This is a genomic window from Flavobacterium sp., assembly GCF_004295795.1.
GTDB lineage: Bacteria > Bacteroidota > Bacteroidia > Flavobacteriales > Flavobacteriaceae > Flavobacterium.
Genome location: NZ_SEBR01000022.1, coordinates 1 through 57,671, shown reverse-complemented (window position 1 = coordinate 57,671; position 57,671 = coordinate 1). Strand labels below are relative to the sequence as shown.

Sequence of the window (57,671 nt, the reverse complement as noted above, 5' to 3'; positions counted from 1 at the left end):
CGTCGGCGGTGTCGATTTTGTGCAGATAAACCGCCTGACCGAATTTCCAGCCTTTGCCGAACTCGCAATTGAACGCGAAAAAACTCGATCCGCCCCAATCTGCATTGAATTCTTTTTTGACGGCTTTTGTTGGGAATGACCCGATTTCAGGCTCGTTTCCGCCTGTCATATTGAGTCCGTTCGACATATTTATCCCAATGTAGAGTTTGTTGGGATCGATCATCGTCTCGTTTGGATTGTCTTTCGATTTTCGGTAGTGTTCCAAAAGCGGTTTCATCGGGAAAATCGAATACCGCACTTCCATCGATTTATCGGCATTCACGATCGCGAACGAGTATTGCAGATCGCCGTTTGCCTTGACTGGCGTGGCTTTGTAGCCTATCGGCATTTCAAATTTCAAGCCCGATTCGTCCAATTGTTTCTGGAATTCCTTCGGAAGTTGGGCTTGCGACAAAATCGGAAGCAGCAAAAAGAACAGCAGTTTTTTCATGTCAGAAATCATAAATGACTCGTCCTGACCAATGACGATTGACGTTCACGGTCGCAGGTTGTGATTTGCAGATGACGTTTCCGGTGGAATAAATGGCGCCCGAAAGCGAAGTCACCGCGTGGAGTATCATGTCGTTCGAACCGCGCTGGAAAATTTGGATGTCGTCCGCGATCAGGTTTTCGGCTTCGAGTCGTCCGATTCCGTCATAAAAATTGTACAACGCCTGATTGGTTTGTCCGCTAAGGTAAAAGCCCGAAACGTGGTTCGATTCGACGACCAATTGATTGTTGTCGACTTGAATGTGGAAATCCCCGGTTCCGACACCATCGAAAAAATCCATCGAAAAAAGGCGCAAAATCGGAAAGTGCAACACGCCGTCCGAAATAATATCTTTGTTTGTGTTTGAATACAATTCCTCGAGATTTGGCGCGGTCACGAAAACTTTGGTACGATTGTACGAACGCACGAGATTGCAGCCCGAATCGTCTTTCAAAGTCAACATATCGCCCTCAATCTTTACCGAGACATCGTCGATTATATTTTCTCCCGATTGAATCGAGAGCGAATAGTCCGAACCTTCGCTCACGATGAGTTCGATTCCCGGAAACACCGAAATTTTGGTGAAAGGCGTTTGGGAAACGTCGATTTGTCGGGTCACGATTTCGCCCGTGCTTTTGAAACAAGAATCGGATGCGCCGCAACCTGCGAGCAACAAAATGACGAACAATGCTAGGAGTTTTTTCATGTCAGATTCTTATTCCGAGTCCTAATTCAATGGCTTCAGCACGTCCGCCGTGGGCTTTCAACGCGACGCCCGCGAATACGTTTTTGGTCGCGTAATATTTGACTCCGAGGCGTTGGTAAACGTCAGATTCGTACTTGAACGGTTTGTAAACGTAATAACCGACCTGGGTTTCCACCGACAATCTATTGATGAAAAGCTCGTGTCCGACGAACACCGAAACGCGTTTGTAATCTGTATTCGGATCAAGATACGGACGATCTGGATAAGCCACTGACGAGTATCGAATGTATTCTTTGAGATATTGCGAAATGAAAATATCCGAACCGAGCTGGAGCGCGCTTTTTCGCCCGATCCTTTTGTCGATGGCCAGACTTATGTGGTAAAACGGCTTTTGTCCGCTGCCCGTAATCTGGCTTTCGGAAACGCCCGAACGCAGATAAAGACTGTATCGGAACGGCTCGCGATAGGATTTCTTCGGAAGCGTGTCGCCTTTTCGATAAGCCGGCTGTTTTTCGTCGAGATTGTAATTGATGCCGATATTGGCCGCGTAAGTATTGATTCCCGAATTGGGCGACTTGAATCTGCCGTTGGAAAAATGCGTGAACATGAATCCGCCCTGAAGTCCGAAACGACCGACGATATTCTGTTTCTTGAAGTTGAGCAAAAACAGATTGCTGCTCATGAAACGCGACCCGAAAGCGTTGTTCTTGAAATTGGTTTCCTTGTCATAAGGATGCGCCGCCATGCCGATTCCCTGAGAAATGCGAAATTGGATCAGTCGGTGCAAAAAGTAAAAGTTGTAATGCACGGCAAGCGCGTAAGCCTCGCCCAAATGCACATTCTTGAAATCCTGGTACTGGAACGACATGCCATAATCGGGATAATTGTAGGCTTGTTGCCATTCTTTTTCTCCGAAAGTTTGTCGGTTTATTGAAACCAGCACGCCTTCGGGATGACCTGTGATCAGGTGCGTGATGTCGTCTGTGTGTTTGTAGATGTTTCCGCGAAAATACGACACCTCGACGTTCGTGGTTTCTTTGGGCAAATCGAGTTTCGGAGCTGCGATCGTATCGGCCGCGACCGACAAATCCTGAGCCGAAACCAGCCCGAAAAAAAACAGGAAAAAGCCAATGTAGAGTTGCTTCATTTGGAACGGAAAGCGCAAATATATCGTTTTTGGTTTTCGTACGAATTCACAGCGCGACAAGTTTTTGAACAGATTCGGATTCAGTCCGCGTCAATCAATCAACCTCAACTCTGGCATATCTTTCACCGATTTCGATTTCATACGATACTTGTGATTGCGCCCAAGTTCGTCCCGCACGGTAAATTCCAGGTCTATTTCGTCGAAATCGTCTCCTGTCGCTTCCAGCATGATCACTTCGTCTGGCCTTGGGAACGAATTTTTCTCGCTGCTTTCCTTCCATTTCAGGTCAGTGTGCGATACGATTTTCACCACTTTTACGGGCGATCCGTCATTTGAGATCGTGAAGTTGGCCTTATCGGCGTCGAACGCTGTGCTTCCTCGGAATTTTCCTTCGCTGTAGAACGTGACGTTTGCACAACTCAACTTTGGCGCGTACAATTTATCGATCGATTCCATGGTGAAATTGCCTCTTGTTCCGGGAAAGCCGAACATTTCGTCTTCGGTTTTTATTTCTTTGGAAATCGCCGTTTTCAGGTGTTCTGCCGACAGCGTCACCGTTTCAAAATTTTCCTTGGAATATTCGTAGAACTCACCGAACTTCTTCAGATTGAATCCTTCGTAAGTCATATAACTACCGCCTTGGTCTTCCGTAACGAGGCGGAATTCCATTTCTTTTGGCGTCCCCGATTCGGCTACGATAAAACAATCTGACGCGTAAGAAGTGCTTTTGAGCCAAATTACTTCTCCGGGCGAAAGTTTGTCGAGGCGTTTTTCGAGATAAGACGTGCGTTCGGCTACGATTTCCTGGGCGATTTCTTTCTGCTGGCGATCGTCGTACGAAATTTTCATCAGATAAATGACGGGAAGCAACAAAGCGAAAAGGAAGAACGACCACAAATAAGTGCTACCGCTCGTTCCAGTCCTTTTCTCGAGCACGACTTCGGTGGACGAAAATTGGTCGTGCCAGTTTGCGCCGAACAAGAACGACGCGCCATCGAATGGGATAAATCGCGAAAATGTTCGGGCCAAAATGGTCTTGAACTTCGGTTTTTGGCCTTCGGAATCGACGACTCTCGATTCGGAAAGGAATTTGGCCGGAGACGAAGCGAAAATAGTCTCGAAAATCAGGTAATAAAGCACCTGACAAATGAAAATCATTCCATAAATCTGAAAACTCGCCCCGATTTCCGAACGAGAAAGGTCTTTCACGAAAGTTGTCACGATCGCATTCGCGAAAGGCGAAATCACAATATATAGTATGATCCCGTCGAAAAGCGAATGGAAAAAACGCGTCCAGTTTGAAGCGGCGAGTTGTTGTACGACAGTCGTTTCTCCGTAAAGCGTTTCTTCTGTGGCGAGCTCTTTCTGCGAATTCAGGAATTGCAACGCCTTAAAACAGAGCCAGCCCAGGAAAACGATCCAAATCCAGTACAAAATAGAAACGTAGTCGAATTTCACCTCTTCGTATGTAGCGACGAGCCAAGATGTCCAGCCTATCGAAAATGGGAACGAGATGATTTTAGAGAAAAAGATGAACGACAAGCACAAACGCAAAAGCCGTGTCTCGCGAAATTGGCTTGTCCAATACAAAATGGCCGACAGCGCAAAAAGGAGGAAAAACGCTACCGCCAGATAATTGGTCGCTCCGTCTTCAAGGTTTTGCCCCAGATACGAAACGTTGACGATGTGAAGAAATCCGCCAAGCTGCGAAAACTTGAACCATTCGAAAAATTGAGCCATTAGACCCAATAGCGCGGCCACGAACGAAATTAGCGCGATTTTCTTTGCCATCTTTTTATGAATTTGACGGCAAAGATGCATTATTTTTCCAATTTTTAGAAAATCTCTTTCGCTATCGCCTTGATACTTTCGGCTTTGCCCATCGAATAATAGTGCAACACCGGAATTCCCGCTTTTACAAGTTCGCGGCTTTGCTCAGTACACCACTCAATCCCGATTTGTTTGATCGCTTCGTTGTCCTTGGCTTTCACGACGGCCATGATCAGATCGTCAGGCAGGTCGACGAAAAATCGGTGCGGAATCTGGTTGAGTTGTTTTTTGGTAGAAATCGGTTTCAAGCCCGGAATAATAGGAACCGTGATGCCGTTGGCGCGACACTTTTCGACAAAACTGAAAAATTTCTTGTTGTCGAAGAACATTTGGGTCACGATGTATTCGGCTCCGTTCTTGATTTTTTGCTTCAGATAATAAATGTCCGAATCCAGACTCGGCGCTTCGAGGTGTTTTTCGGGATAACCGGCAACTCCGATGCAGAAATTCGTGCTGTTCACGTTCTTGAGATCGTTGTCGAGATAAATCCCGTTGTTGAGATTCGAGATTTGCGCAACCAATTCTGTCGCATAATTGTGGCCTTCGATTTCCGGTCGGAAGTACATTTCGCTCTTGATCGCGTCGCCTCTCAAAGCCACGACGTTCTCGATCCCGAGAAAGTCCAGATCGATCAAAAGGTTTTCAGTATCCTCTTTCGTGAAACCTCCGCAAAGCACGTGAGGCACGGCGTCGACGTCGTATCTGTTTTGGATGGCGGCACAAATTCCGACAGTTCCGGGACGCTTTTTCACGATTTTCTTTTGCAACAAACCGTTTTCGAGTTCCTTGAATTCGTATTCCTCGCGGTGATAGGTCACGTCGATGAACGGCGGATTGAATTCCATCAACGGATCGATCCCATCAAAAATGGATTGGATATTCTGGCCTTTTAGCGGCGGCAATATCTCGAAAGAAAACAGGGTTTTGCCTTGGGCGTTCTGGATATGTTCGGTTACTTTCATTTTGTTTTTGGTCTAACCTGCAAGGTTTTAAGAACCTTGTAGGTTTGTTTTTTTTTCTCAGATTGAAAACCTACAAGGTTTCGGAAACCTTGCAGGTTGGTAAACGAGTTTGTTTTTAATCGGCTATATTCGGATTCAGCCATTTGGTCGCTTCGAGAATCGAAATGCCGCGGCGTTTGGCGTAATCTTCCACTTGGTCTTCCTTGATTTTCCCAAGTCCGAAATATTTGCTTTCCGGATGCGCGAAATAATAGCCCGAAACCGACGAAGCCGGCCACATCGCCATACTTTCGGTAAGCGTCACTCCTATTTCGTTCTCGACGTCGAGCAGTTTCCAGATCGTTGGTTTTTCCAAGTGATCGGGACAGGCCGGATAACCCGGAGCCGGTCGGATTCCTTTGTATTCTTCGGCGATAAGAGCTTCGTTCGACAAAATTTCGTCGCTGGCGTAACCCCAAATTTCTTTTCTGATCTTCTCGTGCAGATATTCGGCGAAAGCCTCGGCAAAACGGTCGGCAAGCGCTTTTACCATGATCGAATTGTAATCATCATGATCTTTTTCGAATTCGGCCGCCCATTCGTCGACTCCAAAACCTGTCGTCACGCAAAAAGCACCGAAATAGTCCTGGATATTCGAGTCCTTCGGAGCGATAAAATCACTAAGGGCAATGTTCGGCGCGCCTTTCGTTTTTTGGGATTGCTGGCGAAGCGTGAGGAATTTCACGAGTTCGTTTCCGTTTTCGTCCGACACTTCGATATCGTCGGCATCGACTGTATTGGCTGGGAAAATGCCGTAAATTCCGGTGGCTTTGAGTTTGTTTTCGGCTATGATCGTCTTGAGCATTTGCTTGGCATCGGCAAACAGGTCGGTCGCTTCTTTTCCGACAATTTCATCGGTTAAGATCGCCGGATATTTTCCGTGCAGTTCCCAAGTCCTGAAAAACGGCGTCCAATCTATATAAGGTACGAGTTCAGAAATCGCTACCTCAATTTTTTTGCTTCCGATGAAATTCGGCTTGACCGGAGAAAAATCGAGTTTCAATTTATTCGCACGCGCTTGCTCGATCGTCAGGAAATCCTTTTCGCGTCCGCGGTTCAGATAGCCGTCGCGCAATTTATCGTACTCCGAACGCAAACTCGAGGCGTATTCGATTTTGTCTTTTCCCAGCAAACTTCCCGCAACGGTAACCGCTCGCGAAGCATCGTTCACGTGCACGACAGTTTCTTTATACTCGGGTGCGATTTTCACCGCTGTATGCGCTCTAGAAGTCGTCGCGCCTCCTATCATCATTGGGATTTTGATTCCGAGGCGATCCATTTCCTTAGCCAAATAAACCATTTCGTCAAGCGATGGCGTAATCAATCCGGAAAGGCCGATGATGTCGACGTTTTGCTTGATCGCGGCCTCGATGATTCGCTCTGGCGGAACCATCACGCCCAAATCGACAATCTCGTAATTGTTGCAGCCGAGCACGACCGAAACGATGTTTTTGCCAATGTCGTGTACGTCGCCTTTAACGGTCGCCATCAAAATTTTCCCTGCCGATTGCGACACGCCGTCTTTTTCGGCTTCGATGAACGGAAGCAGATAAGCAACGGCTTTTTTCATCACACGCGCCGATTTCACGACCTGCGGCAGGAACATTTTCCCGCTTCCGAACAAATCGCCCACGACGTTCATTCCGGCCATGAGATTCTGTTCGATAACGTGAATCGGACGTTCGGCCAACTGGCGCGCTTCCTCGACGTCCACCTCAACAAACTCGTCGATTCCCTTGACCAAAGCGTGCGTCAAACGATCTTGCAAAGGCGCGCTTCTCCATTCCTGAATCACTTTCTCATCCGACTTGGTATGACCTTTGAAGCTTTCTGCCAAATCGAGCAGTCTTTCGGTCGCATCGTCGCGTCTGTTGAGCAAAACATCTTCGACCGCTTCGAGCAGATCTTTCTGGATTTCGTCGTAAACCTCGATCATTTCCGGGTTTACGATTCCCATCGTCATGCCGTTCTGGATCGCGTGGTACAAAAACGCCGAATGCATCGCCTCGCGCACTTTGTCGTTTCCGCGGAAAGAGAACGAAACGTTGCTGACTCCGCCGGAAATGTTGGCATACGGAAGGTTTTCGCGTATCCATTTGGTAGCGCGGAAGAAATCGAGCGCGTTCAGGCGGTGTTCTTCCATTCCGGTTGCTACCGGGAAAATATTCGGGTCGAAAATGATGTCCTCGGCCGGAAATCCGACTTTATCCACCAATATATCGTAAGATCTTTTGCAGATTTCGATGCGACGCTCGTAGTTATCGGCTTGACCGACTTCATCAAACGCCATCACGATCACGGCCGCTCCGTAACGACGGATTTTCTTGGCGTGCTCGATGAAAAGTGCCTCGCCTTCCTTCAACGAAATCGAGTTGACGACACTTTTTCCCTGGGCGACCTTCAATCCGGCTTCGATGATTTCCCATTTCGAGGAATCGATCATAAGCGGAACACGTGAAATATCAGGTTCGGCTGCGATCAGGTTCAGGAATTTGGTCATGGCCGCAACGCCGTCGAGCATGCCTTCGTCCATGTTTATGTCGATGATCTGTGCGCCGCCTTCCACTTGTCCGCGCGCAATGTCGAGCGCTTCGTCGTATTGTTCTTCCTTTATCAGACGCAGGAATTTACGCGAGCCCGTTACGTTGGTGCGTTCGCCGACGTTGATGAAGTTGGTCTCGGGTGTAACGATAAGCGGTTCGAGACCGGAAAGCTTTAGATATTTTGGTTGTTCTGGCATCTACTTCTATGATTGACTTGCGAGGTTTGAAACCTTTCAGGTCTGTTTTTTTCTTCCTGATTTTTTAAACCTACAAGGTTTTGAAAACTTTGCAGATTTCGTCCCGACACTTGCCAGGCTGGAGTTAAACGCTTTCGTAAGCCTTTCGCGGCTGATATTTCTCGGCTACTTCAGCAATCAATTTGATGTGTTCCGGCGTCGTGCCACAACATCCACCAATAATATTGATCAGGTTCTCGTCTAAGTAATCTTTGATCAGCGCTTGCATTTCCTCGGGCGTTTGGTCGTATTGACCGAAAGCGTTCGGCAAACCGGCGTTCGGGTGAGCCGAAATATTCAGTGATGTATTATTTGACAAGCGCTTCAGGTAAGGACGCAACTGATCGGCGCCGAGTGCGCAGTTGAAACCGACCGACAGCAGCGGAATGTGCGAAATCGAGATCAAAAAAGCCTCGACGGTCTGGCCCGAAAGCGTTCTTCCTGAAGCGTCTGTGATCGTACCCGAAACCATTACCGGAATGTCGAGATTGCGCTCTTCCTTGACATCTTCTATCGCGTACAGGGCCGCTTTCGCATTCAAAGTGTCGAAAATCGTCTCTACCAACAATAGGTCGGAACCGCCGTCTATCAAGGCTTCCACTTGTTCTTTGTAGGCAATCCTGAGGTCGTCGAACGTGATGGCGCGGTAACCGGGATCGTTCACGTCAGGAGACAAACTGGCCGTTTTGTTGGTCGGGCCGATCGATCCTGCCACGAAACGCGGCCTTTCCGGATTTAATGCGGTGAATTCGTCGGCGGCTTCACGCGCTAGTTTTGCCGACTCGAAATTGAGTTCGTATACAAGATCTTCCATGTGGTAATCGGCCATCCCGATTGTCGTTCCGGAGAAAGTGTTGGTTTCCACGATGTCTGCGCCCGCAGCGAAATATTGGCGGTGCACGTCTTTTATCGCATCGGGTTGCGTAAGGGTCAAAAGGTCGTTGTTGCCTTTGAGCGGATGTGGAAAATCCTTGAAACGCTCGCCGCGATAGTCTTCCTCGCTGAAATTGTAGCGTTGCAACATTGTTCCCATCGCTCCGTCGAGCACGAGAATTCTCCTGGAAATGGCGTCTTGTATCTTACTCATGGTCTTTTTGGTTTTTTGGATTTCCGGATTTTCAGAAAACGGACTGTAATGTTCCGATCTCAAAATTCGTCGATCCGACAATCAATTCGGTGTCCATTCGAGCACGACATCCTGATCTTTCGACCGAAAATCGCCATGAATTCCTGAGCCTAGCCCGGATGGCCGCAGATAGCCTTGTGCAGGACGCGACAATTTTTTGCCTTTGGATCGTAGCGACCGCAGGAAGCTCACGAGGCAAAGTGCAAAAAACGAGCGTTTCAGCAAGCTATGGCGAGACAGCCGGATCAGCTTCTAAAACACAAAAAAACCGTTAGTGAAAGTGGGAAATTTCTCGAGTTATCTGTCCTGAAATGTTCAGGTAGAACGTAGCACCTTCTTAAGTTTAAGGGTTGCTAAGGCTTCGTCGGGTCTAGTCCCTCGGCCTTTCGTGATAACGGCATGATGTGAATGAACGCTGCAAAGATACGTTTAGGATTGGGATTTGCAAGCGTTTTTTCTATTTAAAATCGATGCGTAAACCGGACAAATTATCCGACAGTAAACGACAGTAAACGTTTATAAACGAAAGTAAACGTTTAATTACCGACTAAATCGAAATGACTTTTGGAATATTTGCTGCAAGATTTTCGAAAGCTGCGCATGTTCGATCAGGAAAGCGTCGTGGCCGTGAACCGAACGGATTTCGTGATAGGAAATGTCGTGCTTGAAAGGTCGGAGTTCAGACACGTCTATACGGTTTTCCTCGGCGAGATAGAATTGGTCGGAATCGATCGAAACAACCGTGATCTGGGCAAAAATTCGGGAAGCGACATCGATGAAATGACCGCGATTTCTGGTGATGTCGACGGTTTTGAGCAAGTGGTTAATCAATTTGTAAGACGCGAGCCGAAAGCGGTTCTGGAGTTTGTGTCCGTGTAAATTGAGCCAATTCTCGACTTCGTAACTGTCGTGGTTTTTTTCTCGGTTGAACCGAAGGCCGAGCGATTGCGGAGTGCGATACAACAACATGGCGTGCAATCTCGCGTCGTGTATGGGATTGTCGGAATTGTTCAGGATTTGGTCTTGGACGAGCACGTTTCCGATTACCCAGTCGGTGGCTTTCCAATCGGAGGCAATTGGGATCAGGTGTTCGAGAGCGTCGGGACGCAAGGCCGCCATTTCCCATGCGATTCCGCCGCCAAGGCTTCCACCGATAATGGCAAAGACCTTCTCGATTTCGAGTAGTTGCAAGCCTTTCCAAAAGATTTCGGCGATGTCGCGTGCCGTGAAATCTTTGTAATTGTCGAGCAGATTTTCGGGATTTTGGTCGTATCCGTTTCCGGGAACGTTAAAGGAAAGTATCGTGAATTCGTTGGTGTCGATGGTTTTGCCTTCACCGACCAGATTTTGCCACCATCCGTCTTTGCCCGAAACCGTTGAGTTTCCCGTCAAGGCGTGATTGATAAGAACGATCGGCGCAGTGCCGATTCGACGCCCAAAGGTTTCGTAGAACAGGTTCAGATCGAGCTTTTTGCCCGATCCCAGTTCGTGGTCCGCTATCTCGAGTTGTTGCAATTTCATTTTTGGATTATTTGAAGCTTGAAAACTGTATCGGGTTACGTCTGGTTTTAAGTAAAGCCGCCTCTGCGAAGTGAGACGGCTTTACTTAAAACCAAACAAAAACAAGATTTTAGTACGTCTGCCGACGTTGATTTTATAACCATCGAGAGCGTTGTGAAGGAAATAAGTCGGTAGTCGTAGACTCCGGAAATAGTTACCACACTCGATCTCTCGATGGCTTGGCAATCGGGTTAGTTATGGTATCAGATTCGCTGAGGCGCTTTGATTGATGTGAACACGGCTTTCAGGTCAGCTTTGAGGTCTTCGATGTCTTCGAGTCCGACTGACAGTCTGATCAGGTCTTTGGTTACGCCCGTTGCCAATTGTTCATCATCTGACAATTGTTGGTGCGTCGTGCTTGCCGGATGGATTATGAGGGATTTCGTGTCGCCGATATTGGCCAAAAGCGAGAACAGCTTGGTTTCATTGGCGACTTTTTTTGCGTCCTCGAAACCGCCTTTGAGTCCGAAGGTCACGATTCCCGATTGGCCTTCGGGCAAGTACTTATTGGCGAGTTCGCGGTATTTGGACGTTGGCAATCCGGGATAATTCACCCACGCGACGGCTTCTTGTTTTTCGAGCCAAAGCGCAAGTTTGAGTGCATTGTCGCTGTGTTTCCTGATTCGGATGTCAAGTGTCTCCAAACCTTGAATCGTCTGGAAAGCGTTGAACGGACTGAGCGCGGCCCCAAAATCGCGCAAACCTTCGATGCGAACTTTGGCGATGAACGCGGCCGGGCCGAGCGCTTCGTGGTAGACCAATCCGTGGTAACCCGCTGACGGCTCGGTGAATTCCGGGAATTTGCCGTTTGCCCAGTCGAATTTCCCGGCGTCGATGATCACGCCTCCAAGCGAGGTTCCGTTGCCCGAGATGTATTTGGTGAGCGAGTGGATCACGATGTCGGCTCCGTGATCGATCGGATTCAACAGATATGGTGTTGCGACAGTATTGTCCACAATGAACGGTACTTTGAACCATTTGGCCTGTTCTGAAATCGCGTCGAGATCGAGAACGTCGAGTTTCGGGTTGCCCAAACTTTCGGCAAAGAAAGCTCTTGTGTTTTCTTTGGCCGCGCGAGTGAAATTCTCGGGATCGGACGGATCGACGAACGTTGTTGTAATTCCAAGTCTCGGCAAGGTCACCGAAAGCAAGTTGTAAGTTCCGCCGTAAAGCGAATTCGAGGCCACGATATGATCGCCTGCTTTGAGCAAGACTAGCAAAGCCGTTGTAAGAGCCGCCGTTCCCGACGCAGTTACGACCGCTCCGATTCCGCCTTCGAGTGCTGCGAGCCGTTGTTCAAGTACGTCATTCGTTGGATTGTTCAGTCTTGTGTAGATGAATCCTGGTTCGGTCAAACCAAACAGATTCGCGGCGTGATCGGCGTTGTTGAAGACATAAGACGTCGTTTGGTAAATCGGCACGGCGCGTGTTCCGCCGTTTTTGGTTACATCGTGTCCTGCGTGGAGCGCGTTTGTAGCGAATTTTTGTGTGCTCATGATTTAGATTTTTTAGATAATGGATAATAGATGGATGATGGATGATAGATGATAGATGATAGATGATAGATGATAGATGATAGACGGATAGATAATAGACCAATTGTTTTCGGTTATCGGACTTAGTCGAGCCCTAGTTGATATTTGGAATTTGAGGTTTGGAATTTATGTCCTAGTTTTTTTGAGTTTTTTCCAAAAAAAAGCCCTTTTGGATGGCTTACCAAAAGGGCTTCGAAGTACACAAATTATAACAGATTATGTCGTTCGCATGCGGCAATGGATGGCCTTTCCGGGTTTCGGACGACAACAACACATAATGTTTGACTTTTGACGCATGGTTTTTATTTTTTGGGCTTTCAGAATATCGGCCTCTGATTTTGTTTTTGGATCCTCAGAGTTATCAGACTCAGATTTTATTTTGGAATGAAATTTGGAATTTGAATTTTGGGTTTTGGGTTTTGGGTTTTGGGTTTTGGGTTTTGGGTTTTGGGTTTTGGGAATTAATTCAATACTATCGGCTTGATCTTGGAGCAAAAAAAAACCTCCCGGGTTGCGGGAGGCTTTTCTATACTGAGTTTTCAACTTCAGCCAATAGCGTATCCCGCGGAGTTTCCGGTTTTGCAGATACACATTTGACAGATGGTGAAAGACATTTTTTCGTTTTTTACTTATCGCAAACTTCCAAAGTATTTTCCAATCTGCCAAACAAAATTTAGGATTTTAACAAAAAACGATGTAGCATTTTCAGATACTACTACGTAGTAAGCTCTCTTTTCAGCCTTTCGCCGATTTTCAAGAATCTGGTAATTTTCAACAAAATCGTGTTTTTTTCGGCTCAACCAACTTCAATTCCTATATTTGCACCCGTCAAAAGGAGGAAGAATTTGACTGATTGCAACCTCGTTAAAAAATGCTAAAGCAGAATTTTCTTCTTTAGCGCGTAGCCGCAACTTCCTTCTCAAATACATTTAAAATCAAGACATTATGGCTTATTTTTTTACGTCGGAGTCTGTTAGTGAAGGACATCCTGACAAAGTTGCCGACCAAATTTCGGACGCGCTAATCGATAACTTTTTGGCCTTCGACCCAGAGTCGAAAGTAGCTTGTGAGACGCTTGTAACAACAGGTCAAGTCGTTTTGGCCGGCGAAGTGAAGTCGAAAACATATCTCGATGTGCAGCAAATCGCTCGCGACGTCATCAAAAGAATCGGATACACCAAAAGCGAATACATGTTCGAGGCGAATTCTTGCGGGATTTTGTCTGCGATCCACGAGCAGTCCAGCGACATCAACCAAGGTGTAGACCGCGCCAGCAAAGAAGATCAAGGTGCTGGCGATCAAGGAATGATGTTCGGTTATGCCACGAACGAAACGCAGGATTTCATGCCATTGGCGCTCGATCTGTCGCACAAATTGCTTCAGGAACTTGCCGAGCTGAGACGCGAAAACAACGAAATTCCTTACCTGAGACCGGACGCAAAATCGCAAGTGACACTTGAATACGATGACAACAACAAACCGTCGCGAATCGATGCCATCGTAATTTCCACGCAACACGACGATTTCGACGAGGAAAACACGATGTTGGCCAAGATCAAACAAGACATCATCGACATCCTTATCCCGAGAATTATCGCCAAATATCCACAATATGCGCATTTGTTCAACGACAGCATCCACTATCACATCAACCCGACCGGGAAATTCGTGATCGGCGGACCTCACGGTGACACAGGCTTGACGGGACGCAAGATCATCGTGGACACTTACGGCGGAAAAGGCGCTCACGGCGGCGGCGCGTTCTCTGGAAAAGACCCTTCGAAAGTGGATCGTTCAGCGGCTTATGCTACGCGTCACATCGCCAAAAACCTTGTGGCTGCGGGCGTTGCAGATGAAATTTTGGTCCAGGTTTCCTACGCGATCGGCGTTGCCAAGCCAATGGGGATTTTTGTCGAGACTTACGGAACGTCAAAAGTGAAGTTGTCAGATGGCGAAATCGCGAAAAAAGTCGAGAACATTTTCGACATGCGTCCTTATTTCATCGAACAACGTTTGAAACTCAGAAATCCAATCTACAGTGAAACAGCGGCTTACGGCCACATGGGACGCAAACCTGAGACGGTGACCAAAACTTTCAAAAATCCTTACGGAGAAGAAAAAACCGTTTCCGTGGAGTTGTTTACCTGGGAAAAACTCGATTTCGTCGACAAAGTGAAAGCCGAATTCGGAATTTGATTGAACGCAAAGTGCCTAAGTTCCTGAGATAAATAGAAGCCGCAGTCGTTTGATTGCGGCTTTTTTGTTTTGGGCGCGCCGGCGGCACGTTCCAAAAGGCAGTTGTAGGGAATGGTCGCAGTTTCAGCTTCGATCGCGATTTTGGAGCCGCCGTCGGGCTGTCCGTTGTACCTTTTGGGTTTTCGCTTTGAGGGCGAAAACCCAAAAGGGTGCCACTTCCATCCCTCGCGCAACTCTGAATCGATAGCAAATCCCAACCAAAAATCGCACTTCCTTTCCCAAAACCCGCAACTCAATTATCGGCATAAAAAACATCGGTCGCACTTTCACAACTTTGGGTCAAATAAAAACGACCAATTATGAAAACGATCAAATTTCTACCACTTGTTTTGCTGTTCACACTGAACTTTTCGTGTTCCAAAAACGACGACAGCGCGTCTCCGAGCGACAACGACCCGACGCAAACAATCAACCAAACTTCCCAATCCAATCGAGGATTCGCTTATAAAACCTATTTTCAGGAAACCGCCTCGCCCGAAACCAGAAAAGGCCTCGTGATCCTAGCCCACGGCGACAACAGCGATGAAGGCGACGGCATCCTGAATGCACAATGCGAGCTTTTGGCCAAGAAAGGCTACGTGGCCGTGACGACATCCTACCAAAATCCGACGGGAACTTATGCAGAAATCAACGCCCGCTTCAAAGCCGATCTCGAAAGCGTGATCACGGCGGCTGGCGCACAATTCCAGATTCCACGTTCCAAGACGATCATCGGCGGCATGTCCCGAGGCGGAAACAACACCTTCCCGCTGATTTTGCCGGGACAAGAAGGCGTCGGAAATCCTATTACGGATATTCGCGGAGCAATTCTCGAATGTTCGGGCGGAGACGAATGGAAAGGCACGGCGGTTTTGGTTCCCGTGGCGTACATGGCCAACAAAGTCGACCCGACAATGGGCGTGCAAAACGCGAACGACTTCAAGAACGGTTTGCTCGAAAACGGCAATGGAAACGTGGCTGAGGAAAGCGAATGTCTTATCATAAACAGTTCGGGACATTGCAGCGACGCCGGCTCTTACAAGGCTTTCGTGGTCGAGAAAGTCGTGGAATGGCTCCCTTAAAAACATTTCGCTTCGCACTCGAAAAAGAAAAACCGTTTCTTTACCCTTACAAACAAAAATCTGAATGGAAAGAAAATATTCTTTGTTGACCGCAATGTTTATCCTGATTGCTTTGATTAGCACATCGGGATTTTACTTTTCCTATTTTGCGAAATTGGCAAGTTTGGGCGATTTCTTCTTTGTGACGCACCTTCACCTATTTCTGTTTTTTTGCTGGTTCGCGATGCTGATTGTTCAACCGATATTGGTTCGCAGGCGCAAACCCGAACTGCACCGAAAAATCGGGCGTCTCTCCTATTTTCTCGCCCCTTTGATCGTGGTTTCGATTTTGGTTCTGGTGTTCAACGCAATTCCGCGCAACTACGCGAATTCTCCCGAACAAGCCGCGATCACGGCCGTCGGTGGCATTTTGGACGTGATTTCATTCAGCATTTGCTATGTAATCGCAATGGTAAAAAAGCGCGATTTGCGTTGGCACGTCGCGTTTATTATCGGGGCGAGTTTGATTGTTTTGAATCCTGGTTTGGGGCGACTTGTGAGTAATTTGGTAAACAACGACGCAGGAATTCTCGCTATGGTCGTAACCCCATTTCTGTTCGCGTTCACAATCTTGTGTTACGAGAAGTTCAAACTCAAAAGACCGATGTTGAAAAGTCCTTATCTAGCCTTTGCCTTTGTGTGGATTTGCGAATTGGCGTTGTTTATCGTCTTGCCGCAAACCGCGTTCTGGAAAGAACTTATCGCATCGATGGCAAAAACCTGAACTGAAAAACCGAAGTCTAGCCCCGATGCAAGCGGATAGCCTTTCGCGGAAAACGCCTTGCATTTGTTCGCGAGCCAAAGCGACCGAAGGAAGCTCTTGGCTCGCGTTACAAATGCCGGCGGTTTTTAGAAAGCTAGAAGCGGGTCAGCGGGAAAATGCTTCTTCAAGAAGGATCAGACAATATCCTAACCTGGAAAAGAATTACTAAAAGCACATCGCTCCCTACTTCTAAAAATAAAATCCAAACGAGCCGCGAACCGCGAATCGGCGAGCATCGGGCAATTCGAGATAATTTCCTCTCCACGAAAAATCGAGGCGGAAAACCTTGAAGATGTTCCCGATACCGAAGCCGTACTCGTAATAGACGTTTTCTGGCGCGCGGTAAATCAATCCCGAGGCGTTGATGGCTCTATTTTCGTCCGAAACCGTTCCGTAGACTGCGCGAACGCCGATGATCTCGCGCCAATTGAGTTTTCGCAACGCCGGCACTCTCGCGAAAAGCTTGCCCTGGAAATTGTGTTCCCAGTGCATCGTCACGTATTCATCAGCGACGAATTCATAGAAATCGAGGTTGGCGAACGTGTTGTCGATTTGCCACCAGGTTTGGTTTCCTGGTACGATGTTCATTAGGCCTAGCGGCACCGTTCCGTAGGTCTTCCCGACTTCGGTGGTTATGAACGAACGCCCGATCGCACCGATTATGATTGGTTGTCGGTAGTACAATTGCAGTTTTTGATACTCGAAATCGCTGTCGAACATGCCTTGGATTCCAGAACTCAGTCTAAAGAAAACGCGGCTGTAAGGATTGTCGACGACATCGCGTTCTACTCCATAACCGATGTTTTGGCGTTTTGGCGTCCAGTCGATCTCGAACTGCATTTCGGTTTGTTTGACTTCCTTAGCCACGACTCCTGGCGCATTTTGCGTAGGCAAAGTCGTGTAATAATCGAGGCTGAATTCGTCTGTAGTGTTGGCCGAACGCAACGTCCTGTAACTGATTCCGGATTTTATCCGGAGGTTTTTCACGGGCTCGAACTCGAGTGCGGCCGTAGCCAACTGGATGTTTGTGAGTTTTCCGTTGCTTCCGGATGCGAAAACCGATGACGAGGCGTTGCTTCTACCCAAAACGTCGTTTGTGGAAGTCAGGTCTGCGCCGATCTGCTCTACGTCGCGACGATATCCGCCGTACACGATAAGCCTGCTTTTCTTGTCGACCATCCATTTTCCGGACAGGCCGAACTTGAATTTGTCGTCTCCGAACCCGTATGCGACGTAACCTTCGAGTCGCCACGGGTCGTTCGGGCCGAAATAGGTTCGCCCGCCGGTTCTCAATCGGAATCTTTCGACCTGGTTGTAACCGATCGTGGAATAGATCGGGCCGTAATCGAACCAGCCGTAATTGATGTAACCGCTCGCGAGAATTTCGACTGTTGAGTACAATCGCCTAAATTTCTTGACGGTTTTGAGCGTGTCGAGCATTTGATATACGCCTTTTTCGTCGGCGTTAAGCTCTTCGAAACGGTGTTCGTCCCAATATTTTTCGTCCTTTTGGTAAATTGTCGGATCTAAGAAATTGACGTCCTGTTTGTAGAATTCGTCGGGTTTCTTGAGGTTGAATTTGTGGTTGCGATAGTAGGTCGTGCGCTTTCCGTACACGCCTTTCGACTCGTCTTTCTTGCTGAAGGCGAAATCTGACATCATATAATCTTTGGTCAAAAGGAAGACCGAATCGTTCACGACCTCAAATTCCTGCTCGATGTAAATGTCCTTGACCCAGTTGATGTTTGCCGATTTGGTGACCGCCATATTGATCGACTTGATCGCAAACGTCGTGTCGGCAACCCAAAAATCGCCTTTGAACGTGAGTTCGCTTTTCCTTCTCGGATAAAAAACGATGTTGAAGCAACTTTTCCCGTCAATCACGGCCGTGTCTCGCAACACGTAATTGTAGACGTCGATTCCCGTGCGCGACAACGGACTCGTAAAGCTCTTGTCGAAGAACAAAAGATAGTTGTCGTAAATGTTATATTCGGCATACAAATCCTTGATGAACGCCTGAATTTGCTGGTTTCCGGTGAAACCTGAATTTTTGGTTGCCTTTACGACTTCTTTCTTTTTGGTGCGTTTGTTGTCGCCGTAAACGTCAGAAAGTTGTTCGTTGATAAAGATCGGCAGATAGGTTTTTCCGGTCACATCGCTCGTGTCGACGTGGTTGAAAATGAATTCCATTCCCTTGAAAACCTTGCGTTTCATAAAAGCCGAATCGATCGAATTCATGTCGAATTCCACCTTTTCGTATTTTTCCATCTGATATTGATCGAACATGTAAAGCCCGTTCTTGCGCCGTCTTTCCCATATCTTGCGCAAGATGTCGAGCGCCGGATTGTTCTTCTTGGACGTTTTTCCGGTGTAGATCGTCACGGCGTTCAACTCGTTCTCGGGTTGCAGCGTGACCGTAAAGTCGTAATTCACCGCTTTGGGCAGATCGACTTCCTTGGTTTTGTAGCCCATGAACGAAACGAGAATTTTCGTATAGGCAGTTGGCGATTCGATATAGAATTTACCGTCTTCGTTGGTCACTACAGATTGGGTCGAACCCTTGAACTGCACATTGGCGTAAGGCACGGGAAGCTTGGTGTCGTCAATGACGATTCCGCTCACTTTGGTCTGGGCGAACGCGGCCGTTAGAAACAGTAAAAAAGCGAGGCTGAGAAAGGTGTTGTTGTTGCGCATAGAAAAAAAAACTTCACCGAGATGGTGAAGTTCAAATATAACGGATATTTCGCTTATTTCTTGTACAAGACTTTCTTGACGGCCTTGACGACGTCTTGTGCGTTCGGCAACCATTCCTTGAGCAAGGTTGGCGAATACGGAGCCGGCGTGTCGGCAGTCGTGATGCGTTGGATTGGCGCATCGAGGAAATCGAAAGCGCGCTCCTGAACGATATAAGTGATTTCGGATGCAACCGAGGCAAACGGCCAGGCTTCTTCCAAAACTACAAGTCTGTTTGTTTTCTTCACCGAATTGATGATCGCGTCATAATCCATAGGACGGACCGTTCTCAAATCGATTACTTCAATCTCGATACCTTCTTTGGAAAGTTCTTCGGCAGCGGCCAACGCTTCTTTGATGATTTTTCCGAAAGACACGACAGTCACGTCTTTTCCTTCGCGCTTGATATCGGCAACTCCTAGCGGAATCGTGTATTCACCTTCTGGCACTTCGCCCTTATCGCCATACATTTGTTCCGATTCCATGAAAATCACGGGATCGTTGTCACGGATGGCCGACTTCAGAAGTCCTTTGGCATCGTAAGGCGTAGACGGAACCACAACTTTCAATCCCGGAGTGTTTGCAAACCAGTTCTCGAAAGCCTGTGAGTGCGTCGCGCCCAATTGTCCTGCAGAAGCGGTCGGACCGCGGAAAACCATCGGCATCGGAAATTGTCCGGCCGACATCTGACGCATTTTGGCCGCGTTGTTGATGATCTGGTCAATTCCTACAAGCGAGAAGTTGAATGTCATGAACTCGACGATAGGACGGTTTCCGTTCATGGCAGAACCTACCGCGATTCCTGCAAAACCAAGCTCGGCGATTGGCGTGTCGATAACGCGTTTCGGCCCGAATTCGTCAAGCATTCCTTTAGACGCTTTGTAAGCACCGTTGTATTCGGCGACTTCCTCGCCCATCAGATATACAGATTCGTCGCGGCGCATTTCTTCGCTCATGGCTTCGCATACGGCTTCGCGGAATTGGATTGTTCTCATTTTAGATTTGATTTTCGAACAGCAAAAATAATCTTCTTTTGTCTTGATACAAAAGGAAAATCATTTTTGTTTTTTATTGCAAAATTTTCTTTGAGCTTTCTCCGGCTGCCGGGCACTAGCTTTCTTGCAAAAGCCTGCTTTTCTAGAGGTTGCAACGAGCTTCCTGCGGTCGCTGTCGCAACCTTAGAAAATCAAGGACTTTTTCTTCGAAAAGCTAGTGCCAGTCAGCCGGAAAAAGCTCCAAAAAACAAATTCCATCGACGTTCAGCAGCTTTATATCGACTCAAAACCCAAATAAAGCAATTAGCAAATATCTTTGCCACATGTCATTCAGCACAAGAACATTCAAGACGAACAAGATCTACATTCTGGCGCAAATCCTGATTTTTACGGGACTTGCCGCTTCGCAAAGCCTTCCGCTGTTTTGGGGAATGAAAATGCCGTCTATTTACTGGATCAAGCAGGTTATCTTGATGCTGATGTGGGCATCGGCCTTTTATCTGACGCTGAAACTTTGCATGCCCAGATTGCTGTTCAAGGCGCGTCCGATCCTTTTCTTTTTGAGCATGATCCTGCTAATTTTCGGGTTTGTGACGCTCAACCATCACGTTGACGGCTGGCTCGATTACCGCGGCATCATGAATGCGCATTTTCACGTCGACCCAAAAGACGACAAACCCGAAAAAGACCTCATCGGGCATTTCTGGATCGTGATTTTGACTTTGCTCGTCATCGGGAGCGCGACGATTATCGGAATCGGGAAAAAATTGCGCGATGAAGCTTTGGTGCGAGAGGATCTGGAACGCGAGAAACTGGAATCGGAACTTTCTTTCCTGAAAGCGCAGGTGAATCCGCACTTTTTCTTCAATGTGCTCAATTCGATTTATGCTTTGACGGGTGAAAATACGCAGGCTCAGGAAGCGGTTTACAACTTGTCGCGACTTATGCGGCACGTCCTTTATGGCACGAAACAACAGTTGGTTTTGCTCTCGAAAGAGGTCAATTTCATGGAAGATTACCTGAAGCTGATGAAGTTGCGGCTGACCGAAAACGTGTTGGTAACTTTCGAAAAACCCGACGATTTGCAGGAAGCCGAAGCCATGCCGATGCTGTTTCTTCCGTTTATCGAAAACGCGTTCAAACACGGCGTGAGCTCGCTTCATCCGTCGTACATTCACATAAAATTGGAGCAACACGAGCATATTTTGGAATTCGATATCAAAAATTCGATGTTTCCCGACCAACCGACCGATAAGGAAGAATCGAACGGTATCGGATTGGTCAACAGCCAACGCCGACTCGATTTGATTTATCCGCAGAAATATTCGTTGAGCGCAAAATCGGATGAAAACCAAAGCGAATTCTCGGTTCACCTAAAACTCGATTTGTCATGACCTTGACCTGCATTGCCGTAGACGACGAGCCGTTAGCGCTCAATTTGCTGGTTTCGTACATCGAAAAGACGCCCATGCTCGAACTCAAGGGCAAGTTTTCGAATGCGGTCGAAGCCTTGAAAGCGTTGCGGGACGAACCTGTCGACGTGGCCTTTCTTGACATCAGAATGAACGATTTGAGCGGACTCGAACTCGCGAGAGTGCTTGACCAATACAGAACTGCGGGAAATCTGCGCGTGATTTTCACGACGGCTTACGATCAATATGCGCTCGAAAGTTACAAGGTCGAGGCCCTCGATTATTTGCTGAAACCGTTTTCCTTTTCGGATTTTTCGAAAGCCGTCGAGAAAGCCGTGCGTTATTACGAGTTCGTAAAAGGCGCGCCCGCTGTGGAAAAAGAGACTTCTGACAAGCCGCATTATTTATATCTGAAAATCGAATATCAGATGGTTCGCGTACCGTTTGAAGATATTTTGTACCTCGAAAGCGACAAGGATTACGTCAAAGTTTTCCTACAGCACGAACCTAAGCCGCTGTTGTCGCTCACGAGCATGAAGGCTGTTGAGGAAAAACTTCCCACAGATCGTTTCATGCGCGTCCATCGCTCGTTCATCGTGGCTTTGGACAAAATTCGCGCGGCCACGAAAGGCACGGTGGAGGTTTCGGGCAAGACGATTGCCGTCACCGATCAATATCGCGATGCTTATGCGGAATTCTTTTCGCGTTGGCAGTGAGGTTTTTTTACTGCGGATTTTTTTTTGCCACGGATACGCGGATTTAGCTTTTCTAATTCCCTAGTCGTTTCGGTTTCCGATGATTTAGCCGCTAATTCGCAAATTTTTACCACACAATATTTAAAGCCACGACCCGAGCAACGCGAAATGGCCATAGGTAATGCCTCAATTATTGTCGCAAAATATCTAAAGCCACGAATTCACGAATAGTGGCATTCGTGAATTCGTGGCTTCATAAATTTATCTTCTTAATTGCTGGGAATCCGTGCAATCCGTGTGTTCTTGATGACAATTGGACGAAGTCTGCAGTAACTAACTGATTGGTTTAAACCATTAAGAAGTTCAGGATGGTTAAGATTATTGTCCGGAACTGAATGCAAACCTACAAGGTTGAAAAAACCTTGCAGGTTGATCGGCACGAAAATCCATCGGCTTCAAAAAATCCGCGAAACTTCTTAATGTTCTTAATGAACTTAATGTCCTTAATGGTTCAAAAAAAAAACCTACGAGATTGAAAAATCCTTGCAGGTTGATCGGCACGAAAATCCATCGGCTTCAAAAAATCCGCGAAACTTCTTAATGTTCTTAATGAACTTAGTGTCCTTAATGGTTCAAAAAAAAACAAACCTACGAGATTGAAAAATCCTTGCAGGTTGATCGGCACCAAAATCCATCGGCTTCAAAGAATCCGCGAAACTTCTTAATGTTCTTAATGAACTTAATGTCCTTAATGGTTCAAAATAAAACCTTGCAGGTTGATCGGCACCAAAATCCATCGGCTTCAAAAAATCCGCGAAACTTCTTAATGTTCTTAATGAACTTAATGGTTCAAAAAAACCAGCAAAACCGCGCGAAGTTCCCGTTATGTGACAAGGTAAAGTTCGGGCGATGGATTTGGTCGGATGAAGCCAAAACGCCGGTTTTTGTGTCCAAAACGAGAATCGGGATTTCCGTCGATGTTTTGTGGGTTTCCGTCGAGCGGATTCGGATGCGCTTGTAACATTTGAGTCCTTTGTCGCTCCAATTCGGAAAACAAAAAACAAGACAAATCAAAATGAGACAATTATTTTCCATCCTCCTGATCTTCGTTGGACTTTCGGCTTTCGCGCAGAATTTTCCCGCCCCGGGTTCGTCCATCACCGGAAAAATCGAAGGCACGCTCAAGGATTCCATTGCGAATACGGCCGTCGAATACGCTTCGGTGGCTTTGTACAAGACTGACAATCCGGCTCCGGTTTCGGGCGTCGTTTCTGAAACCGATGGCCACTTCCGCTTGACGGGAATTGCTCCGGGCGTTTACAAAGTCGTGATCTCGTTCATCGGATACGGCGATAGAACCATCAACAACGTCGAAACCACGGGCGCAAAACCAGATCTGGATTTGGGTACGATCAAACTTTCGACCGCTTCGACCGCTTTGAACGAAGTCGTCGTGCAAGCCGCGCCTCACTCGTGCAGAACAAAATCGACAAAGTGGTCTATAACGTCGAAAAGGACGTGACGGCCGCGGGCGGAAATGCCACCGATGTTTTGCAGAAAGTGCCGATGGTTTCCGTCGACATGGACGGAAATGTGTCGGTTCGTGGCGATGCGAACGTAAGGATTCTGATAAACGGAAAACCGACGGGCGCGACAAACGCGAACATTGCCGACGTTTTGCGAACGATTCCATCCGATCAGATCAAGAACGTCGAGGTCGTGACTTCTCCATCGGCTAAATATGACGCCGAAGGTTCGGCTGGAATCATCAACATCATCACAAAAAGCAAGTCGACTTCCGGGATTTCGGGTTCGGTTTCAGGCGGAATCGGAACGCGTCAGAACAACTTCAACGGCAACTTGAATTACAACAAAGACAGATTTTCACTCGCGGCAAACATCGGCTATAACAACGGCTGGCCGCGCACTTCTACTTATTCGTCGCGTCAGGAAATCGACAACGGAACGGCAAATTCGCTGCAATCGACAAAAGGCGAAAGTGAAGTGAACCGCTACGGCCTGAACGGTTCCATCACGGCCGGATACGATTTCAACGCTTACAACACTTTGAGTTCGACGATTCGGCTAAACGACGGCGGTTGGGATTCTGACGGACGCGCTACGAGCACATTCGAGGATTTCAACAACGCCGCAAACAACTCCATGTTTACGACCGCGACCGACAACGAAAACCGCTGGAAAAGCTTCGACTGGAATCTCGATTACGTGAAGAAATTCTCGAAAGAAGGCCACCAACTCTCGCTTTCGACACAATGGAGTCGCAGCAAGAACACGACCGATTACGTGAGCCGCTATTCTGATTTCTATACCGACCAGAAAGCCGATTCTGACGGAACGAACAACGAATACACGATCCAGCTCGATTACACGCTTCCCGTTACCGAAAAGTTCAAGTTGGAAGCTGGCGGAAAGTCGATTTTCAGAAGATTTTCGAGTGATTTCACGAACATGATTCCAGATGCGAACGGCGATTTCGTTTACGATCCCATCAACTCGAATTTGTACGATTACGATCAGGATGTTTATGCCGGATATGTCGTCGGGACGTATGATTTGCCGAAGGATTACACTTTGATGGTTGGCGCGCGTGTCGAGCAGACGAATATCGAAGGCCGACCGACGAACGATCTGCAGGCCGATCTGGCTTCGTTCACAAACGACTACACGACTTTTATCCCGAGTTTTACTTTGCAGAAAAAACTGTCGGACAAATCGTCCTTGAAACTCAATTATACCAAGAGAATCCAGCGTCCGAACATGAACAATCTGAATCCTTTCATCAACCGTTCGAACATTCAGTCGCAACAGGAAGGAAATCCGAATCTTGAGGCCGAGATTTCCCAGACTGTCGAACTTGGTTTTTCGACTTTTTCTCCAAAGCGCACCATCAATTTCTCGGTGTATTACAGAAACATTTCGGGCTTGATCGAAGGTATCGCGACGCCTTTGGCCGACGAATCCGGAACGATTACGAGATTTGAGAATGTGGGTGAAAACAACTCGCTTGGCTTTAATTTCTTCGGATCTGTCAACCTCTTCAAAGGCTTCTCGCTTCGCGGAAACTTCAACGGTTACACTTACAATCCGAGCGCTTCGAACGCTTTCGCCTCGACACAGACATCGACCGGAACGTATTTCCAGTATTCGGCATTCGTGTCCGGACAATACGATTTCGGAAAGAATCTAGTGGCCGAAATGTTCATGATCCAAAACTCGCGCCGACGCAACCTGCAAGGCACCAATCCGGCTTTCAACCTGATTTCTTTCGGGATCAAGAAACAATTCTGGGACAAAACGGCCTCGATCGGATTCAACGCGACTTCGCCTTTCAAACGCGATATCGAATTCCGCAACGAATCGAGCGGAAACGGTTTCTCGACGACGAGCAATTTCGCTTTCCCGATACAATCTTTCGGAATCACGTTCAGCTACAGCTTTGGCAAAATGACGTTCAACCAGCCCAAAACGAAAGGCGTAAACAACGACGACATGCAGCAAAACCAGAATTCAGGCGGCATGCCCGGACAATAATCCGAAATAGTAAATATTGATTTAAAGCGCTCAGAAATGGGCGCTTTTTTTGTGGCCTGAATTCGCGAATCAGTAATCGATCCTGATTTTTCCTTCGCGGACATCTCTCGCGATTGGAGTCGACACGACATGTAAATCACGCGTGCGATCTTGCGGATATTTTCCGGGACGATCGAAAAACTGGTAGCCGTTGTCCCTGATGTACCAATATTTAGGCTTGTCGTTCACGTAGAACGTGGTCGTATCGTAGACCTTGACGCGTCTCATACCAAATTCCTTTTCATCCATTTTGTAGATCGGCATTTCCTGTGATTCGAGTACCTCACCATCGACTGCTATGTAATGATCTGTGTCCCATTGCATGAAATCGCTTTTGGTTAGCACTGGAACCATCAAGATGATTGAAGTTACAAGGAGAATGATTCCGGCGGCGGCAATCCATTTTAATTTCTCAGAAAATACCGTTTTTCGAGTTTTCGATTTCCCATTTTCCTCATTTAATGTTTCTGGATTTCGATTTTTGTCCTTAAGCTTGAACGGTTTTTCAGGCACTAGTTCTGGCTGGTATTCTTCTTTGAACGGCGTTGGATTTTCGATAATTTCTTCAAAAACTTTTTCTTGCCTAAGTGGTTCATCCCTTTCATTAGTTACTTCTGCCCAGCCATTCGGCTGCTCTTCAAAATCTATTTCTGATCCTGGTTTTGGTTGCTGAACTATTGTGAATCCGGAACTTGCATTCGCGAATGTTCTGAAAGGTCTCGGACTTAAACCGACTATAAGTGCAGCAAGATTGAGCATATGCTCGTCGTCTGAACTGACATCTTCTGTAAGTAGCGATTTTATAGGACGGTAATGACGATTTGCGAATCCTTCGATTTTTAGCCTGGCATTATCGCTTTCGCGGATTCCGTAGAATCGATCCAATATCAGGCGATCCTTCTTGTCCAAATCTTCATCCAAAAGCCATAAGGAAACCCTTTTGAAATCTTTGGGCTGAGGATTGACACTCAAGCCAAAGTTCCCATCGGGAGCAGTTCGATATAGACTTTTGATAGCGTTGCGGTAGTCGTCGATAGTAGGCATTCTCGAACAATTTTAAACGTTGACAAACATTCCTGAACAGTTTGAACAGTTTGAACAGCATACCGCAATCAGCTAAAAATCAAGCCATTTATTTGCATCAGGTTTCGTTCCTGCTCGACATGCATCAAGAGCAAATGTACAAAACGATTCCACAAACAGTGACGCCATACGGATCGGAAGATTTATTCCGGGAAGTATAAACCGACCGCTTCGTATAGGCACACTGCACTTCCCGAAAATTCGGCAACGGCCTTTTTAGAACGAGAACCTTTTCGTCTCGCCAAGGCCTTGCTCATCACTAATTTTTTAATACAAAAAAGATGAAAAAAATTTTCATAATGGGATTGCTGGCTATGGCCGGAATCGCGATGACTTCTTGCAGTGCTGACGACGAAACTGCAAAAACAGGAAATGCCAATGTGCAACTCGAAGGCGGAACCGGAGGCGGCAACGGAACGATTCCACCGCCAAAACCTCCGATCAATCCGGGTGGCTAACATAATTTTTATATTTTCGGGGAATGAAACGACTGGTTTTTCATTCCCTGATTTTTTTATTGGTAGTTGCGGCTTTCTTTCAGTGTTCGGATGTACGTATGATAGATGAGTCTGACAAAACTTCTTACAGACAAGGGGTTGACGCGCTTGACAAAGCTGAAAAGTTCAATACCGAAGGTAAATCTGACAGTGCTTTCGTGAATTTCCTCAAGGCAAAAGATTTGTTCATTCTTGCCAAAGACAGTGCGCAGACTGCCTATTCTCTATTGATGACTGCGAACATTCTCAACGGACGAAATGATTACGACGAACTGCAAGCCACGGCTGTCGAAGCATCGAAATATCTGAATCCAAGGCGCGATACGCTTTGGCTTCCAAGCCTTTACAACTACTTGGCGATAAGTTATGCGATGACAGAAGATTTGGATAATGCCGAAAACTACTATCTGAAGGGAAAAAGATATGTTTCAGACCAAGAACAACGGGCGACCATTGACAACAATATCGGTTACGCCAATATCAAGGCGGGCAATTTCGAAAAAGCTTACTCGATTTTCAAAAAGGCGAGTGCCGATTATCACTTCCCGGATTCCGTTTTGATAAAAGCCAAAATTTTGGACAACTTAGGATATGCGGCATTCCGTACAAAACGGGACATCCAAGGAAATCTGATGCAACGCGCATTTGAGCTGCGCAAAAAAAACAATGACCAATACGGACTTATCACGAGCTATATGCATTTGGCCGAAGCCGAATTAGCGTCGGATAGAAATGCGAGCGTTGATAAGGCAGTCCAAGCTGAAAAAATCGCGCTGCGAACCAATTCGCCATCCGATAGACTTGAGGTTTTGAGTTTTTTGATACAAAATGCAAATCCTGAACTTTCTCGCAATTACTCCAAGATTTATGTCCGCATTTCGGATAGTTTGCAAAAAGTCAACCGAAAGGCAAAAAACGCCTTCGCGATGATCAAATACAATTACAAAAAAGCAAATGACGACAGAATAGCTGAGCGCTCCGAAAAAGAACAAGAGCGAATTGCACGAATCGGCTGGACGTTAGTTGCGGTTTTCCTGGTCGCGGCACTCATTTCTTCAATAGTCTATTTCGTCAAACGCACCAAAAGAGTAAGACGGGAAGAATCGCGAAAAGCCACCTACGAAGCCGAAGTAAGATTCTCCAAAACGCTGCATGACGACCTTGCCAACCAAATTCACCGCACGATCGTATTTGCCGAAACCCAAAACCTCGACCAACCCGAAAACAAGGAAACGCTCTTGAGCCGACTCGACCTGATCTATGCCGGAACCCGAAGCGTTTCGCGCGACAACAGCGATGTTCCCGAAGATGCCGATTTCGGGAAACTCATACACGATTTGCTTCAGGAATACAATTCTTCCGAATGCAGCGTGATCATACAAGGACTTTCGAAAGTGAGCTGGCAAAATCTTCCGCACTTCAAACGCATCGAATTCTATCGGATCTTGCAGGAAATCTTGGCCAATATGAGAAAGCACAGTGAGTGTTCTCGCGCGTTTTTTTCCTTTTCGGAAGAAGACAAAAAACTCGTGTTTGAATACAAGGACAACGGCAAAGGACACGATTCGGAAAGCAACAAACGAAAAAATGGCCTGCGGATTATGGAAAACCGTATTTCTGAGCTAAAGGGAAAATCTACATTTGACTCCACGCCCGGAAATGGTTTCGGGGCAAGAATCGAATTTGCGATATAACCCAATGAAAATGTTCAAAAAAATTCTCGTAGCCGAAGACTTTGATGCCTATAATGTCGCCGTTCGCGACGCCTTGAGCACGCTCGATATTTCAGAATCGGCTCACGTAAGCTATTGCGACGACGCGCTGATCAAAATCAAGAAAAGCCTTCAGGACGAAGAACCGTTCGATTTGCTGATCACCGATTTGTCGTTCAAGCCGGATCATCGCGAAATCGTACTCACTTCAGGACAGGAATTGATCGCCGCGGCCATGGAAATCCAGCCTTCGCTAAAGGTGATCGTGTATTCGATTGAAGATCGTCCCAGCCTTGTACAATATTTGTTCGACGAACTGGAAATCGACGGTTATGTGCTGAAAGGACGCGAAAACATTCCGGAAATCCGCAAGGCGGTCGCGAAAATCTACAACGGCTCCCGTTACATTTCACCCGAACTTTCTCACGTCTTGAACAACAAATCGTTGGACGAGATTGATGAAACCGACCGAAAACTTCTCGGATTGCTATCGAAAGGTCTCACCCAGATGCAAATTTCGGACATCTTCAAAACCGACGGCACAAAAGGCGCCAGCACGAGCAGCATTGAAAAACGCATCGCCAGGCTCAAGACGATCTTGCGCGCCGAGAGCAAAAACATCGGGCCGCTTGTCGCGATCGCCAAAGAACTCGGACTGGCATGAGAAAAGTCCTGATTGTCGCTTTTTTGATTTTCTGCGGACAGCTTTTCTCGCAAATCCGCGTGTGCAGCTGGAATTTGTGCGACATGGGAAAATCCAAATCGCAGGCGACGATTGACCTGATTGCCAAAAATCTCAGGGATTTTGACGTGGTCGCGCTTCAGGAAATCGTGGCCGGAAATGGCGGCGCGCAGGCTGTCGCGAAACTTGTCGAAACGCTCAACAGAAGCGGCGCAAAATGGGATTACGTCGTGAGCGATCCAACCGAAGGCACGCGCCAGAAAAAGGAACGTTACGCTTTTTTGTGGAAACCGGCCAAAGTTAGGATCGTCGGGAAAGCCTGGCTTGAAAAATACTATCGGACACAAATCGAGCGCGAACCGTTTTTCGCCACTTTCAGATACGGCCAAAAAGAGTTTACGCTCGTGAATTTCCACGCGATCACCAAGAGAATGCAACCCGAGACCGAGATCAAGCACTTCAGGTTCTTTCCCGAAAGGTATCCGAACCTCAACCTGATTTTCGCAGGTGATTTCAATTGTCCGCAAAGCCATTCGGTTTTCAATCCGATACGTAAAATGGGATTCGAATCGGCCTTTATCGGAACAAAGACCACGTTGAAAATGGCGTGTAAAAACGGCTGCACGGCTTCGGAGTTCGACAATATTTTCTATCGGAAATTGTCCGTAAAAGTGAAATCCAGAGGCGTCGTCGACTTTTATACCGTTTTCGCAAACCTGTCCGATGCCCGCAAAATTTCGGATCATTTGCCGATTTGGGTCGAATTTGATTTATCCGATTACGGAAAACCGTAAAAACTTGGTTTGTAAACGGGTTAGGTTTGAAAAAAAATAACCTGACCATGGATTTCAAAGACCAAATCAAACTGCTGGGCGAACGCGTCACCAAACTCAAATCGCAAGTACAGACCGAGGAAGCGACCAAAAATGCTTTCATTATGCCGTTTATCCGCGAACTCGGCTACGACGTTTTCAACCCGTTCGAAGTCACGCCCGAACTTGTGGCCGATGTAGGCATAAAACAAGGTGAAAAGATCGATTATGCCATCATGAAAGACGGCGAACCGATTATTTTGATCGAGTGCAAACACCACGCGGGTTCGCTCAGCGTGCAGAACGCTTCGCAACTTTTCAGGTATTTCCATACGACGAAAGCCAAATTTTCGATCCTGACAAACGGCATCGAGTACAAATTTTACACCGATCTGGTGGAGCCGAACAAAATGGACGACAAGCCATTTTTCGCGTTCAACATTACTGAAATCAAGGACAACCAGATCGAGGAACTCAAGAAATTTCACAAGGCTTATTACGATTTCAACAACATCGTCAATACGGCCAGCGAGCTCAAATACACTTTCGAGCTCAAGAAATTGATCGATCAGGAATTCATCGAACCGAGTGCCGATTTCGTAAAACACTTCGCCAAACAAGTTTATCCCGGACCGGTCACGGCCAAAGTGCTCGAGCAATTCACGAACCTGACCAAAAAGTCGCTTCACCAATATATTTCGGACATGATCACCGACCGGCTCAAATCGGCTCTGACCAAGGAAGACGAAGCGAACCGCGAACAACAGGAAGCGCTTGTGGAGACCGTCGCGCCAATTGACAATATCGTTACGACCGCCGAAGAACTCGAAGGATTTTTGATCGTGAAAACCATTCTGCGCCAAAAAATCGATGCCTCGAGAATCGCACACCGCGACGCCCAATCGTATTTCGCGATACTGCTCGACGACAACAACCGCAAGACTTTGTGCCGACTTTACCTCAACGGATCGAAGAAATATCTGGCGTTGCTCGACGCATCAAAAAAGGAAGTCAAGCACGAGATTTCGACTTTGGACGACATTTTCGCGCATTCCGAAGCGTTGATCGAAGCAGTGAATATGTACGAACAAAAACCAATTAATTCGTAGCCAAAAACTTACAGCGACCTGTCTGTCAAAGAGGAAACCGAAACGTTTATCGAAAACCGATCCCAAATAGCACATAGTCAACGAGCGTTGTGTTATTTGGGATTTCCAAAAACAAATCGCGACTTCGTCAGTTCCTCACAATCAGGCGAATCCGCAAAGCCACAACAACCGCCAATGAAAACAAAACTACGCTTTAGATTTGCCGTGATTTTACTGTGGATTTTGACCGCGATGGCGTGCAAACAAACCGAACTCGCGCCGTCTGTCGATACTGTGTCCACAGAAACGGAAAGTTCGTCAATACTGCCGTTCGCCGATAGCGAAAAGCCGTCGGACACAAAATCTGACGCACCAGAACCCGATACCTCCGATTCAAAAGTTTGGGTTTGCAAGAGTTCCGGCGCTACCAAATATCATTACAATAAGGATTGTGGCGGGTTGAAACGGTGCACTCACACTATTGAGGAATCTACGGTGAAGGATGCTGAGGCTGTTGGTTTGGGGCGGTGTGCTTATAAGAAGTGTCAGTGAATCGGACAGAAAAAACATTTGCTTTGGCGCCTTCGGGAACGTTTGGCTTTTTATGAATTTGAAGGATTTACAACAGAAAACGAAGTAATTATGGATCAAATTGGCAGTTCGCTTGCCTTCACTGCAATCGCAATTTTAGTGTTTTTCGCGATTTTTCTACTGCTCAGAGAAATCAATTGTTGGTATTGGAAAATCAACCGGAGAATTGAACTTCAGGAGCAAACAAATCAATTGTTGATAAGGATTTTGGAAAACGAATCGGCTTCGAAGCCAGCGAATGAAGTTCCTTCGGGACATACGATTTCTTCCAGTTCAATCGTGAATGAAAACAAAATCAGCTTGAACGAGATGTACAGGCGCAAACGCGAAAATAACGATCCAAAAATGGAACAATAATGTTTGTCTCCAAAAAAAAGCTGCTCCAAAAGAACAGCTTTTTTTGTTTTTACCCCTTGCTATAACCGGCTTCCCCATTGCGCTTGAGCCGAACTTTGTAATTGTCGCACTTGGAACATTCGCGGCTCGATTGCCAAATCAACGTCAGTTCGTGTATGCCGCCTGTTCGGCCGATTCCAGAGGTATTGATGTCGTAAGAGTAACCGAATTTGAACTCCCCGAAATTCACTGTCGCGACAGGATTTACCGATGTAAGCAAGTGGCCGTTGTTGGTTTTGCGCTCAAGGTTCACCGCCGAAAAAACGCCGATCGAAAAACGTCCGTAATCCATTACGGTTCCCAGATCGAAGCGGTTGTACTCCGATTGTCGCATGTAATTTCCCATGAGGATCAAGGTGCTGCCTTCGGGAAGGAAAAACGACGGAAGTCCGCCAAGATCCCAGAAATAGCCACCGTGAACAGACAAAAACATGTTGAGCGGAACATTCCCGTTTTCGGTAAAAGAAATGTCCGGACGGTTCAAGTGCCGAAGCGATACGCCAAACCAAGAGCTTTCGTTATCGGCCAGAATTCCGGCGTTGAGGTCGAAGAATCCGATCTTGTTGTTTCGCATCGCGCCCGGATCGACCGTTGGCCCGTCGATTGCGCCCGTTCCGATGTTGATCTGGTCTTCGAGCAATAGTCCGCCGAAGCCGAAATCCTTGCGCCCGTAACCGGCTTCGATCCCGAATCTGATGTGCCAATCGTAACTCACGTCGACGCGGTAAGAAGCCGCTCCGTTGAGTTTGAAATAATTGTATCCGGTGAAGACCTCGCTGTGGTTTTGGGCGGTCAAGCCGAGTCCGAGTTCATCCGTGGCCAGATTGCTCACGAAAGCATATTGCGTATCGATGCGTCGGTTGTCGTTCGGCCATTGACGACGGTGCGCGATTCCCGCATTCCACGTGTTTGCCGATGCCGTAAATGCCGGGTTCAAAGCTTCTGGAATGTTATAAAATTGCGTGAAGATCGGGTCTTGCGCCCAAATTGCCATCGGCTTAAGCAACAAAAGAAAAAGGTATTTTATGGTATTTGACATGCGGATGGCTTACTTGATTAGTACAAAAGTTCGGGTATCTGTGATGGTTCGTCCGTAAAAAGTCTTGGCCGTGACCTTGCAGTAATAATTGCCGTTTTCGGCCTTGACGCCTTTTATCGTCCCGTCCCATCCTACGAGAACATCGCCCAATTCACTGTAAATCATCGATCCCCACGAATCGTAAATATCGAGTCGGATCGCTTCCAATCGCTTCGAAACCGGACGATAATTGTCATTCATGTTGTCGTTGTTCGGAGTGAATGCCGTCGGAATGGTAAGGAAATAACCATCCTCAACAATAAGCGTGATTGTTTTCGTATACTGACATCCGAAAGGATAAGTCACGGTTTGCACGACGACATAAGAACCCGCATTCACGTAAGTATGCGTCGGACTGATCTCGTTCGAAAAAGTCCCGTCTCCAAAATCCCAGACCACGGTTTGGTAGTCGCCCGTGACCGTACTGTTGAAAGTGACCGGATCTTCCACCGAAAAAATTCCGTAATGTTCGTTCCCGTAAGAATCGGGTTCAAAATCGATGTAACCCAAGACCGGAATATCGACGTTGACCGAATATTGCATCGTACAGCCGCGAGCGTCCGTGGCCGTCAAATTCACGATCCCACTTACGGTTGTATGCATGATCTCGTTGTTGGCTCCCGAAATCGTTCCGCTTGACCATTGCAACTGATACGGAGGCACACCACCCGAAACGCTTGCCACAAAATCCTGGCTCACTTTCCGCGTCTCGCAGTCGAAATCAGTTTGGGTCGTAACGGTAATCGCGATAGGATCCGGACGCAATACCGAATATTGCCCATTGGTAATACAACCTCTGGAATCAGTGACCTGAACCGTGTAATTCCCGTTTGTGAGATTGGTCAGGTCTTCTGATGTACTTCCGTTTGACCACGAATAATTGTAAGGCGGCGTTCCACCTGAAACCAGCAAATCGATCGCGCCTCCGTTCGAGGCATTGCAATCGTCGGCATTGTCGACCAGTGCTGAAAGGACAAGCGGCTGAGGTTCGACGATAACGAAAGTGCGCTGGATTACACAAGGTTTCGAATCTGTGATCGTCACCGAATATGTGCCCGCCACAAGGTTGTTGCGTGTCAAGCCCGCCGGACTTCCGTCGCTCCAGACCAAAGAAATCGGTGCGATTCCGCCGACGAGATTCAGCGCAATGCTTCCGTCCTGTTCGCCATGGCAACTGATTTGCACTACGACAGGATTGATCGTGAAAATCGGGGCTTCCGGGATGTTTATCAAAAGCGATTTTACGCAGCCCAAGGCATCGGTTACGGTAATAATGTAATCGCCAGCGGCCAGATTCGTCTGGTTCAGAATTGTCGCCATGTTACTCCAGGTAAACGTGTAAGGCGCGACGCCACCGCTCAAACTCACTGTCAGATTCGCGTCATTTGCGCCATAACAGGTGATCGTTGTTGCCGTATACGTGATGCTGATTTCCGGATTTTGCGTAATTACGGCCGAAAGCATTGTTTGGCAATTGTTGGCATCTGTCACCGTCAGGTCGTAATTTCCGGCGAAAAGATTGGCGATGTTTTGGTCTGTACTTGTGAAACCGTTCGGACCGATCCAAGAAAATTGATAACCGCTGGGACTCGTCGCGATTTGCGTTCCTCCAACGGCATTCACAGAAAGCGCGCCAGTACCGAATCCGAAACAATCCACATTGGTTTGTGACGAAATCGCAGCCACCAGCGGTTGAGGCTCTGTTATCGTGAACGACATCACTATCGGCGGACAAGCATTTTGATCCGAAACCGTGACTTGGTAAACGCCAGGCGCGAGATTCGTCAAATCCTGACTCGTCGAAAACGGCGCTGTGTCTTTTATCCAGCTGAATGTATAATTCGGCGTTCCTCCTATTATGTTCAGGGAAATCGTTCCGTCCGCGAAGCCGTTGCACGTTACGTTTGTTGCGGTCGTGGCCGAAAATTGCAATTGCGCAGGTTCAGAAATCGTGTACGTATCGCTAAACGGACAACCGCCCGCATCGTTGATCGTGATCGAATATTGGCCCGGCTCGAGGTTGGAAATCGTCGGACTGCTCGAAGTGAAGCCATTCGGGCCGATCCACGAATACAGGTAAGGCGAGCCTGTCGAAAACGGAATTCCGCCTGTCACATTGGTCGCGATCGAAGCGTTATCGGCACCGAAACACAAATTGTCAAGCAAAGTGATGTTCGGATTGATCGCCGGATTCACCGTCACGACAACCTGGAAAGGCAAACCAGGACAATTTCCGGAAAGCGGAATCACGGTGTAAGTCACCGTCGCGGCGGAAACCGTCGTATTGACGAGCGTTTGGCTGATATTCGTCTGCGGAAGCGCTTCTGCCGAACTTCCCGTAACAGATCCGGCCGGAGAAATCGTCGGCGCAAGCCAGGTATAAGTCGTGCCCACAGGAACAATGTCGCTTCCGGAAGAAATCGGCGTGACCATAAAACTTGTCGCGCTGCAAATTACCGCGGTTTGATTTGAAATGATCGGATTTTGGTTGATGGAAATCTGTGCGACATTCGTACTCACACTCGAACAATTGCCCGTCAAATCAGGATAAGTCACCGTCGCGTAATAGTAAAAATCGCCAACGGTAGTGTTGTTTGGCAGATAAGTCGCCGAATTCGCTCCCGTGATGGGATTTCCGCCCGTGTTTGTATTTGAAGCATTTTCGAACCACTGATAATTCGGTGTTCCGATGCCATTTACGACCCCGAAATCCAACGGCGATAGCGATTGTCCGCTACAAATGGTTTGCGATTGCGGCTGATTCGTGATTTGTGGCGCAGGCGAAACCGTAACGGCCGCCACGTCGCTTTGGGCGTTGCAACTCGTGCCCGTCGGCTGGGAAATCAAACAGTAATAATAAAATGTACCCGGCACATTCGTCAACGGATCGAAGTTTGCACTTGTCGCACCCGAAATCGGCGAACCCGTTCCTGTCGCAGTGTTTGACTGGAACCATTGGTATCCGTAATTTGTTCCGATTCCGCCCGAAACGACAACCGAAAGCGTCGTTGGAATCTCGTTCGGGCAAAGCGTTTGCGCCAAATATGGCTGCGTCGTCACCACAGGATCGGCCAAAACCTCCACTTGCGCGATCTGGCTTGTCACAGCCGAACAGCCACTTGAGCTCAATTGAATGGAAACGTAGTAATAATAGATTCCGGCAGTCGTGAAAACCGATGGCGTGAATGTATCGGAATTTGTACCCACAATCGTTCCGCCTGTCGGATTTGGGGAAGAAGTCAAGTACCAAGTGTAAATGGGCGTTCCCGATCCGCCGGTGTACGCGACAGAAAGCGGTGCCGGCAAAGTGCCTCCGACACAAATTTGCTGCGCAGGAATCGGTTCGGCTGAAATCGCTGCACCGACCGTCACTGTAATAGTCGCCACATCGGTTGCGATCGTGGCGCAAGTGCCTGAAATTCCCGAAAACGTGATTTGGGCGTAGTAGTAAAATGTTCCGGCAACAGTCGAATTTGGAGTGTAAGTCGAGTTCGTTTCGCCTAGAATTGCAGTTCCGGTCGTATTTGAATTTGTCGTGTTTGAAAACCATTGATAAGTCGCGTTCCCTTGTCCGTTCGAGGTTGTGAATGTCAACGCCGGAATTGTTCCTCCGACGCAAACCTGGCTCGAAAGTGGCTGCATGTTTACCGATGGCGATGTGTTCACGGTCACAGCCGAAATGGCACTCGTCACCGAACAACCCGAAGTCGACTGACTCACAACACAGTAATAATACGCCGTTCCGACATTCGCCGTCGGTGGATTGTATGTCGAAGTTGTCGCACCCGAAATCGGGTTCCCGCTTGTCGTGTTATTGTTTGTGTTGAAAAACCATTGATACGTGAAACCCACGATTGATCCACCGGTCGCAGCGACGATCAAGGTTTGAGGCGTCGCGTTCTGACACAAAACTTGGGAAGCCACAGGCTGCGTCGTCAGCGTCGGATCTGGCAAAACCTCGATTTGCGCAACTTGGCTCGTTGCATTTCCGCATCCGATTCCCGATAAAGTCGCCACCACATAATAGTAATTGTTTCCGGCAGTATTGATTGCCGATGGCGTGTAAGTGTTTCCGGTCGCGCCCGTGATAAGTGTTCCGCCCGTGTTCGAATTCGTTCCGTTCGAGTACCATTGATAAGTCACCGAGCCCGTTCCGCCGGAAACTGTGGCTGATAAGGCCGAAACCGTTCCGCCGACGCAAATGGTTTGGGAAGCTATCGGCTGCGTCGTAATCTGTGGCAACGGATTGACCGTGATTTGCGCGACTTGGCTTGTCAATGCCGAACATCCGCCAGAACCCAAAGATGCGATTGCGTAATAATAAAGCGTTCCGATCGCGTTGGTTGGCGGCGTAAACGAAGAATTTGTCGCACCTGAGATTGGATTTCCGCCTGTGCTTGCGCCCGTCGTATTCGAATACCATTGATAAGTTGGCGTGGACGAACCCGAATTGATCAAAAGACTCAGGGCGTTGGCGAGACCGTTTTGGCAAATCGTCTGCGATTGCGGTTGCGCCGTGATGTCCGGAGCTGGAGTGACCGTAATTACGATCGTGAACGCAGTTCCGGTGCAAGTTCCTGCCGACGGCGTTACGGTGTAAGTCAAAGTGCCCGTTCCCGAACCTGTGTAAGTTAGCTGTTGCGCCGGAATAAGTGCGCCTATTCCGCTCAATTGTCCGCCTGTGACGCCCGTTGATGGGACACCTGTCCAAGTGTAGTTCGTTCCGGACAAATTCGAAGTCAGGTTGATTGCCGCCGAACTCGTTCCCGAACAAATGGTTTGGTTAGGATTTGCGTTCGTGATAGTAGGCGAAGCGTTTACCACGAAACTTTGGTTCGCGGCCGTGACGCTTCCGCATTCGTTCGAAACCGTGAGTGAAACCGTGTAAGTTCCGGCGGTCAAATATGTGATCGCACCCGGATTTTGAGCCGTGGACGTGCCCGGACTTCCGCCAGGAAAACTCCAACTGTAAATTAAGGCACTGCTTGCCGTTGTAGAACAGGAAGCGACTAACGCTTGCGGACTTATCGTTCCTGATCCGCATAGATTTCCTATTGGGTTTATTGTTGCTGTTGGTGGTTTTTTTACGGTTATGGTTTGGGTTGTCGTTCTCGGGCCACAAGAGTTTGCCATCGTCAATGTGATTGTGTAAATTCCTGACGTCGTAAAATTGAACGATGCGTTGTTGGTTGTTTGAATCGGAATTGGCGTTGCCGATGATCCGCAATAATCTGGAGCGTATGAAACCGACCAAGAAGTTGTCGCCGGATCGCAGAGTCCTGTGACGTTTGTCGTATTTGTTGCTGTGACCGACATTGGCGCACATCCCGAATTATTACTCAGCGTAAATTGAGGAACCAGCGGTGCTTCAATGCAGATGTTATGAGATACCGTGCTAGTTGCGCAGTTATTTTTAAGTGTTAATGTTATGGTATATGTTCCAGGTTGCAGAAATGTAATTGTCGGTGTCATCAAACCGGAGGTCCACGTATTTTGATTGGAAGAATTGTTATTGTTTGAGCCTAATCCAACAGCGCTCCACATGCCGGGATTGCTTGGAGAGATCGTCCAATAAAAAGGAGATGTGCTGCAGGTGGGATTATTGGTTACCACACCGCCGAAATTAGAAGTATTGTTAAGAGTTATCGGAACATTCGTACAAGTCGTTGGCAAAGGATTCGGCGTAAAGTTTGCGGTTGGACTTTGACTAATCGAGATAAGACTTCCGGCTTGAGGCTGAGGACTTGCGCAAGGATTTGTCGTTAATACTGATGGAAGAAATGAGTTATTGTAAATTGTCCCATTCAAATTAACAGTATTTCCACATGACGTAATATTATAAATATGGGTCAAGGTGTAACTATTTGAAGTTGGGGTCGATCCCGATGGAATCCAGCCGCTTGGTATTGGGTCGCCGTGTACATAAGTACTACATGGAGTTCCGTCACCAAAACATATCTGATAACTAGTTCCGTCATTGTTAGTTGTCGGAATTGTCAGAGTGAAATTTGTCGTATGTGGAGAACATCCGCTTGCCTGATTTGCAAAGAGTGACATTGTCGCTGCTTGAGGAGATGAGCCTACGAAAGCTGGGTACGTCTGCGAGATTGTACATCCTATATTCGTTGTCGCCGAAATTGTTACCGTGTAAAAACCGATTGGATAAGTATGTGACTGCGGAGCATTCCAATTGGATTGCGGTACAACTGTCACGGGTGAAGAATCTCCCCAATTTATTGTTATTGATGTTATCGCTGATGGATTTGAAATTGCAAGGGGCAAAGTCACCTCCATAGTCGTGTCTCCCTGATTTATGATGCATCCGTTAAGTTGAAACGGATCAGCGGAGCCAACAGTTACGACTTCAACATTCACAACATCCGTAACCTGACAATTACCGATTGACGCGGTAACCGTATAGTTACCAGACATCGTACCCGCGGCATTTGTTATTGTCGGGGACTGAGATGAACTTGTGTAGCCGTTTGGTCCGATCCAGTTATAAGTCACCGGATTCGCTCCATTTCCAACCGCCGAAGCAATAAGGTTGATTAAATTCCCTTTGCATACACGTATGTTATTTCCGGCATTTACACTAAAAATTGGAACAACCGAATAATTCACTGAGTTTCCAATGTTAGTAAGTCCAGAAGAATCCGAAACACTAACCAAATTGTACGTCACTGATCCAACAGCGGCCGTTGTCCCAGTCAGCGTTACAACCCCAGCTCCATTAGAATTCCCAGTAGTCTGCTGTGCGCCTCCATTTACCGTATAAACAAAAGTATAAGGAGCAGTCCCGCCGCTACCTGTAAAAGTAACCGTCGGTCCGGTGCTGTTTTGGCAAACGGACGCCGTAGAACTAATAGCGATCGTTGCAGAAGGCGGTAAAACCTCGGCATTTGCGATCCATCCAAAACTCAAAAACACGAAAAGTAGAATATTCCTCATAGGCAAAAATTAGGTGCAAGGTTAGTCATGCCCACCAATGGATGCAATACGGCATTACTCGTATTTTTCAATGCGAAAAACCGATTCCTGGCAAGCGGGCAAAACCCTAACTGAAACTGTAACGAAATTTGTTTGGTCGGCAAATGTAGCCTTTTTAACCTTACTGGTGCTTGAAAACACTATTTCGTTCGCGAAAGTAAAACATCGGATGATCACCAACTTACGGAACACCGTAATCGCAGGGATTTGTTCTGAAAAAGCTTCATCGCCAAGCTTTTGACAGCTACAGATCGTCCAAAGTAGGCCACAAGATTCAGCCCAATTCCAAATTGTAAAATCAGTCAAAAAAGCAGACTAACAATCCAAAAACCAACACATCGAAGCTATTCAGATAAAACACCAACCACGTTAGTGTCTTACCAAAGCATTTAGTGTTGCACGCCTCACTCCGACCCTAACTTGCACAAAAACAGCAAGTCATGGAAAAGCACCAACTTCTTCAGCACCAAACGCAGATTGTTTCAGAAACGCTTGAACAAATCCTCGGAACCAATCAGGCATACGTTTTCGGATACAAAGACGAGCGTCACTATTTCAGCGTTTTTCCGACAGCTGACTTGCGCAAAACGAATAAGCCACATCTCGACATTCTGGTATTCAGCGCCAAAACTTTCGAAGGACTCAACAATACACTGTCAGATTTGATTGCCCAAAGATCTCGGCAAGAATTCTCGGCAACGATCCTGTTGCACCAAACCAAGCATCTAAAGGAAAGGTCAACTGACATGCATTGGTTTTTTGACCGAGTGTTGCATTTTGGCATTCCGTTGGGCGACTATGAGCTCAAGACCGGCGACCCAATTTGCGATCCGGAAAGGGATCTTGTCGCTGCAGAGGCTTTTTGGCATAAATGCGAAGCGGTCGCGTCTTTGTATCTCGAATCGGCATTGGAATCCCAAAGATTGGATATCGAACTCGCGAAAGTCGCATTGCTTACACAAGCTGTCGAATATTTATTGCTTGGCCTGGTAAGGATTTTTCTCGGCTACACGCCTATCCAACACAATCTGAAATTCCTTTTTTCGCTTTGCGGACATTTTACTGCGTTGCACGAAGTTGTTTTTGAACAGGAAACTGCGATCGGGAAACGAAATTTCAGGCAACTATGCGTGCCCGCGACCATGCTAAGGCAATGGGACAAACTGGAATTGCCCGAAGCGGAATTCGAATCGCTTTCGGATGCTTGCCAAACCTTTTGCGACGAAGCCACGAAACTTGCACTGACGAAACTTGCCCAACTTAAAAACAACCCGAAAATCGAGACAAGATGAAAACCGAAACACTACGACTTTCAGCAGATATGCGCGACTTGGCACTGCAGCATTTCCGGTTGCTGCAATCGGAAAATCCACACAAAAAACGCGATACCGTCGAATTGCGGCTGTCAGGTTATCGCGACGTAATGCACCTGATCGCCGATATTGTCAAGGTGTCGATCCTGGCATTGGAAAACGGCGGGACCGGCGAACGTGCGTTTATTTCCGATCCGACTCTGAACGTGAGCGGCGTGCTTTCGTTGATCCTCGATTTGCTTCCGTACGAAGAAGCCGATCTGCTCGACAAGATTCGCCATGCCAGCTTCGAGCCCAATCGCGGTGCAGAACGAGATTGGGATTTCATCTTGCGGACTATTTCGCTCACGGCTCCGGCCAGTCTGTCAGAAAATTGAGACTACGTGCCCAAAAAACAAAGCACAAAAAAACCGCGGTCGTAAAAACCGCGGTCCAATCGAAAAAATAACTGAGTAAGAATTATTTTTTTGGTACGTACATCATGATGAGTTGCCCTTGCTTCAACGAAAGTTTGTCGGCAGAAAGTTCCTCGATCCCGAATGCGATCGGCTCGTTTTCGGCGGTGATCGTTACGGTTTTCTCGTCAGCGCTCAAAACCCAAGTTCCTTTGCGCGTCTTGAAACTTTTGTCCGGACTCATTACTGTTACGGTCGCTTTCCCGTCGGCTTCGAAGATGAATTCGGTCTTCGTTTTCATCGGTGGAACCATTTCTTCCATCATCGTTTTGAACTCGGCTTTTTCCTTGTCGTCCTTGAAAGAAGCGATCGCACCTTCATAATCCACATTGTCGAGCACCCAATCTTTGGCGATCATTTCTTTTGCAGTAGCTGGCTTTTCTACAACTGCAGGTGTTTCTGTTCCCGTGCTGTCTGTCGTTTCACCGTCTTTTTTGGCGTCTTTCGAACCACATGAGAATGCAAGGGCGAGTGCCATTGCGAACATTACGTTTTTGAATTTCATCTGTACTTATTTATTTGGTTTTTGATTTGTATCGGATTCCGGAAAAAAAATCTCCTTGATTACTGTTCCGATTCGGACGCAAACATAAAAGAAAATATTTCAACTGAAATGTTTTTTGTTTCATTTAATCGCCCGATTTTACAAAGAACACTGCAAGGTTAAACAAAAATAATTTGGAAATTTCGTCCGTTTAACCATTGTTTGGTTTCAATGTATATTCGTTTAAAAAATTTGTACTAACGTTTTGTTTTTTTAAGCTGATTCCGGCGGCCAGGCACTAGCTTTTTTGTAAAAACCGGTTTTTCTAGGGTTTAAAACGAGCTTCCTGCGGTCGCTGTTTTAAACTTAGAAAAAATCGGTTTTTTCTGCAAAAGGCTAGTTGCCCGCATCCGGGCTATTTTTCTTTTAGCCGCAAAATCTTTTTTTTCACTATTTTCCGTGAAACCGGAACTTATCTCACTAGCGCGACGTTGAGAACGAGCTGCGCTCGTTTATCTAGGCTTCGAGAGTGAGATAATTTCGGTGAACACGGAATTAAAATAAAAAGAAAAAGATCGTCTTACGACAATCCTAGCCCGGATGCGGGCAACTAGCCTTTTGCAGAAAAAGACGTGATTTTCTTGACTTGAAACAGCGACCAAAGGAAGCTCGTTTCAAGCCCTAGAAAAACCGGCTTTTGCAAAAAAGCTAGTGCCAGTCAGCCGGAAAAAGCTCCAAAAAAAAGAAAAAAACCCTTAACGCGAACGCAGTTCAAATGTTTCTTGCCAAATCAAAACGCAATCGTATTTTTGCAACATGAGTTTAGTGAAGCTGACAATAAAAGGGATCTCGTACAGCCAGACGCAAAATGGCGCTTACGCCCTGATTTTGAACGAAGTTGACGGAGACCGCAAACTTCCTATCGTCATTGGTGCATTTGAAGCACAGTCGATCGCGATTGCGCTTGAAAAAGAGATCCGTCCGCCGCGACCTTTGACGCACGACCTTTTCAAGAATTTCGCCGACAGGTTCGACATCGTCGTGAAACAGGTGATCATCCACAAGCTCGTGGACGGCGTTTTCTACTCGAGCATCATTTGCGAACGCGACAAGATCGAGGAAATTATCGATGCGCGCACGTCTGACGCGATTGCCTTGGCTTTGCGTTTCAACGCTCCGATTTTCACTTACAAGAATATTTTGGACAAGGCCGGGATTTACCTCAAGGCCAATCCGGAGAGCGAACAGAGCGACGATGTGTTGTCGGCACCGGAGACTTTCGGACTTGGGGAAGAATCGAACCAAGCCGGCGAAAGTTACTCCAAACACAGTATTTCTGAGTTGCACGAATTGCTTGAAGGCGCGGTTCGAGATGAAGATTATGAAAAGGCGGCCAAGATTCGCGATGAGATTTCGAGACGAGAGTCTTGATTAGTGGCAGAAGCAGTGGCAGTGGCAAAGCAGTGGCAGTTGCAGAAATCAAGTTGTTGAGATAGACGCCTGCTTTTTGTGATTTTTAGTTGCCAAGCCATGGAATCTTTTTGGAACTTTGTCTGTAAATCTGAAAATCCGACGTTCTGAGAATCAAAAGATCCCATTGCAAAACTGTTGATTTCTTTTTGATTTCTTCCTGCATCCGAATCCAAAACCAAAACTTCCAAAACGTATTTTTACGGCATTCAAGTCAATACCATGCAACAATATCACGACCTCGTAAAGCACGTTCTTGAGAACGGCGTACAAAAAGGAGACCGGACAGGAACGGGAACGAAAAGCGTTTTCGGTTATCAGATGCGTTTTGACCTTTCTCAGGGATTTCCGTTGGTGACGACGAAAAAACTGCACCTGAAATCTATCGTTCACGAGTTGCTTTGGTTCTTGAAGGGCGATACGAACATCAATTACCTGAGCGAAAACGGCGTCAGGATATGGGATGAATGGGCCGATCCGAATGGTGATTTGGGTCCGGTTTACGGCTATCAATGGAGAAATTGGAACGGTGAGGAAATCGACCAGATCAAAGAATTGATAGAAACTTTGAAATCGAGTCCTAACAGTCGACGCATGCTTGTTTCGGCTTGGAATCCATCTGTTTTGCCCGACACTTCGGTTTCTTTTGCAGAAAATGTTTCCAACGGAAAAGCGGCGCTTCCGCCATGTCACGCATTTTTCCAATTTTATGTGGCCGAAGGAAAACTGTCTTGCCAATTGTACCAACGCAGCGCCGATATCTTTTTGGGTGTTCCGTTCAACATCGCGTCTTATGCATTGTTTACGATGATGGTCGCGCAGGTTGTCGGTTTACAGCCTGGAGATTTTATCCACACTTTTGGCGATGCGCACATTTACAACAACCATTTCGAGCAGGTGGAATTGCAGCTTTCACGCGAGCCGCGCCCACTTCCGAAGATGATTCTGAATCCTGATATAAAGGATATTTTCGATTTTACTTTCGAAGATTTCACTTTGGTCGATTACGATCCGCATCCGCATATCAAGGGAATTGTGGCGGTTTAATCTGTCAGATAAAAAACACCAACCAATATGTCTTTCGGATAAAACCGACAGGCCTTTTTTCCAGAGCGTAGTACCAAAACGGCAAAATATCAGACACCAAGATCATAAATTTGATCGATAAAAAATCGGACAGCGCCGCTCTTACTATGCTGGCAAAATCACCCGATTGGATTCCGGCCCAGAGACGCGGGAAAAACCTGAGGTGCATCTTCACTTTGCCAATTGTAATAGCCGCTTCGGAATAACTGTCGCAAAACACCCTCAACATCGTCGCTTTCACACATCGACACAAAAACAAGACCGGCCTAACTTTGGCATAGAACTTAAAACCAAAGCATTATGCCAACTAGCATTTTTGTAAACTTGCCCGTACAGGATTTGAACCGATCGGTGGAATTCTTCACCAAACTCGGCTACACTTTCAACCAGACTTTCACCGATGAAAACGCCACGTGCATGATAATCGAGGAAAATTCGATTCACGTGATGTTGCTCGTCAAGCCATTTTTCAAAAGTTTTATGCTCGAACACGAAGACATTTGCGACACGAGTAAATTCCTCGAATCGATAATTTGCCTTACCGCCGAAAGTAGACAAGCCGTAGACGAAATCGTAAGCAAAGCAGTCGAAGCCGGCGGAACGGCACCGGGCGAAAAACAGGATTACGGCTATATGTACAACCACGGTTTCCGCGATCTCGATGGACATTGTTGGGAATTTACTTATATGGATGCTAGTCAGTTTCCGGCGTAGGTTGCAGAAGTGGTGGCTGAAGCAGTGGCAGTTGCAGAAGCAGTAGCAGTAGCAGTAGCAGTAGCAGAAGCAGAAGCAGAAGCAGAAGCAGAAGCAGAAGCAGAAGCAGAAGCAGAAGCAGAAGCAGAAGCAATGGCAGAAGCAGACTGACCGAAGCTGTTACATCCTAAGTTTCAACTCAGGCACTTTTCAACTCAGGCACTTTTTAAACTTAGACAAAAAAAAACTCCCATGAAAACACACAAAATCATTTTCTGGATCACGACTTCTTTGATTTTCCTTTTCGAAGGCGTCATGCCCGCACTTTTTTCGCAATCGGAAGACGCAAAAGCGGGCATCAGGCATTTGGGTTATCCCGATTATTTTGGAGCGGCTTTGGTCGTGTTCAAGATTTTGGGATGCATCATTTTGACTGTTCCGAAGTTTCGCGGACGCATCAAGGAATGGGCTTACGCCGGATTCGCTTTCGATTTCATCTTTGCTTCGATCAGCTATTTTTGCGTGGACGGATTCGGATTCTTCGCCGTTTTCCCATTGATCTGGCTTGGGATTTTGGCTTTGTCGTACAACAGTTATCACAAAATGAACGCTGTTGCAAAATGAAGTTTTGAACACCGATTTGCCTATAAGTTTTTTTCCAATATTGTAGTTCATTTGAAATACACTTTCGCTGTTGAGCCGCGTTTTTTTTGAACCATTAAGGACATTAAGTGCATTAAGTGCATCCGAAGTTTGTTTTAATTGTAGCCGATGAATTTCTGATTGCAGATTTTACCTTCTGGAAATCTCCGATGCGAAGCCCAAGTCAAAAAATACAAATTCGATGATTGAGATCTTTCGTACCAATATCTCCAAAACGACCGATGCCCGAAACATGGTTTTGAGCCTGATGTCGCTTTATCCGACAGGAAAAATAACGTTCGATCTCGAAGATTGCGACAAGGTTTTGCGCGTGGAGACTTTACGTCTGAAACCCGATGCGATAATATCGTTGATGCAAGCGTCTGGGTTTGCCTGCGAGATTTTGTCGTAAATTCGGAAGATTCATGTTCAACAAAACCAACCACTATGAGAATTTTGACCATTATCATTCGCAGTCTCGCGGGATTGCTGCTCTTGTTTGCCTCGGTTTCCTATTTTTTTGACCTTGTGCCGCAACCCGATCCATCCAAACTTCCCGAAGGCATTGCAAAGTGGGGCGCCGGCGCGGCTGCAACCGTTTACCTGATGCCGCTGGTAAAAGGCGTGGAATTGCTTTGCGGACTTCTTTTTGTCTCCGGATATTACGTGGCGCTGGCCGCTGTTGTGATCCTTCCGATTTCGATCAACGCGTTTTTGTTTCACGTCTTTCTCGATCCGGCGAGTATTGGTGGCGCTGCTTTCCTGCTTGCGGCCAACATTTACTTGCTTGCGGTCAACAGACATCGTTATGCCGCGATGTTCGCCAAATAACGTCCAAAAAAAATCGCCTTCGAAAGAGGCGATTTTTTATTAGGTATTCAGCACGCTGTTTTCAGATCCGAAGTCGTTTCCTCTTGTGCCGTCAGCTTCAGGCTCGTTTTGATACTCGCCGTCAACCACATATCTGAATTCGTAGACGCTGTCTTTCGCAAGGTCGAAAACGCCTTTGAATGTTCCGTTCTTTTGTTTGGCCAACGTTCCGGCCTCGGCGTCCCACGCGTTGAAATCTCCAACAACCGACGCGGTTTCGGCCGACTTGGCTTCCACTGAAAATGTCACTTTGCAGACCGGCTTCGTCTTCGTAAACTGTTTTTTGATAGCCATAATCGTTTCATTTTTAGATTTATGTAGCAAAGAAAAGCCTTTTCGAAACAATTTTCGTAAACCGGTAAAAGATTTACAATAATTTCACAAACCACTTGATTTTAAAGGCGTTTTCACAAAACTCCATCGGATATTTGACGATTCAAAATCATGAAAACGTTTTCCTGTTTTGAAATCAGGAATTCGGGCTTTTCGGTTTTTTGTCAGATGCACTATCTTTAACGCACTAAAATCTGCATCATGCTCATCTTGATCGCGGCTGCGGCCGAAAACAATGCTTTGGGAAAAGACAACGACCTGCTTTGGCACTTACCCGACGATTTCAAACGCTTCAAGGCGCTGACTTCGGGACATTACATCATAATGGGCCGCAAAACATTCGAGAGTTTCCCGAAGACATTGCCCAATCGCGTGCATGTGATCGTGACGCGACAATCTGATTACAAAGCCGAAAACTGCATTGTCGTGGGAAGTTTGGAAGAAGCGATCAAAGTTTGTCCGAAAAATGAAGATGTTTACGTGATCGGCGGAGGTGAAATCTACGAATTGGCGCTTCCGTTTGCCGACAAGATCGAATTGACGCGCGTTCACGTGTCGCTTGATGCCGAAGCGTTTTTCCCTGAATTTTCGCTTGAAGACTGGAAACTCGACGCGTCAGAATATCATCCGAAAGACGAAAGACACCAATACGATTTCACTTACGAGACCTATCTTCGGGCTTGACCCAAAATTTAGGGCAAAAAAAAACATCCGTTTTCACAGATGTTTGATTTACCGATGGAAGTATGTTACCGCCAGGATTTTGCCTATTCCTGAAACAAAATCTGATAACTTAAAAAGAAAACTGCTACCGCCATACTCAAGCCTGTAAGCAAGAGAATGATGTTTGCAGACTTTTGAGAAAATCTCTCAAAAAAGCCCTTAATACCAAATACCACAAAGATACTAAGGACGAAAAAAACTAAAATTTCCAAAAACAAATTTAACCCTAAGAACGTAAAATGTGACCCAAACCCTGAAGTAAGGGCAAGAGATCCGTCGTTCAGACTGTCCACAAGAAGCAACGAGAGCGCCAATGCAAGGCAAACCCATTTCAGTTCGGCAAAAAATACTTTAGACAACATAGTTTCCATCGGTTGTTATTTTTTGTAAAATTCCACTATATATGACCACGGCACAATACCCATAAATCGTGAAATTTTTTATATCCCTAATTTTAGGGATGCGCGGCAGAATCGTCCTACACCAAAACTTACCCGATCATTCGATATCCGAATAGGGAAAAACCTGAACACGATCGAGAGTTTCCGACATTTCCTGCCACTAGCCGACCAAATGCGCTTTCTGCCGAAAACCGCGAACCGCATTGCTTCGTTTATGTTATCTTTGCGAGCGATTATGAAAAAAGCTGAAAACGTTACTCCTTATAAAGATTCCGAACTCGGAAAGAAAGAGCAGGTCACCCAGATGTTCGACAACATTTCGGGCAATTACGACGGACTGAACCGCGTGATCTCGTTCGGGATCGACATCAAATGGCGAAAAAAAGTGCTGCAATTGGTTTCGGATACGAATCCGTCCAAAATACTTGACATCGCCACCGGAACCGGAGATTTGGCGATCCTGATGTCACAGACCAACGCCACGGAAATCGTCGGGTTGGACTTGTCTGAAGGCATGTTGGAGGTTGGCCGAAAAAAAGTATCCGAAAGAAAACTCGACGGCAAAATCACTTTGGTGCAAGGCGATTCCGAAAATTTGCCCTTCGAAGACAATTCTTTCGACGCAGTCACGGTTGGCTTTGGAGTGCGCAATTTCGAAACGCTCGAAAAAGGACTTGCCGAGATTTTGAGAGTCTTGCGTCCGAACGGTATTTTCGTGATCCTAGAATCGTCGAACCCGACAAAATTCCCGTTCAAACAAGGTTATACTTTCTACAACAAATACATTTTGCCCACGATAGGAAAGCTGTTTTCCAAAGACCGATCGGCTTACGGTTACCTTTCAGAATCGATGTCGGTGTTTCCTTTCGGCGAACAACTGAACAATATTTTGCGTAAAATTGGGTTTATAAACGTGCGATCGCTGCCTCAAACCTTTGGTGTCGCCACGATTTATGTCGCTTTCAAAAAATAGGATGAAAAAGATAATTGCCTTATCCATAGCGCTTTTCGCCATACAATCTTACGCCCAAGGTCCGACGGGAATGTTCGGTACAGATCCGATCACGAACCTCGAGAACTTCGATAAACAGCGCGTGCATTGGGGTTATTTCCTCGGATTCAACATTTACGACTTCAAGTTCGACTACGAAAAACCGGGTCAGGACATCCAGGTCGACAAAACGACGGGATTCAACGTCGGGCTTGTAGGAAATTTGCGTTTGATGGAATATCTCGATTTGCGTTTCGAGCCCGGTTTGTACTACACGCAGCGCGATTTGCGTTATTCCGGATTTCCCGATGGTGACGAGATCAACTCGCTTCGAGAAGTGCGTTCGACTTACATCCACTTCCCGCTTTTGCTCAAGTTTTCGGCGCTTAGAACCGGAAATATCAGACCTTATTTGGTTGGTGGCGCTTCGCGGACTTTGAACCTCTCGTCCAACTTCAAATCAAAGGACGACAACACGCAAGGCCGTTTCCGGATGAAACAATGGACGAGCAATTACGAAATGGGCTTCGGAGTCGATCTCTATTTCGAATACTTCAAGTTCTCGCCATCGATTCGCGGTGTTTTCGGACTCAACAACGAGATCATTCCCGATGCCGACCCGAACAGTCCGTGGACCGGAAACGTGAATGCCATGAAGACTCGGGCGATTTTTGTGAACTTTACGTTTCATTGATAAATTCCAAACTCCGGCCGGAAGCCTCGGAACCGGATTTCAAAATAGAACCTAAGACTTCTGAAATTCGCTTTGCTCTGTTCGCCTTAAATTTTCTATTTAAAAAACCTAAGATACATCTGGATAGGTTTATCGAAATAAAAGCGGCGCGAAGAAAGTTTAACATTTTTTACAGATTTTCTGTAATGAGGACTTTCATTTTTTTTATAGGGATGTATCAGCCCCTCCCCATAGAAGCAAAGTTCGGGTTTCTGAAAATACACGCATTACAGAAAATCTGCCGTTTTTGTTAAAAGACGATTACCGTAAGATCAATTGGTAGATTTTTTCGATTCTTTTTTTACTTCTGCAAAAAATCGCTAAAACAAACTTCTGACAACAAGGCCAAGGCTCTCTAATTGAATCCTTTAAATCCTGGATTTAATCGCAGGTTTCTGCCAAATTTTCCCTAACACAATTGGTTACGAAACTTTAGATGGAATTTTAACCTCGTCGGAATTCACTCAAGATAATCGCGGTCGCGGTCGCCACATTCAAACTCTCGGTTTTCTGAAGATCGCCGAACCTCGGAATCGATATCCGTTTGGTCACGAATTTTTCCACTTCGGATGAAATGCCGTTCGCTTCATTTCCCATGATTATTATTCCTTCCGATGGCAGTTTTTCAGTGTAGATGTTTTGTCCGTCCATAAACGTCCCGAAGATCTCCAGACTGGTTTTTTGCAGGAAATCGGATAAATCCAAATAGGAAACATTGACTCTCGCGAGCGAACCCATCGTGGCCTGGACGACTTTTGGATTGTACAGATCGGCGGTTGCTTTGGAACAGATCACCTGCGAAATGCCGAACCAATCGCAAAGACGCAAAATGGTTCCGAGGTTTCCCGGATCGCGAATGTCGTCGAGTGCTACGATCAATCCTTTTTCGAGAATCGGTTTTGGCGTTGGAATCTCAAAAATGGCAAGACAATTGTTGGCTGTCGAAAGCGCGCTCATTTTCTTGAGTTCGGCTTCGGTGGCAGCCGTTTTTTTGTCCGATGGCACTTTGGCGAACAAACTTTCGGTCTCGAAAAGATGCTCGAGCGCAAAGCCAGATGCGATGAGTTCGCCTATGACTTTTCGGCCTTCGGCTAAAAACAAGCCTTCCTGTTGCCGATACTTTTTTTGGTGCAGTCCCGTTATTCGCTTTATTTGGTTTTTACTAACCATTATTTGTTCTATTTTTGACCTTTAATCGCCTGACTTTTGAAGAGCCTGCCCGCAAAAATACTATTATTTGTCCTTTTCGGACTGTTGGTCGTAGGCTGTAATTCGGTGAAACGGGTTCCGAAGAACAAAAAACTGCTCAACAAGAACGAATTTTTCGTGAACGACAAGAAGCAGAATTCCGAAGATCTCGAGAATCTCATGTACCAAAAGCCCAATTCCGACCTTCTCGGATACAAGCTGCGACTCAATCTGTACAACTTGGCCAACCCAAATCCAGATTCTACCTATCGCGCAAAATTCATCCGAAATCCCAAGAAATACGAGCGTTTGGCCAAGATCCTTTCCAAGAAACAAGTCAATCGTCTGGGCAAATCTTTTTATTACTTCGGATTCCATGAAATGCTCAAACGCGTTGGCGAAGCGCCGGTAATCGTCGATACGATCAACATCCGAAAGTCAAGATTGCGACTCAAAGGCCATTATTTCAACAAGGGATTTTTCAATGCGAAAATCTCGTCGAAAATCGACACACTTCCCAACAAAAAAGCCAAAGTTACCTACACGATTCACACCGGAAAAGCTTATCTGCTCGACTCTTTGACGCAACAAATCTCGACGCCTATTCTCGATTCGATGTTTCAGGCGACGAAAGAAAAATCGCTATTGGTTTCCGGAAAACAGTTCAACGGACAAGATTTCGACGCCGAAAAAGCCCGCGTCGCCTCGCTTTACAGAAACAACGGGATTTACCATTTCCAGGCGAATTACATCAAATATGACATCGACACGGTAGACACCGGACACAAGGCCAACAGCAACATGATCATCGACGATTACAGTTATCGCGAGAACGACACGACCAAAACGATGCCGTTCAAGCAGTACAGGATCAGCGAGGTCAATATTTACACCGATGCGACCGGAAGCAAAATCAAGCCGACAATCAACGACAGCGTGACGTACAACGGTTACAATCTTTATGCGACTGAAAAGTTGAAATACCGCCCGAAAGCAATTACCGATGCGGTTTTTGTGTCGAAAGGCAATCTGTTTTCGGACATTAGGACGACTGTCACTTCGCGCTATTTGAGCAATCTTCGGGTTTTCAATTATCCGTCGATACAGTATGAGGTCGATACGCGCGATACGATCGGAAATTCGCTTATCGCCAATATCTATCTGGTTCCGAGGAAAAAGTACAGTTTCGGTTATAGTTTGGATGTCACGCACTCGAACATCCAGGATTTCGGGATTCAGGGAACGACTTCGTTTACGATACGCAATGTTTTCAACGGAGCCGAAACGCTGGAAATCGCCGCGCGCGGAAACATCGGTTCTTCTACGAGTTTCGCGAATCCGAACGATACTTTTTTCAACGTCTCCGAATATGGAGCCGATATGAAACTGAGCTTCCCGAGAATCGTATTTCCGCTAAAGACCGAAAAAATCATCCCGAAGAACATGATCCCCGTCACAACGCTTTCTTTGGGTTATGCCAAGCAGCAAAACATCGGTCTCGACAAGGAAAATTTCACGGGCGCTTTCAGTTACAACTGGAATCCGAAGCGATTTTACAGCGCCAGATTCGACTTGTTCAACATTCAATATGTGAAGAATCTTTTCCCTGAAAATTACTTCCGGGTTTATTCTTCGTCCTATGGCGCGCTCAACGACATCGCCCAACAATATGCCGCCGGAAATCCCGAATATTTCTCGGGCGACAACCTCGAGCCGGAACAAGGCACGCTGGCTTTCATCAACGACGCTTTGAACAACAACGCTTTTCCGCTTACGCCGAATCAGACCAGAACCGTGAGAAGCATCGAGGAAAGACGCAAAAGACTTACCGAAAACAACCTGATTTTCGCTTCGAGCTTCAGTTATTCCAGAACGACGAAAACAGATTTGCAGGACAATACTTTCTATACCTTTAGGACGAAAGTCGAGTCGGCGGGGAACTTTTTGGCGCTCGTGGCACGTCTGTCAAAGCAATTGGAAAACCAAAACGGCAACAACACGATTTTCGACATCGAATATTCCCAATATCTCAAAGGTGAATTCGAATACATCAAACACTGGGATTTGAGCCGGAAAAAGGTTTTGGCCATGCGCGCTTTCGCCGGAATCGCCGTGCCTTACGGGAATTCGAACAGCATTCCGTTCTCGCGAAGCTATTTCGCCGGCGGATCGAACGACAACCGCGGCTGGCAATCGTACTCGCTCGGACCTGGTTCATCAGGCGGAATCAACGACTTCAACGAAGCGAACATGAAACTCGCCTACTCGACCGAATTGCGTTTCAACCTTTTCGGGGATTTGCACAGTGCGGTTTTTGTCGATGTGGGAAACATCTGGAACGTGTTCGACAACATCGAGGACGAACGCTACACCTTCAACGGACTGCATTCGCTTCGTGACATCGCCGTAGGATCAGGATTTGGTCTGCGATATGACTTCAATTTCTTTGTCGTGCGCCTCGACATCGGTTTCAAGACTTACGATCCGGCCGTGACCAATGGCAGCCGATGGTTCAAAGACTACAATTTCGGTAACTCCGTGCTAAATATCGGGATCAACTATCCGTTCTAAATTAAGAAATACTTATTTTTGTAACCTTTAATTCAAAACAAACTGACATGGCCCATAATATCAAACCTGGTGTGGCAACCGGGGACGAGGTTCAGGAAATTTTCCGCCTTGCTAAAGAAAAAGGATTCGCCCTTCCGGCAGTAAACGTCATAGGATCGAGCACTATCAACGGTGTTTTGGAGACTGCGGCGAAATTGAAAGCTCCGGTTATCATCCAATTTTCTAACGGTGGCGCGGCTTTCAACGCCGGAAAAGGATTCCCGAACGAGGGTCAAAGTGCCGCGATTGCAGGTGCGATTGCAGGTGCGAAACACATCCACACGCTAGCCGAAGCTTACGGAGCGACGGTAATTTTGCACACGGACCACTGCGCGAAAAAACTGCTTCCATGGATCGACGGTCTTTTGGACGCCAGCGAAAAACACTTCGCCGAAACAGGAAAACCATTGTTCTCCTCGCACATGCTCGACCTTTCGGAAGAGCCGATGCACGAAAACATCGAGATCTGCAAGCAATATTTCGAGCGCATGGACAAAATGGGCATGACGATCGAGATCGAACTTGGAATTACAGGCGGTGAAGAAGACGGCGTTGACAACTCTGGCGTCGATCACTCAGAATTGTATTCCACACCTGAAGATGTCGATTATGCTTACACCGAACTCTCAAAAGTAAGCCCTCGTTTCACTATCGCCGCGGCTTTCGGAAACGTCCACGGCGTTTACAAGCCCGGAAACGTAAAGTTGACACCTACGATTTTGCGCGATTCGCAGGAGTACATCCAGGAAAAGCACAACAGCGATAAAAACCCTGTAGATTTCGTATTCCACGGCGGTTCAGGTTCTACTCCGGAGGAAATCAAAGAAGCGATTTCTTACGGCGTAATCAAGATGAACATCGACACAGATTTGCAATTCGCTTTCACCGAAGGCATCCGCGATTACATGGTTGGTAACATCGATTATCTGAAAACGCAGATCGGGAATCCTACGGGAGACGATTCACCAAACAAAAAGTATTACGACCCAAGAAAATGGATCCGCGAAGGCGAAATGACGTTCAACAAGCGTCTTGAAGAAGCTTTTGCCGATTTGAACAACGTAAATACTTTGTAATTAACAATTAATAATAAGTCAATGAATAATGACGTTCGCGACCCCGAATTCATTATTACTTATCAATTATTAATTATTCATTGAAGATATGGCTTGGTTTAAAAGAACAGAGAAAGGCATTCAGACCGCCACCGAAGATAAAAAAGACGTTCCCAAAGGACTTTGGTACAAATCGCCTACCGGAAAAATCGTCGATGCCGATGAACTGGCGCGCAATCTTTACGTCAGCCCCGAAGATGGCTTTCACGTAAGGATCGGAAGCAAGGAATATTTCGAGATCTTGTTCGACAACAACGAATTCAAGGAACTCGACAAGAATATCACTTCCAAAGACACGCTTCACTTTGTTGACACCAAAAAATATTCCGACCGTTTGAAAGACGCTCAGGAAAAGACCAAGTTGAAAGACGCGGTTCGCACCGGAGTCGGGAAATCGAAAGGTAAAGATATCGTGGTTTGCTGTATGGATTTCGCGTTTATCGGAGGTTCGATGGGCGCGGTCGTAGGTGAGAAAATCGCCCGCGGAATCGACCATTCGATCAAGAACAAGATTCCGTTCGTGATGATCTCGAAATCGGGAGGCGCTCGTATGATGGAAGCTGCTTACTCGTTGATGCAGTTGGCCAAAACCTCTGCGAAATTGGCCCAATTGGCCGATGCGAAAGTGCCTTATATCTCGCTTTGCACAGATCCGACCACTGGTGGAACGACAGCTTCTTACGCAATGCTTGGCGATATCAACATTTCCGAGCCAGGCGCATTGATAGGATTCGCCGGACCTCGCGTAGTAAAAGACACCACCGGTAAAGATTTACCCGAAGGCTTCCAAACCGCCGAATTTGTGCTCGAACACGGGTTTTTGGATTTTATTGCTCACAGAAAAGAGCTTAAGAACAAAGTCAATCTTTATTTGGATTTGATCCTGAATCAGGAAATTCGTTAATCGGAATTTATCTTACACCAAACCGCTTTTTTTGAAGCGGTTTTTTTTTGCGCGGTGTCGTGTTTCTTTTTTGGAGCTTTTTCCGGCTAACCTGGCACTAGCTTTCTTTAAAAAACCGGTTTTTCTTAGGTTTAAAACGAGCTTCCTGCGGTCGCTGTTTTAAATCTAGAAAAATTTGGTTTTTTCTGCGAAAGGCTAGTTGCCGTTATCCGGGCTATTTTTCTTTTAACCGCAAAATCCTTTTTTCTTTATTATTTTCCGTGAAACCGGATCTATCTCACGCTCGAAGCCTAATAAAAATGAGCTTCGCTCATTTTGCTTCTTTCGCCGGCTGCGCCGTCGCGTACTTTGATTTTCTTTCGTCGCCTGTCCGGCGGGGAGTTCTTTTGTCTGGCAACAAAAGAACCAAAAATGCCTTGCGGCTCGAACCAAAAACGCGACCTGACAGCCTTGAAATTTGGAAAAGAGGCGAACAATGCGCTATGCCGCTGACGCCTCTTTTTTACCAAATTTCAAGACTTCAGGTGCCCGCGTTTTGTGCTTAGGCCGCGGACTAATCGGAAGTGTTCATTTGCTTTTTAGCTTGCTTCGCGGCGCCAAAAATTGGCTTCGTAGGAAAGTTTTCGGTTTCGAGAACCTCTCGTTTGGCTCCGTAGCGAAAACAGGTGTGTCTTTGACGGGAACAATCGGTTGGCTTTGACTGAAAATCTTGAGTTTTTACGACCATAAACCTAGATGAAAAAGCGGCTTTGAAAAAATTTGGACGTTTTGGAACACAGATTTTCGAAGCCAGAAATTTCCGGCGACGACGTTATGGAAACGATTCTGGCGATTGAGGAAAAAGTGTGTTTCGAAGACGCATTTTTCCAAAGCGACAGCGGAGGAAATCGAGGCCCGAGCAGATAGCAAGTCGTTTCACAAAAATCTCCGGGCCCGAAGATTCAACAAAGTTAAAAATGTCAATAGACACTTT

Annotated in this window: 49 protein-coding genes and 1 riboswitch (1 of these 50 running past the window's edge); of the genes, 30 read left to right on the top strand and 19 right to left on the bottom strand. The window is 46.7% G+C overall.

The window, feature by feature from the left end:
• From EOO49_RS15875 to EOO49_RS15835, 9 genes are all read right to left on the bottom strand, one after another.
• A protein-coding gene (locus EOO49_RS15875) for a hypothetical protein (protein ID WP_290847470.1) crosses the window boundary here: on the bottom strand, positions 1 to 490 show its 5' portion. 83 nt of this gene lie to the left of the window's left edge; 490 of the gene's 573 nt are visible here — the first part of the coding sequence; the start codon lies at positions 488 to 490; the stop codon falls past the left edge of the window.
• Between the two features lies 1 nt (position 491).
• Positions 492 to 1,235 carry a head GIN domain-containing protein gene (locus EOO49_RS15870; RefSeq protein WP_290847468.1) on the bottom strand — a complete coding sequence of 248 codons (744 nt, stop codon included), beginning with the start codon at positions 1,233 to 1,235 and terminating at the stop codon, positions 492 to 494.
• 1 nt (position 1,236) lies between these two features.
• Entirely contained in the window at positions 1,237 to 2,382 is a 1,146-nt protein-coding gene (locus EOO49_RS15865; protein ID WP_290847466.1) for an acyloxyacyl hydrolase, read from the bottom strand.
• Positions 2,383 to 2,472: 90 nt separating this feature from the next.
• Complete coding sequence (locus tag EOO49_RS15860; protein WP_290847464.1) at positions 2,473 to 4,173, bottom strand: RDD family protein; 1,701 nt, start codon at positions 4,171 to 4,173, stop codon at positions 2,473 to 2,475.
• A 44-nt stretch (positions 4,174 to 4,217) separates the two neighbouring features.
• Positions 4,218 to 5,174 carry a methylenetetrahydrofolate reductase [NAD(P)H] gene (metF, locus tag EOO49_RS15855; RefSeq protein ID WP_290847462.1) on the bottom strand — a complete coding sequence of 319 codons (957 nt, stop codon included), beginning with the start codon at positions 5,172 to 5,174 and terminating at the stop codon, positions 4,218 to 4,220.
• 115 nt (positions 5,175 to 5,289) lie between these two features.
• A complete protein-coding gene (metH, locus tag EOO49_RS15850) occupies positions 5,290 to 7,953 on the bottom strand; it encodes a methionine synthase (protein ID WP_290847460.1) in 2,664 nt (887 codons plus the stop codon).
• Positions 7,954 to 8,077: 124 nt separating this feature from the next.
• Positions 8,078 to 9,079, bottom strand: a complete 1,002-nt coding sequence (locus tag EOO49_RS15845) for a homocysteine S-methyltransferase family protein (RefSeq protein ID WP_290847458.1) — start codon at positions 9,077 to 9,079, stop codon at positions 8,078 to 8,080.
• Between the two features lie 333 nt (positions 9,080 to 9,412).
• Positions 9,413 to 9,516, bottom strand: a riboswitch (SAM riboswitch).
• A 142-nt stretch (positions 9,517 to 9,658) separates the two neighbouring features.
• On the bottom strand, positions 9,659 to 10,639 hold the full coding sequence (locus EOO49_RS15840) for an alpha/beta fold hydrolase (protein WP_290847456.1): 981 nt from the start codon (positions 10,637 to 10,639) through the stop codon (positions 9,659 to 9,661).
• A 242-nt stretch (positions 10,640 to 10,881) separates the two neighbouring features.
• Positions 10,882 to 12,174 (bottom strand): PLP-dependent transferase, encoded by a 1,293-nt coding sequence (locus tag EOO49_RS15835; RefSeq protein ID WP_290847454.1) that lies wholly within the window; start codon positions 12,172 to 12,174, stop codon positions 10,882 to 10,884.
• A gap of 320 nt (positions 12,175 to 12,494) precedes the next feature.
• On the opposite strand from EOO49_RS15835, the gene EOO49_RS15830 reads away from it, so the two are divergent.
• The 4 genes from EOO49_RS15830 (at position 12,495) to EOO49_RS15815 (ending at position 16,293) form a co-directional block, all read left to right on the top strand.
• Complete coding sequence (locus EOO49_RS15830; RefSeq protein ID WP_290847452.1) at positions 12,495 to 12,890, top strand: hypothetical protein; 396 nt, start codon at positions 12,495 to 12,497, stop codon at positions 12,888 to 12,890.
• 268 nt (positions 12,891 to 13,158) lie between these two features.
• A complete protein-coding gene (metK, locus tag EOO49_RS15825) occupies positions 13,159 to 14,409 on the top strand; it encodes a methionine adenosyltransferase (RefSeq protein WP_290847450.1) in 1,251 nt (416 codons plus the stop codon).
• Between the two features lie 359 nt (positions 14,410 to 14,768).
• A complete protein-coding gene (locus EOO49_RS15820; RefSeq protein WP_290847448.1) occupies positions 14,769 to 15,530 on the top strand; it encodes a hypothetical protein in 762 nt (253 codons plus the stop codon).
• Between the two features lie 64 nt (positions 15,531 to 15,594).
• Positions 15,595 to 16,293 (top strand): hypothetical protein, encoded by a 699-nt coding sequence (locus tag EOO49_RS15815; RefSeq protein ID WP_290847446.1) that lies wholly within the window; start codon positions 15,595 to 15,597, stop codon positions 16,291 to 16,293.
• Between the two features lie 228 nt (positions 16,294 to 16,521).
• Here the strand turns inward: EOO49_RS15815 and EOO49_RS15810 are convergent, their stop codons facing one another.
• Positions 16,522 to 19,026, bottom strand: coding sequence for a DUF5686 and carboxypeptidase-like regulatory domain-containing protein (locus tag EOO49_RS15810; protein ID WP_290847444.1), 2,505 nt, complete (start codon positions 19,024 to 19,026; stop codon positions 16,522 to 16,524).
• A 53-nt stretch (positions 19,027 to 19,079) separates the two neighbouring features.
• Positions 19,080 to 20,060, bottom strand: a complete 981-nt coding sequence (locus EOO49_RS15805) for a pyruvate dehydrogenase complex E1 component subunit beta (RefSeq protein WP_290847442.1) — start codon at positions 20,058 to 20,060, stop codon at positions 19,080 to 19,082.
• Between the two features lie 323 nt (positions 20,061 to 20,383).
• Between EOO49_RS15805 and EOO49_RS15800 the strand changes: the two genes are divergently transcribed.
• Positions 20,384 to 21,454, top strand: a complete 1,071-nt coding sequence (locus EOO49_RS15800; protein ID WP_290847440.1) for a histidine kinase — start codon at positions 20,384 to 20,386, stop codon at positions 21,452 to 21,454.
• A complete protein-coding gene (locus EOO49_RS15795; protein ID WP_290847438.1) occupies positions 21,451 to 22,188 on the top strand; it encodes a LytTR family DNA-binding domain-containing protein in 738 nt (245 codons plus the stop codon). The genes EOO49_RS15800 and EOO49_RS15795 overlap by 4 nt, the downstream gene beginning before the upstream one ends.
• Before the next feature lie 862 nt (positions 22,189 to 23,050).
• On the opposite strand, the gene EOO49_RS15790 is transcribed toward EOO49_RS15795, so the two are convergent.
• Positions 23,051 to 23,191: a hypothetical protein gene (locus EOO49_RS15790; RefSeq protein ID WP_290847436.1), complete on the bottom strand. Its 141-nt coding sequence runs from the start codon at positions 23,189 to 23,191 to the stop codon at positions 23,051 to 23,053.
• 51 nt (positions 23,192 to 23,242) lie between these two features.
• Between EOO49_RS15790 and EOO49_RS15785 the strand changes: the two genes are divergently transcribed.
• Positions 23,243 to 23,689 carry a carboxypeptidase regulatory-like domain-containing protein gene (locus EOO49_RS15785; protein ID WP_290847434.1) on the top strand — a complete coding sequence of 149 codons (447 nt, stop codon included), beginning with the start codon at positions 23,243 to 23,245 and terminating at the stop codon, positions 23,687 to 23,689.
• Positions 23,641 to 25,719 carry an outer membrane beta-barrel family protein gene (locus EOO49_RS15780; protein WP_290847432.1) on the top strand — a complete coding sequence of 693 codons (2,079 nt, stop codon included), beginning with the start codon at positions 23,641 to 23,643 and terminating at the stop codon, positions 25,717 to 25,719. The genes EOO49_RS15785 and EOO49_RS15780 overlap by 49 nt, the downstream gene beginning before the upstream one ends.
• Before the next feature lie 69 nt (positions 25,720 to 25,788).
• On the opposite strand, the gene EOO49_RS15775 is transcribed toward EOO49_RS15780, so the two are convergent.
• Positions 25,789 to 26,802 (bottom strand): hypothetical protein, encoded by a 1,014-nt coding sequence (locus EOO49_RS15775; protein WP_290847430.1) that lies wholly within the window; start codon positions 26,800 to 26,802, stop codon positions 25,789 to 25,791.
• 320 nt (positions 26,803 to 27,122) lie between these two features.
• Here EOO49_RS15775 and EOO49_RS15770 point away from each other — a divergent pair, with 320 nt between their 5' ends.
• The 7 genes from EOO49_RS15770 to EOO49_RS15740 all read left to right on the top strand — a co-directional run bounded on the left by EOO49_RS15770 (position 27,123) and on the right by EOO49_RS15740 (position 32,580).
• Positions 27,123 to 27,299, top strand: a complete 177-nt coding sequence (locus tag EOO49_RS15770) for a hypothetical protein (RefSeq protein WP_290847428.1) — start codon at positions 27,123 to 27,125, stop codon at positions 27,297 to 27,299.
• 23 nt (positions 27,300 to 27,322) lie between these two features.
• A complete protein-coding gene (locus EOO49_RS15765) occupies positions 27,323 to 29,032 on the top strand; it encodes a hypothetical protein (protein WP_290847426.1) in 1,710 nt (569 codons plus the stop codon).
• Positions 29,033 to 29,042: 10 nt separating this feature from the next.
• The gene (locus EOO49_RS15760) at positions 29,043 to 29,714 is read left to right on the top strand and encodes a response regulator (RefSeq protein WP_290847425.1); all 672 of its coding nucleotides are present in this window, start codon (positions 29,043 to 29,045) and stop codon (positions 29,712 to 29,714) included.
• Positions 29,711 to 30,526, top strand: a complete 816-nt coding sequence (locus tag EOO49_RS15755; protein ID WP_290847422.1) for an endonuclease/exonuclease/phosphatase family protein — start codon at positions 29,711 to 29,713, stop codon at positions 30,524 to 30,526. Before EOO49_RS15760 ends, EOO49_RS15755 begins: the two co-directional genes overlap by 4 nt.
• A gap of 47 nt (positions 30,527 to 30,573) precedes the next feature.
• Complete coding sequence (locus EOO49_RS15750) at positions 30,574 to 31,653, top strand: type I restriction endonuclease (protein ID WP_290847420.1); 1,080 nt, start codon at positions 30,574 to 30,576, stop codon at positions 31,651 to 31,653.
• Between the two features lie 174 nt (positions 31,654 to 31,827).
• On the top strand, positions 31,828 to 32,184 hold the full coding sequence (locus EOO49_RS15745; protein ID WP_290847419.1) for a hypothetical protein: 357 nt from the start codon (positions 31,828 to 31,830) through the stop codon (positions 32,182 to 32,184).
• A gap of 42 nt (positions 32,185 to 32,226) precedes the next feature.
• Complete coding sequence (locus tag EOO49_RS15740; protein ID WP_290847417.1) at positions 32,227 to 32,580, top strand: hypothetical protein; 354 nt, start codon at positions 32,227 to 32,229, stop codon at positions 32,578 to 32,580.
• Between the two features lie 49 nt (positions 32,581 to 32,629).
• Here EOO49_RS15740 and EOO49_RS15735 read toward each other — a convergent pair whose 3' ends face one another.
• Both EOO49_RS15735 and EOO49_RS15730 read right to left on the bottom strand, forming a co-directional pair.
• Complete coding sequence (locus EOO49_RS15735) at positions 32,630 to 33,658, bottom strand: PorP/SprF family type IX secretion system membrane protein (protein WP_290847415.1); 1,029 nt, start codon at positions 33,656 to 33,658, stop codon at positions 32,630 to 32,632.
• A 9-nt stretch (positions 33,659 to 33,667) separates the two neighbouring features.
• Positions 33,668 to 39,013, bottom strand: coding sequence for a PKD domain-containing protein (locus EOO49_RS15730; RefSeq protein ID WP_290847413.1), 5,346 nt, complete (start codon positions 39,011 to 39,013; stop codon positions 33,668 to 33,670).
• Positions 39,014 to 41,127: 2,114 nt separating this feature from the next.
• Here EOO49_RS15730 and EOO49_RS15725 point away from each other — a divergent pair.
• Complete coding sequence (locus EOO49_RS15725; RefSeq protein ID WP_290847411.1) at positions 41,128 to 41,979, top strand: hypothetical protein; 852 nt, start codon at positions 41,128 to 41,130, stop codon at positions 41,977 to 41,979.
• The gene (locus EOO49_RS15720) at positions 41,976 to 42,377 is read left to right on the top strand and encodes a hypothetical protein (RefSeq protein ID WP_290847409.1); all 402 of its coding nucleotides are present in this window, start codon (positions 41,976 to 41,978) and stop codon (positions 42,375 to 42,377) included. The genes EOO49_RS15725 and EOO49_RS15720 overlap by 4 nt, the downstream gene beginning before the upstream one ends.
• An 82-nt stretch (positions 42,378 to 42,459) precedes the next feature.
• On the opposite strand, the gene EOO49_RS15715 is transcribed toward EOO49_RS15720, so the two are convergent.
• On the bottom strand, positions 42,460 to 42,960 hold the full coding sequence (locus EOO49_RS15715) for a lipocalin family protein (protein ID WP_290847407.1): 501 nt from the start codon (positions 42,958 to 42,960) through the stop codon (positions 42,460 to 42,462).
• Positions 42,961 to 43,755: 795 nt separating this feature from the next.
• Here EOO49_RS15715 and EOO49_RS15710 point away from each other — a divergent pair.
• The 7 genes from EOO49_RS15710 to EOO49_RS15680 all read left to right on the top strand — a co-directional run bounded on the left by EOO49_RS15710 (position 43,756) and on the right by EOO49_RS15680 (position 47,661).
• Positions 43,756 to 44,370, top strand: a complete 615-nt coding sequence (locus EOO49_RS15710; RefSeq protein ID WP_290847405.1) for a bifunctional nuclease family protein — start codon at positions 43,756 to 43,758, stop codon at positions 44,368 to 44,370.
• A gap of 261 nt (positions 44,371 to 44,631) precedes the next feature.
• Positions 44,632 to 45,456: a thymidylate synthase gene (locus EOO49_RS15705; protein ID WP_290847403.1), complete on the top strand. Its 825-nt coding sequence runs from the start codon at positions 44,632 to 44,634 to the stop codon at positions 45,454 to 45,456.
• Between the two features lie 339 nt (positions 45,457 to 45,795).
• A complete protein-coding gene (locus EOO49_RS15700; RefSeq protein ID WP_290847401.1) occupies positions 45,796 to 46,209 on the top strand; it encodes a VOC family protein in 414 nt (137 codons plus the stop codon).
• A 9-nt stretch (positions 46,210 to 46,218) separates the two neighbouring features.
• A complete protein-coding gene (locus tag EOO49_RS15695; protein ID WP_290847399.1) occupies positions 46,219 to 46,359 on the top strand; it encodes a hypothetical protein in 141 nt (46 codons plus the stop codon).
• Between the two features lie 81 nt (positions 46,360 to 46,440).
• Positions 46,441 to 46,812, top strand: a complete 372-nt coding sequence (locus EOO49_RS15690) for a DoxX family protein (RefSeq protein ID WP_290847398.1) — start codon at positions 46,441 to 46,443, stop codon at positions 46,810 to 46,812.
• Between the two features lie 220 nt (positions 46,813 to 47,032).
• The gene (locus EOO49_RS15685; protein WP_290847396.1) at positions 47,033 to 47,242 is read left to right on the top strand and encodes a hypothetical protein; all 210 of its coding nucleotides are present in this window, start codon (positions 47,033 to 47,035) and stop codon (positions 47,240 to 47,242) included.
• 35 nt (positions 47,243 to 47,277) lie between these two features.
• Positions 47,278 to 47,661: a DoxX family protein gene (locus EOO49_RS15680; protein WP_290847393.1), complete on the top strand. Its 384-nt coding sequence runs from the start codon at positions 47,278 to 47,280 to the stop codon at positions 47,659 to 47,661.
• Positions 47,662 to 47,700: 39 nt separating this feature from the next.
• Here the strand turns inward: EOO49_RS15680 and EOO49_RS15675 are convergent, their stop codons facing one another.
• The gene (locus EOO49_RS15675; protein WP_290847391.1) at positions 47,701 to 47,994 is read right to left on the bottom strand and encodes an isoamylase early set domain-containing protein; all 294 of its coding nucleotides are present in this window, start codon (positions 47,992 to 47,994) and stop codon (positions 47,701 to 47,703) included.
• A 240-nt stretch (positions 47,995 to 48,234) separates the two neighbouring features.
• On the opposite strand from EOO49_RS15675, the gene EOO49_RS15670 reads away from it, so the two are divergent.
• A complete protein-coding gene (locus EOO49_RS15670) occupies positions 48,235 to 48,717 on the top strand; it encodes a dihydrofolate reductase (protein WP_290847389.1) in 483 nt (160 codons plus the stop codon).
• Positions 48,718 to 48,800: 83 nt separating this feature from the next.
• On the opposite strand, the gene EOO49_RS15665 is transcribed toward EOO49_RS15670, so the two are convergent.
• The gene (locus tag EOO49_RS15665; protein WP_290847387.1) at positions 48,801 to 49,127 is read right to left on the bottom strand and encodes a hypothetical protein; all 327 of its coding nucleotides are present in this window, start codon (positions 49,125 to 49,127) and stop codon (positions 48,801 to 48,803) included.
• Positions 49,128 to 49,392: 265 nt separating this feature from the next.
• Here EOO49_RS15665 and ubiE point away from each other — a divergent pair, with 265 nt between their 5' ends.
• Entirely contained in the window at positions 49,393 to 50,130 is a 738-nt protein-coding gene (gene ubiE, locus EOO49_RS15660; protein WP_290847385.1) for a bifunctional demethylmenaquinone methyltransferase/2-methoxy-6-polyprenyl-1,4-benzoquinol methylase UbiE, read from the top strand.
• Between the two features lies 1 nt (position 50,131).
• Positions 50,132 to 50,842, top strand: a complete 711-nt coding sequence (locus EOO49_RS15655) for a porin family protein (protein ID WP_290847383.1) — start codon at positions 50,132 to 50,134, stop codon at positions 50,840 to 50,842.
• 483 nt (positions 50,843 to 51,325) lie between these two features.
• Here the strand turns inward: EOO49_RS15655 and EOO49_RS15650 are convergent, their stop codons facing one another.
• Entirely contained in the window at positions 51,326 to 52,051 is a 726-nt protein-coding gene (locus EOO49_RS15650; protein ID WP_290847381.1) for an RNA methyltransferase, read from the bottom strand.
• Between the two features lie 36 nt (positions 52,052 to 52,087).
• Here EOO49_RS15650 and EOO49_RS15645 point away from each other — a divergent pair, with 36 nt between their 5' ends.
• The 3 genes from EOO49_RS15645 (at position 52,088) to accD (ending at position 56,698) form a co-directional block, all read left to right on the top strand.
• Entirely contained in the window at positions 52,088 to 54,640 is a 2,553-nt protein-coding gene (locus EOO49_RS15645) for a BamA/TamA family outer membrane protein (RefSeq protein ID WP_290847379.1), read from the top strand.
• 47 nt (positions 54,641 to 54,687) lie between these two features.
• Positions 54,688 to 55,755 (top strand): class II fructose-bisphosphate aldolase, encoded by a 1,068-nt coding sequence (fbaA, locus tag EOO49_RS15640; protein WP_290847377.1) that lies wholly within the window; start codon positions 54,688 to 54,690, stop codon positions 55,753 to 55,755.
• Positions 55,756 to 55,843: 88 nt separating this feature from the next.
• Positions 55,844 to 56,698 (top strand): acetyl-CoA carboxylase, carboxyltransferase subunit beta, encoded by an 855-nt coding sequence (accD, locus tag EOO49_RS15635; protein ID WP_290847375.1) that lies wholly within the window; start codon positions 55,844 to 55,846, stop codon positions 56,696 to 56,698.
• Positions 56,699 to 57,671 lie beyond the last annotated feature (973 nt).

Excerpts from the sequence above, each read along its gene's own strand:
- metH (WP_290847460.1), bottom strand. The coding sequence starts at position 7,953 with ATGCCAGAACAACCAAAATATCTAAAGCTTTCCGGTCTCGAACCGCTT.
- EOO49_RS15760 (WP_290847425.1), top strand. The coding sequence starts at position 29,043 with ATGTTCAAAAAAATTCTCGTAGCCGAAGACTTTGATGCCTATAATGTC.
- EOO49_RS15795 (WP_290847438.1), top strand. The coding sequence starts at position 21,451 with ATGACCTTGACCTGCATTGCCGTAGACGACGAGCCGTTAGCGCTCAAT.
- EOO49_RS15730 (WP_290847413.1), bottom strand. The coding sequence starts at position 39,013 with ATGTCGGTCACAGCAACAAATACGACAAACGTCACAGGACTCTGCGAT.
- EOO49_RS15835 (WP_290847454.1), bottom strand. The coding sequence starts at position 12,174 with ATGAGCACACAAAAATTCGCTACAAACGCGCTCCACGCAGGACACGAT.
- EOO49_RS15705 (WP_290847403.1), top strand. The coding sequence starts at position 44,632 with ATGCAACAATATCACGACCTCGTAAAGCACGTTCTTGAGAACGGCGTA.
- EOO49_RS15800 (WP_290847440.1), top strand. The coding sequence starts at position 20,384 with ATGTCATTCAGCACAAGAACATTCAAGACGAACAAGATCTACATTCTG.
- EOO49_RS15820 (WP_290847448.1), top strand. The coding sequence starts at position 14,769 with ATGAAAACGATCAAATTTCTACCACTTGTTTTGCTGTTCACACTGAAC.
- EOO49_RS15690 (WP_290847398.1), top strand. The coding sequence starts at position 46,441 with ATGAAAACACACAAAATCATTTTCTGGATCACGACTTCTTTGATTTTC.
- EOO49_RS15845 (WP_290847458.1), bottom strand. The coding sequence starts at position 9,079 with ATGAGTAAGATACAAGACGCCATTTCCAGGAGAATTCTCGTGCTCGAC.
- metK (WP_290847450.1), top strand. The coding sequence starts at position 13,159 with ATGGCTTATTTTTTTACGTCGGAGTCTGTTAGTGAAGGACATCCTGAC.
- metF (WP_290847462.1), bottom strand. The coding sequence starts at position 5,174 with ATGAAAGTAACCGAACATATCCAGAACGCCCAAGGCAAAACCCTGTTT.
- EOO49_RS15870 (WP_290847468.1), bottom strand. The coding sequence starts at position 1,235 with ATGAAAAAACTCCTAGCATTGTTCGTCATTTTGTTGCTCGCAGGTTGC.
- EOO49_RS15720 (WP_290847409.1), top strand. The coding sequence starts at position 41,976 with ATGAAAACCGAAACACTACGACTTTCAGCAGATATGCGCGACTTGGCA.
- accD (WP_290847375.1), top strand. The coding sequence starts at position 55,844 with ATGGCTTGGTTTAAAAGAACAGAGAAAGGCATTCAGACCGCCACCGAA.
- EOO49_RS15710 (WP_290847405.1), top strand. The coding sequence starts at position 43,756 with ATGAGTTTAGTGAAGCTGACAATAAAAGGGATCTCGTACAGCCAGACG.
- EOO49_RS15700 (WP_290847401.1), top strand. The coding sequence starts at position 45,796 with ATGCCAACTAGCATTTTTGTAAACTTGCCCGTACAGGATTTGAACCGA.
- EOO49_RS15750 (WP_290847420.1), top strand. The coding sequence starts at position 30,574 with ATGGATTTCAAAGACCAAATCAAACTGCTGGGCGAACGCGTCACCAAA.
- EOO49_RS15810 (WP_290847444.1), bottom strand. The coding sequence starts at position 19,026 with ATGCGCAACAACAACACCTTTCTCAGCCTCGCTTTTTTACTGTTTCTA.
- EOO49_RS15670 (WP_290847389.1), top strand. The coding sequence starts at position 48,235 with ATGCTCATCTTGATCGCGGCTGCGGCCGAAAACAATGCTTTGGGAAAA.
- EOO49_RS15790 (WP_290847436.1), bottom strand. The coding sequence starts at position 23,191 with ATGTTACAAGCGCATCCGAATCCGCTCGACGGAAACCCACAAAACATC.
- EOO49_RS15865 (WP_290847466.1), bottom strand. The coding sequence starts at position 2,382 with ATGAAGCAACTCTACATTGGCTTTTTCCTGTTTTTTTTCGGGCTGGTT.
- EOO49_RS15755 (WP_290847422.1), top strand. The coding sequence starts at position 29,711 with ATGAGAAAAGTCCTGATTGTCGCTTTTTTGATTTTCTGCGGACAGCTT.
- EOO49_RS15650 (WP_290847381.1), bottom strand. The coding sequence starts at position 52,051 with ATGGTTAGTAAAAACCAAATAAAGCGAATAACGGGACTGCACCAAAAA.
- EOO49_RS15665 (WP_290847387.1), bottom strand. The coding sequence starts at position 49,127 with ATGGAAACTATGTTGTCTAAAGTATTTTTTGCCGAACTGAAATGGGTT.
- EOO49_RS15655 (WP_290847383.1), top strand. The coding sequence starts at position 50,132 with ATGAAAAAGATAATTGCCTTATCCATAGCGCTTTTCGCCATACAATCT.
- EOO49_RS15745 (WP_290847419.1), top strand. The coding sequence starts at position 31,828 with ATGAAAACAAAACTACGCTTTAGATTTGCCGTGATTTTACTGTGGATT.
- EOO49_RS15805 (WP_290847442.1), bottom strand. The coding sequence starts at position 20,060 with ATGAGAACAATCCAATTCCGCGAAGCCGTATGCGAAGCCATGAGCGAA.
- EOO49_RS15715 (WP_290847407.1), bottom strand. The coding sequence starts at position 42,960 with ATGAAATTCAAAAACGTAATGTTCGCAATGGCACTCGCCCTTGCATTC.
- ubiE (WP_290847385.1), top strand. The coding sequence starts at position 49,393 with ATGAAAAAAGCTGAAAACGTTACTCCTTATAAAGATTCCGAACTCGGA.
- EOO49_RS15765 (WP_290847426.1), top strand. The coding sequence starts at position 27,323 with ATGAAACGACTGGTTTTTCATTCCCTGATTTTTTTATTGGTAGTTGCG.
- fbaA (WP_290847377.1), top strand. The coding sequence starts at position 54,688 with ATGGCCCATAATATCAAACCTGGTGTGGCAACCGGGGACGAGGTTCAG.
- EOO49_RS15840 (WP_290847456.1), bottom strand. The coding sequence starts at position 10,639 with ATGAAATTGCAACAACTCGAGATAGCGGACCACGAACTGGGATCGGGC.
- EOO49_RS15735 (WP_290847415.1), bottom strand. The coding sequence starts at position 33,658 with ATGTCAAATACCATAAAATACCTTTTTCTTTTGTTGCTTAAGCCGATG.
- EOO49_RS15785 (WP_290847434.1), top strand. The coding sequence starts at position 23,243 with ATGAGACAATTATTTTCCATCCTCCTGATCTTCGTTGGACTTTCGGCT.
- EOO49_RS15775 (WP_290847430.1), bottom strand. The coding sequence starts at position 26,802 with ATGCCTACTATCGACGACTACCGCAACGCTATCAAAAGTCTATATCGA.
- EOO49_RS15770 (WP_290847428.1), top strand. The coding sequence starts at position 27,123 with ATGAAAAAAATTTTCATAATGGGATTGCTGGCTATGGCCGGAATCGCG.
- EOO49_RS15860 (WP_290847464.1), bottom strand. The coding sequence starts at position 4,173 with ATGGCAAAGAAAATCGCGCTAATTTCGTTCGTGGCCGCGCTATTGGGT.
- EOO49_RS15685 (WP_290847396.1), top strand. The coding sequence starts at position 47,033 with ATGATTGAGATCTTTCGTACCAATATCTCCAAAACGACCGATGCCCGA.
- EOO49_RS15725 (WP_290847411.1), top strand. The coding sequence starts at position 41,128 with ATGGAAAAGCACCAACTTCTTCAGCACCAAACGCAGATTGTTTCAGAA.
- EOO49_RS15675 (WP_290847391.1), bottom strand. The coding sequence starts at position 47,994 with ATGGCTATCAAAAAACAGTTTACGAAGACGAAGCCGGTCTGCAAAGTG.
- EOO49_RS15680 (WP_290847393.1), top strand. The coding sequence starts at position 47,278 with ATGAGAATTTTGACCATTATCATTCGCAGTCTCGCGGGATTGCTGCTC.
- EOO49_RS15815 (WP_290847446.1), top strand. The coding sequence starts at position 15,595 with ATGGAAAGAAAATATTCTTTGTTGACCGCAATGTTTATCCTGATTGCT.